The sequence below is a fragment of the Kribbella sp. NPDC049174 genome (assembly GCF_043197365.1).
In the GTDB taxonomy this organism is placed as follows: Bacteria; Actinomycetota; Actinomycetes; order Propionibacteriales; family Kribbellaceae; genus Kribbella.
This window is the reverse complement of record NZ_JBICSZ010000001.1, coordinates 1,751,165-1,808,835: the sequence shown is the minus strand read 5'-3', so window position 1 is coordinate 1,808,835 and position 57,671 is coordinate 1,751,165. Positions and strand designations below refer to the sequence as shown.

Here is a 57,671-nt window from a genome sequence, read left to right as displayed (position 1 = left end):
TGGAGCCGCTCGGCGTCCCCCAGCCGGAGGCGGCCACCCATCGGCTGCTCTCCCACGACGGAAAGGTGTACGGCGTCCAGGACGGAGCCGTCTTCGTCTTCGATCCAGCGACGCGCACGCTCGACTTCGTCAACCTGGTCCAGCGCGGATTCAAGGCAGCGCCCGAGCAGCCGATGTCGGTTCACTCCGACGGGAGGCGCGTGTACGTCGGCGGCAAAGGTGGCGCGGACATCCACGACCCGACCGCCGGCACCCGGACCCGCCTCGGCATCCCCGGCGAACCGAAGACAGCGTTGACGGTCAAGGACACGACCTACCTCGGCGTGTATACGCAGGGCCTGCTGTACGCGCATCGACCGGGTCAGGAATCGGCCACACTGCTCGGCAAGACCGGCAACCAGCAGGACCGGCCACGCGACCTCGCCTACGACCACGCGACCGGGCTGATCGCGATGTCGACGCAACCCGAGCCCGGCCAGCTCAACGGTGCACTGACCCTGCACTCGCCGCGCACTGGCGAATGGACGACGTACCGAGGTGTCGTGCCGCGACAGAGCCCGTACGCCGTCGTGTGTCACGCCGGTGTGGTCTACCTCGGTACGAACATCCAGGAAGGCCTCGGACTGCCGCCGGCCACCACGACCGCTCGACTGGCCGCGTTCGACCTGCGCCGGCGAAAGCTCCTCTGGCAGGTCGAGCCCGTCGCGGGCGCCGCCGTGATCCCGGGGCTCGCCTACTCCTGCGGCAGCCTCTACGGCATCACCAGCAGCGGCTGGGTCTTCCAGTACGACGTGAGTCGCCGGCGCGTGACGCGGACGGTCAGGGCGGGCACGAAGGGCTCGGATCTGCATGTCGTTGACGGAATCGCCTACTCGACCGACGGGAACGCGGTCTACGCGATCGACCTGGAGACCTTCACCGTGACATCGTTCGTGGGCGGTCTGGCCGGTGAGTGGTTCGGCGGCGAGCCGAAGCTCGGGGTGGATCCGCGGGGTGCCGCGCTGTTCGCGGTGAAGGGCCGCAACCTGGTCCGGATCGAGCTCTAATCCGGTGGAGGTGCGGTCGCCGGTCGGCGAGGATGACGCCATGCTGCTCCGACCCGCGACCGCCGACGATTTCACCTTCCTGACCGAGATGTTGCTCGAGGCCTACAACTGGGACGGGACGCCCTGGTTCACCCTCGACAAGCTGCGCGCCGAGGACAAGGCCTGGCGGTACGTCGCCGGCTGGCCGCGCCCGACCGATTTCGGGGTGATCGCCGAGGTCGACGGAACACCGGCGGGAGCCGCCTGGGCCCGGCTCTTCACCGCCGATCGCCCCGGCTACGGCTACCTCGCCGACGACGTCCCCGAGTTGTCTCTCGGCGTCTCCCCCTCGTTCCGCCGCCGGGGCATCGCCCGCGCGGTGATGACCGAGCTGATCAGGACTGCGCCGTACCAGCGGCTGAGTCTCAGCGTCGACCCCGACAACCCTGCGGCGAACCTCTACCGCGCACTCGGTTTCGAGAAGGTGGGCACCGTCGAGACTTCGGACACGATGGTCCTCGAGCTCTAGCCGAAGCCGCGGACGCGGAACTGCATGGCTCGATAGGGCCAGCCGGCGTCGGTCTTCCACTGGCTGACCGACAGGTGCATGTCGCTGAGCGTGGAACCGGGGATGATGTAGCCGCCGTACAGCTGGGCGACGTGGTTGTCGTCCTCGGAGCCCCAGGCGCCGCCGTAGATCAGCGTCTGCCGGTACGCCGTGTAGAGGTTCGAGGTCGGGGTGTCCATGATGATGCCGTCGATCCGGTAGTCGCCGGCGTTGAACCAGGTGAGCACCCACTTGCCGCCCAGCGGCCGCAGGCAGAGCTCGCCGAAGCTGCCGGACAGGATCGGTGTCGCCGGATTGCCCCAGGCCCAGACGCCGTCGCGATAGCCCCAGGGTTCGTACGCCGCCGGGTTGGCGATCTGGTTGCTCCGGACCCGTTTGAGGATGATCGGCTTGTTCCGCTGGAAGCCGGTCGAGTAGACGTACACGTACCCGTCGTTGCCCTCGCCCCAGGACAGGCACTGGAACAGTCCACCGTCGATGTTCGGGTCGAACTTCGCGCCGGTGTGATACCAGCTCGCGCCCGAGTTGTCGCTGCGCCAGATCTCGGTCCAGACCACGTTGCCCAGGCCCTTGTTCACCATCGCGTGCAGGTACATCGACCCACCGATGGTGATCACGTCCGACGGCAGCACGGTCGAGAACACCGGGTTGTCGTGCTCGTACTCCCACAACTGTTGCGCGGCCGCTCCCCCGACCGCCCCGGACCACGTCACCCCGCTGTTCAGGTCCGTGGTGGTCGACCACAGTGCCACCGGCGACCGCCACCAGCCGCCACCGACCACCGGCTGCTCGAAGGTGTCGCCGAACATGAACAGCATCCGGCCGTCCGGCGTCCGGACCGGGATGCCGAGATCCGTCGCCGCCATCCGGAACCGGTCCGTCAACCCCGGCCCGGTCAGGTCAGCCACCTTGTTCGTCAGGACGGCCTGGCTCCTGGCGACGGCCGGCAGACCGGGTACGGCGGCCACCACACCGGCACCGAGAACAGCGCGAAGGAACGTGGATCGCTTCATGAGGTGACTCCCAGGGGCGGATTGGAAATCGATTTCTCCGGACGATCCCGCAACCACCCTGCGAAGTCAACACCTCGCTGTCCGGTAGCGCCCCGGGGTGGTACCGACGAGGTTGGAGAAGGCTGCGATGAAGCTGCTGGGGTTCGACCAACCGCAGGCGTGGGCGACGTGGGTGGTGTCATGCCCGTCGGCGAGCAGCACCAGCGCGTGGTAGATGCGTAGCTGGGTGCGCCACTCGTAGAACGTCATGCCGAGTTCATCGTGGAACAGTCGGCTGAGAGTGCGGCCACTGGCTCCGATCGTCTGCCCGAGTTCGGCCAAGGAGGTGTTGTCTCCGGGCGTGTCGTACAGCAACCCAGCGACGGCTCGCAGTCGATCGTCGCGTGGCTCTGGCAGCTGCAAAGGCTGCTCGTGGGCCTCGTGGAGTTCGTCGACGAGGACTCGACGCAGGCGCGCGCGGGCGGCCTGGGCACGGTCGGGTGGACCGGTGAGGACGAGCAGGAGGTCGCGGGCGAGGTCGGAGGCGATGAACACGGCCGGATGACCTGGTACGAGCCGGGCCAGGGAGGCCGGCAGGAACAGGATCCGCATATCCGTGCTGCCGTGCGCGCGGTGGTAGTGGGTGAACCCGCCGGGGATCCAGGCGACGCGATTGGCCGGAACGATCGAGGTCCCGCGTTCGGTGTGAACCGACAGGACGCCGCGGGCGGCGTACACCAGATGTCCCCGTGGGTGGGAATGCGCTGAGCTTGTTCCACCCGACGGCCACAGATGCATCCCTGCGGACGGCCACAGCTGTGACTGGGGAACTTGGCGGCCAACGGGCATAAGTTGGCATTTTACCGGTGGCCGGTCACGCCGTCGGCTGGCAACACTGCAGGCATGATGATGCGAGCGGCGGTTTGTTGCGGGCCGGGTGGCCCGGAGGTTCTGGAGATCAATGAGGTGCCGGTGCCGGCGGGTCGAGCCGGCTGGAGCCTGGTGGAGGTGATGGGCGCGGGCCTGAACCGGTCGGAGCTGAGGACCCGTCAGGGCCATTCGCCGACCGTGAGGTTCCCGCGGGTGCTCGGGATCGAATGTGTCGGAGTCGTGGCCGCCTCGACCGATCCCGGATTGCCCGAAGGGACGACCGTTGCCGCGGTGATGGGTGAGATGGGCCGGGAGTTCGACGGCGGTTATGCGGAGTACGCCCTGTTGCCGAACTCGCTGCTGATGCCGATCAGCACCACACTGCCCTGGGACGTCTTGGCCGCACTACCCGAGACCTATCTGACCGCACACGGCTCGCTGGACGCGTTGGGCGTCGTACCGGGCGGCAAGGAGCGATTGCTGATCCGTGGAGGAACCTCCTCGGTGGGCATGGCGGCCGCGTCGATTGCCTCCGGCTACGGCCTCGAGACCGCCGCTACGACCCGGCGGCAAGACAAGGTCGCCGCGTTGACCGCGGCCGGCGTCGACCACGTGCTCCTGGACACCGGCGGACCACTGGCGCCGAGCCTGCACTCGATCTGGCCCGAGGGGCCCGACTATGTCCTGGACCTCGTCGGCGCGAGTACGACGGTGGAGTCGCTGCACCTGGTCCGTCGTGGCGGGACGGTCTGCGTGGCGGGCTCGCTCAGCGGATGGACCATCCCGAACTTCGAAGCCATCGCGATGATCCCGCCCCGAACCAAGCTCACCGCCTTCCACAGCGACACCCTCAAGGGCACCGCGGGCACGCCCGTGCTGCAGCAAATCGTCCGCGAGGTGGAGACCGGCGCCTACCGGCCCAACATCGATCGGGTCTTTCCCCTGGACGACATCGTCGAGGCCCACCACTACATGGAGACCAACCAAGCCACCGGAAAGGTCGTCGTACTGCCCTAGGCCTTGCCGGTCGCTACTGGGCGGGTCGGGTCGGTGATCCACTCCGACCAGGAGCCGACGTACAAGGTGGCGGGGATGCCGGTGACTTCCAGGGCCAGGGCTTCATGGGCGGCCGTGACGCCTGAACCGCAGTAAACGCCTACCTGGGTGGAGTCGTTGACGCCGAGCTTCTCGAAGCGTTCGCGGAGTTCGTCGGCCGGCAGGAAGTGACCGGTCTCGTCGACGTTGGCGGTGGTGGGGGCGTTGACGGCGCCGGGGATGTGGCCGGCGACCGGGTCCATCGGCTCGACCTCACCGGCGAAGCGCTCCGGCGCTCGAGCGTCGAGCAGAACTCCGGCTGCGGCAACGTCGGCCGCGCCGTCGGCGTCCAGGAGCGGGATGTGGCCGGCCGTGGCGATGAACGAGCCGTCCCCGTCCGCCGGAACGTCGGTGGTCACCTCTCCCCCAGCCGCCTGCCAGGCCGCGAGGCCGCCGTCGAGCACGCGGACGTCGCGGACACCGAAGTACCGGAAGACCCACCATGCTCGCGCGGCCGCCGTTGAGTTGGCCGCGTCGTAGACGACCACCGGAGTGCTCGGGCCGACGCCGGCCCGGCGCAGGGCCGCGGTGACAGTGGTTGCTGCCGGCAACGGGTGGCGGCCGCCGGAACCGGGCGGTCCGGCGAGTTCGGTGTCCAGGTCGACGAAGTACGCGCCCGGAAGGTGGCCGGCGTCGTACGCCGCCCGGCCGGGCGGTCCGGCCAGGTTCCAGGTGACGTCGATCAGCACCGGCCGGTCGGCCGCGGCCCGCAGCTCGTCGACGGTGATCAGTGGGCTCATGATGCGGCTCCTCCGAAGGGCAGTACCTCTGGTGACAGCGTGGCGCGGGCTCGGGCCTGGGTGAGCCGGCGCCGGTGATGCCGGCGGCACAACACCTCGTATGCGACCTCGTGGTCACGCGACACGATGTCACCGACCACCAGCTGCTCGCCTTCCGTCACCATCTCACCACCGATCGTACGAGCGTTGTGGGTGGCGCGTTCACCGCACCAGCACAATGCCTCGACCTGGAGCAGCTCCATCCGGTCGGCGAGCTCGACCAACCGGGCCGAGCCGGGGAACAGGGTGGCGCGGAAGTCGGTCAGGATGCCGAAGCAGAACACGTCGATCTGCAGCTCGTCGACCAGCCGGGCCAGCTGCTCGACCTGCAGCGCGCTGTAGAACTGGGCCTCGTCACAGACCACGTAGTCGATCCGGCCGCCCTGGGTCAGCTCGCCGACGACGAACTCCCAGAAGTCGAACTCGGGGCGCACCTCGATCGCCGTGGCGGCCAGCCCGAGCCGGGACGAGAGGACCGACTCGCCGGCCCGGTCGTGGCTGGTGAAGATCCGGCCGAGCCGGCCACGGGCCTTGTGGTTGTGGTCCATCTGGAGGGCGAGGGTGGACTTGCCGCAGTCCATGGTCCCGGTGAAGTAGAGCAGCTCAGCCACGGGCGTTCATCCTGCCAAGTCAGCGGATCACCCCGCACCTCGGGGTGGCGCGTCGTACCAGGTCGGTACCGTTTCGAGGGTCGGCTTGGGTTCTGGGCCCCGGTCCGGTTTGAATGGATCGTGCGCAAAGCCTTGGTCCTGCTCCTCGCGGCCTGCCTGATGACCGCGTCCGCCACGCTGCCGGCGGCCGCCGTTCCGGTCCAGTCCGCCGCGCCGGCTCAGGCGACGGCGGGACTGCGGGCCTACCTGGTCATCACCGAGCCGAAGCAGACCGCGAAGGTGACCGGCGCGATCACCTCCAACGGCGGCACCGTCTACGCGACGTACGACGCGATCGGCGTGATCGTGGCGCACTCGACCGCGACCGACTTCGTCACCAAGATGCGCGGCGTCGACGGTGTCCAGAAGGCCGGCGCGACCCGCACCTCGGACCTGCCCGCCGATGTCGGCGCCCCGGCCGTCCCGGCACAGGTGCCGGAGGTTCCGAGCACCACTCCGGAGACAGACCGGCCAGACATGGCCCAGATCGGCGCGAACCGGGCCTGGGACAAGAACCCGGGCGCCAAGACCATCACCGTCGGAGTCCTCGATACCGGGGTGGACGACCAGCACCCGGATCTGAAGGCGAACTTCGACGCCACCAAGTCCGCCTCCTGCGCCTATGGCAAGGCCGACACCCGGCCCGGTGCCTGGCGGCCGGTCGGCGAGCACGGTACGCACGTGGCCGGCACGATCGCGGCGGCCCGCAACGGCGCCGGCATGGTCGGTGTCGCGCCGGGCGTGAAGGTCTCGTCGATCCGCGTCGCCGAGGCGGACAGCCAGTTGTTCTTCCCGGAGAACACGGTCTGCGCGTTCATGTTCGCCGCCGACAAGGGCGTCTCGATCACCAACAACAGCTACTACGTCGACCCGTGGCTGTTCCTGTGCCCGTCGGACCCGGACCAGGACGCGATCGCGGAAGCGGTCCGGCGGTCCGTCGCGTACTCGGACTCCAAGGGAGTCGTGAACGTCGCCGCGGCCGGCAACGAGGACTACAACCTGGCCGCCAAGACCGACGACGACTCGAGCCCGAACGACTCGACCCCGGCGCTGCGCACGGTCACGAACGACTGCATCAGCCTGCCGACCGAACTGCCGAGCATGGTCGTGGTCGCGTCGGTCGACGCGGCGGGCGCGAAGTCGCGGTTCTCCAACTTCGGCGAGAACAAGATCAACGTCGCCGCTCCCGGTGAAAGCGTCTACTCGACCGTCCCGGGCGGCGGCTACGAGTCGATGAGCGGTACGTCGATGGCGTCGCCGCATGTCGCGGGGGTCGCCGCACTCCTCCGCAGCATGGACCCCAAGCTGACGACCGCGCAGGTCCGCGCCAAGCTGGCCGAGCAGGCCAACGACCTGGCCTGCCCACCTGGTGCGTCCGCAGAGTGCATCGGCTCGCAGGCGAACAACTCGTACTACGGCGAAGGCATGGTCGACGCGGCCGAGGCAGTCGGTGCGGCGGCCCCGCAGCCGCAGGGCGCGGTGACGATCACCAAGCCGTCCGACCAGCTCGGGTTCGGCGGCGCACCCGCGATTCCGCTGCTGCTGAAGGGCACAGGCGGAACTGGCGAGATCAGCTACTCGGCGTCCGGCCTCCCACCGGGCCTGAGCATCGACGCCGAGCGCGGCTGGATCACCGGCGTCCTCACCCCCGGCTCCGGTCGGTACAAGGTGACCGTCACGGCTCGCGACGGCGAGGCGAAGACCTCGCAGGCAAGCTTCTTCTGGAACGTCTGGAGCTTCTAGACCCCTGGATCGACGAGCAGCGGGATCGCCATCTCGTCGTCCGTCAGTGACCCGTGCAGGCCGATCAGATCGGCTTCCTTCGCGAAGCGACGGCCGGCCACGAGCGCCACCGGACCCAGCGTGGCAACCACCACGTCCCCGAGCCGCGGCGCGACCCGGTCCTCGACGCCGCCGAACCATCCACGCGCGATCGCCTCCTCGCGGCGCAGCACCAACGCGAGGTCGCCCAGCCGGTCCTGGTAGGCCGCCACGACGTCGGCCTCCGCGCCGTCCACGCAGTACAAGTGCCGGAAGCGCGACTCGCCACCGATCAGCCGGACCCCGTCGGTCAGGGCGGGCTCCTCGTCCAGGTCGACCCGGTCCTCGGGCGCCACGTCGATCATCCCGTGGTCGGCGACGACCAGCAGAACGGCGTCCCGCGGCAGCGCGGACCGGACCTGCTGGGCGAACAGGTCGGCAGCCGCCAACTCCTTGCGCCACTGCCAGGAGTCGGCCCCCTCGTTGTGACCGGTGTAGTCCAGCTGGGAGTCGTACACGTAGACCAGCGACGACTTGCCCTCGCGGCTCGCGAAGCGGGTCGCGTCCAGCCGGTCCTGAATCGTGTCCGCACCGCGGTGGGCGCTCCCCCGGAATGCGGCGGCGGTCAGCCCGGACGTGTCGAAGCGGGCCTTGCTCACGTTCCGCGTGGCGACGCCGGCGGCGGCTACCCGATCGAAGACGGTGCCGTGCGGCTGCCACCGCCGTGGGTCCACCGCCGCATCCCACTGCAAAGCGTTCAGCAGCGCACCTGACTCGGGCACGATCGACGTGTAGCCGACGATGCCGTGTGCGCCCGGTGGCAGGCCGGTGCCCAGGCTGGTGAGGCTCACCGCAGTCGTCGACGGCACTCCGGCGGTCAGACTGCGACCGGTCGGCAGCAGGGACGACAGATAGGGGGCTACGTCCGCATTCCGCTGCAGCAGGTTCCACCCGAGGCCGTCGAAGAGGAGCACGGCGTACCGGGGCGCCGGCGGTAGACCGAGGAGGTTCTGCTCGTGTGGGACGGACAGTGCACCGGCCACTGACGGCAGCACGTCGGCAAGCGATCCACCGCCGTACTGCGGTGCTACGGCCACTGTCACGGCACTACCTACTGGTGGCGAACGACAGCGCCTGCGCGAAGTCGAGCACCTGCTGGATCCCGGCCGGACCGTCGGCGGCCGCGCTGATCCGCAACGAGATGTCGTCGGCCGCGACGGAGCCGGTGTAGCCGTGGTCGGCCTCGCAGTTCGGGTCGGCGCAGACGGCCGGCTCGAGGTCGATCCGGTTCACCATCCCCCAGCCGATGGTCAGCACGACCTCACCGCCGCCGGCCACCGCCGGGTCGGACTTGCCGGACGCGTAGCCGGCCGGATTCGGCACGACACGGTTCACCACCACCGCGTTCACCCGCTGGAGCGGGATCGCCTCGGTCGAGGTCGACGCGTACGGCGCGCGGATCAGCTCGTCGGCGGCGTGCTCGTCGGTGTGCCCGACGATCAGCCGGGTCGGGGTGAGCGCCAGGATGGTGATGTGCCGCCGGACCTCGTCGCGGTCGAACGTCGGCTCGTGCTGCAGGACGAACGCGGTGATCGGCTCGCCCGCGATCGCCACCGCGAGCGAATCCGTCACCACGTCGGGGTAGTAGCCGCACCGATCGATCGCCTCGCGGAGCGCGGAGGAGACATCTGCGAGTTCCGGCACATTGAGGTCACGCATGCCCTCATCCTTGCACGACCCGGTCCCAGCGCGATTTCCCCTTGTGGACAACCGCGATCAGTTCGCACTTGCCTTCCGCAACACCGGCGCCCCGGCGGCACCCGCGACGGCGACCAGCACCAGCCCCACCACGATCTGTCCCGCCAGCAGGAAAGCGCCCGAACTCCCCTCCGTGATGACCTTGCCGCCGCTCAAAGCCAGCCCACACAGCGCACCGAACCCGACCACGGGCAGTCCGACCCCGATCACCGGTACGACGGCCGCCAGCCGGGCCGAGCGTTCGATCACCGACAACGGCACCCCGGACCGCCGCAGCGCACGGGCAGGGCCTGCTTGGTCCAGCGCCGTACCAACTGCTCCGGCCGCGGTCGAGGCGGCCACGGTCAGGAACACCAGTGCCAAGAGCAGCGCGACCCCGATGCGCATGTCCTGGTACGACGGGTCCTCGTTCTCGCCCGGCATGAACACCGAGATGAAGCCAGTGACGAAGCCGCTCAGCACCAGCGCGGCGACCGGCCGGAAAGCGCCCTTCGGATCGTCAGCCAGTCGCCGCCCGGCCAGCAGCGCTACCGGACCGTTCGCCAGGTTCGCCATGGTCTTGCCGATCACCTGCACCGCCCACGGCCCGATCACCCGTACTGCGAGTGCAGCCATACCAATCCCGATCAGCAAGGGCAGAACGGCTGCCTGCATGCCGTAGTACGCCAGCACGATTGGTCCAATCACCAGCAACCCCAGCCGCAGCGCACTGGTCGCCTTGCGAGTCTGACCCCGCACGACGCCGAGTGGGGTGATGCTGACGCGGCCAAGCCCGATCAGTGCGCTGATCACGGACAGGACCGGTACGGCGGCCAGTACGACGAGCACGTTCCACCAACTGACCGTGATGTCCTGAACGAACCAGCGACCGCCGCCCAACGGGATGCGAGCGATGAGCGGAGTCAGGACCGTGTAGCCGACCAGACCGACGAAGGCACCGGCCAGGCCGAGTACTGCCTGCTCGACAGCGCTCAGCCACAGCACCTGGGTCCTGGTGGCCCCGGCGAGGCGCAACGCGGCGAGGCGATGCTCACGGCGCTTGGCTGCGACGCCTGCGGCCTGGCCGACGAGGCTGAGCAGTGGGAAGAGCACCAGAGCGATGCCGAAGGCAACAGCGATCAGCAGGCCGAACATGCGGCTGTCCATGATGTTGTCGCGCCAACTGGCGACGTACTGCGGGTGTTCTCCCACGGCGCTGGGTGCGACGCCGCGAATGAGGATCAGTTCTTCCGGTGACGACAGGCCCTTGTCGCTGATCACTCCGGTCGGCTGCTCGACGCCGTACTGCTTGCTGAGGCTGGACCAGCGCTTGGCGAGTGCCGGTGAGACGAAGACCTCGCCTGGCTTCGGGGTGTGATCGAGGCCGGGAGGTGGTGGGAGCTCGTTGGTTCGCAGGGTCGCAAGGTCCAGGCGGAGCATCGGGTGGCCGTCGACCTTCTGCTCGTCGTCCTGGTTGATGGCACCGATCGCGGTCGCCGGGTCGGCCTTGTCGGCGCCGCGCCAGCCGATCCGGTCCGAGCGGTGAACCAGGCCGAGGGATCCGGCGATCAGGAAGGTGATGAGCAGCGAGACCACGGCGGTGGCGCCGAGAGCGGCGAGGTTGGCCGCGCGGCCGCCGGGGCCGGGCCGGCGGACGAAACGCAGCCCGAGGCAGGTCATGGGGCCTCCCGGCCTGGACTGAGGAGCGTAGGGAGCCCGGTCATGGGGCCTCCCGGCCTGGACTGAGGAGCGTAGGGAGCGAAGCGACTGGAGTGACGAGGGAAGGACGGGAGTCGAAGCCCCATGACCTGCCGCGCCGGAGGCGTGGCAATGTGCACAGCGACTGGAGTGACGAGGGAAGACCGGGAGTTCAAGCCCCGGGACCCGCCGCGCCGGAGGCGTGGCATCAGTGCCGTCATTGGGTTCATCGGTCGGCTCCCAGCGAGTCGCTCACGCGACCGTCGACAATCCGCAGCACCCGATGGCAGCGGGCCGCGACGGCGTTGTCGTGGGTGACGACGACCACGGCGGCACCGCGATGCGTGGCGGCACCGACGAGCAGATCGATGACGTGGGCACCGGTCGCCGCGTCGAGGGCGCCGGTGGGTTCGTCGGCGAAGACGGCCTGCGGCTCGCCGACCAGGGCTCGGGCGATCGCGACGCGCTGGGCCTGACCGCCGGACAGCTCGCCCGGTCGCCGGCCCACCTCTGCGGACAAGCCGACCTGCGCGAGCACCATGCGGGCGCGGCCGACGGCTTCCCGCCTGCTCACGCCGTCGACCATCAAGGGCAGGGCAACGTTCTCGTCGGCGGGCAGTTCGGCGAGCAACTGGTTGTCCTGGAAGACGAAGCCGAGCCGGCGGCGCCGCAGGACCGTCCGGCCGGCGTCGTTGAGTTGATCGACCCGCTCACCGGCCAGCCAGACCTCGCCCTGGTCCGGGGTGAGGATGCCGGCCAGGACATGGAGGAGCGTGGTCTTGCCGTTGCCGCTCGGACCCATGACGGCAAGCGCCTCGCCGGACCGGACGGCGACATCCACGCCGGCCAGACCGACGACGTCGCCGTAGTACTTGACCAGGCCGTGACCGCTGAGGACGACCTGCTGCTGGGTGAGTTGGGGACTCTGGAAGCTCATGACCAGAGCCTTTCGCGGACCAGCCCTGGGATCGTCGGCCCGCGGACCGGTCCTGCAGTCGTCTTCCGGCGCCCTTCGTCGGGTCCTCGTAGTACCGGGGTCGTACGTCAGTCGGTCCGGAAGGCTGACGGATAGGCGTCGCGGTAGCTCAGGATCGGACCGGCCGGGGTCTCGACGGTCTCCGCGTTCAGCATCGCGTGCACGACCGCGCGGGACAGGGTCCGGGCTCCGGCGGTGTAGACCGTCTCGAGCTGGCCGAGCGCGGCCGGGTCGGTGACACTCAGCCGGGGGCGGTCGTCGTCGGGGATGCGCGTCGAGAGCGCGAAGATGCTGTCGCCGTCGACCAGCGTGTGGATCGGGTCGATCGCCCGGGCCAGCCCGTCGTGCGCGATCATCGCCATCCGCTTCGTCGCCGCCTTGTCCAGCGGTACGTCGGTCGCCAGCACCGCGATCACGGTGTTCATCCCCGAGCTCGGGCCAGGGATCAGGTTCCGCCCGGGTACGACGAGGGCCGGCTGCTCGGTCGGAGTGCGCAGCTGGGTGAACTCGTCGCCGAGACCGAACCGGGCGCCGTACAACCGGCCCTCGGCGTCTACGGTCGAGCCGGCCGCGTTCACGATCACCAGCGCGCCGACCGTCGTAGCGTCCTCTAGTTGGACGCTGGCCGAGCCGACGCCGCCCTTGAGCGACCGGGCCCGGGCACCGGCACCGGCGCCGTGGTTGCCGAGGGCAACGGGACCGTCGGTGGCGAGGGCGATCGCGTCGGCACCCCAGGACGGCTCGGGTCGCGCGGTGAACTCACCGCCGCGGCCGAGGTCGAAGATCACCGCGGTCGGCACGATCGGTACCACGTCCCGCTCCCCCGGCCCGACCCGCACCCCTTCACCGCGCTCCTCGAGCCACCGCATCACGGTCCCCGCGGTGTCCAGGCCGTACGCACTGCCACCGGTCAGCACGACCGCATTGGCGCCGGAGTTCGAGTTCACCGGATCCAGCAGATCAGTCTCCCGCGTCCCCGGCGCACCCCCACGGACATCCACCCCGGCCACCGCCGTACCCGGCACATGAACGACCGTCGTCCCGGTCAGGTACGGCGCATCGACCCGCTCCACTTGCCCGACCAACACCCCAGGAACATCGGTGATCGCGTTGTGCGGACCCGGCGTCATCGTCATGCGCACTGTCTAGCATCCCGCCGAAATCCGGTTGCGGCGGACACTAACTTGGAAGGCATGAACACTGATCTGCTCTGCGGTCTGCTGGCTGAGCCGTCGAGGTTGCGGACGTACTCCGCGGTCGTCCTCGGCGCCACCACTCCCGAGCAGGTTGCCGGAAGCACCGGACTGACGGCGCCTGTCGTCCACAAGGCTCTGCAGCGGCTGGCCAAAGGCGGGCTGATCACCGACTCGCCGTCCGGTCTGCAAGCCGACGAGGGGGCGTTCAAGGATGCCGTCCGGGAAGGGCGGCCGGAGCGCGAGCCGCTGGATCCGGATCCGGACCGCGACGCCGTACTCAAGTCGTTCATCCGGGACGGCCGGCTGACGATCTTCCCGACCGTGCCGACCAAGTTCCGGATCGTGCTGGAGTACATCGTCACCAACTTCGAGCCCGGCCGCAGCTACCCCGAGTCCGAGGTCAACGAGATCCTCAACCGTTGGCACCCCGACCACGCGGCGCTCCGCCGCGAACTGGTCGACGCCGGCCTGCTCAGCCGCTCGGACAGCATCTACGTCAGGTGAGGCGGCGGGCCGGGGTGTCCTGACGGGGCTTCTCGTTCGGGGCGATCCGGATGGCGGTGTCGAGGACCGTCGCGCCCTGCGCGCCGACCAAGACCGAGCGGAGGTCGAGTTTGACGACCTCCTCGAGGTCGAGGGTCAGCCGGGAGACGCGGTGCAACAGGTTCTCGATCGCGGCGATGTCGACCGGGTCGGAGCCACGGTACCCGTACAGCAGCGGAGCGGCCCGGACCTCGCGGACCATCTCGGCGGCGTCGCGCGTCGTCAGCGGCGGCATCCGGTAGGAGCGGTCGCCCAGGAGATCGGTCGCGACACCGGACAGGCCGAACGTCACCACCGGCCCGAACGACACGTCCTCCAGCGCCGAGATGACCACCGGCACTCCCGGCGGCGCCATCTTCTGTACGACGAACTGCGCGCGACTCGGGTCGGACGCGACCCCGAAGGTCTGGGTCATCTCGGCCCAGGCCCCACGCATGTCGTCCTCGTCGTGGATGTGCCGCCAGATGTCGGCCAGGTCCGGCCGCATCCGCCACTGCTCGGCGGTCGCCTTCAGGATCACCTCGAAGCCGAGATCCTCGGCCCGCTGCACCGCTTCGTCGGCACTCTGCACCGGGAACGCCGGCAGCACCGAGATCCCGTAGAAGCTGAGCAGCATCTGCCGGTCCGCGTCGTCCAGGTCGGCGCCGCTCGGATGCCGCTGCAGGTACTCCGCGACGAAGTCCTCGGCCGCCCGGGTGTCGATCTCGGGCAGGTCGGGGATCCGGCTGTCCGATCGGCGCCGCCACTCGGCGTACTGCGTCGCCTTGGCCAGCGCACCCACGGCGTACTGCGGGTTCAGGAACGACGGGATCGAACCACGCGCGGCACCGCCCTCCTCATCCGGCACCCGGAGCTCCTCGGGCACGCTGCGTGATGCGAGGAAGGTCGACAGGACCGGCTTGTCCGACCCCGCGGCCGCCGCGGCCACGACCTGCGCGACCTCGCCACCGTTCGACTGGACCGGTGGGGTGTAGATCACCACGACCGAGTGGGCCCGATCGTCGGCGAACACCTCCGTCAACGCCACGCCGAACTCCTCGGCGGACGCATCGGGACTCAGGTTGCGCGGCTCCCCCGCGACGTCCAGTCCGCAGCCGGCCATCGTGTCGAGCGCGAGCAGCGTCAGCGCGTCCGAGTTGCTGACGATCGCGACCCGGCGACCCTTCGGCAACGGCTGGTGCGCGAGCAACTGGGCGACGTCGAACAGCTCACCGGTGGTGTCGACGCCGATCAGCCCGCTCTGCCGGAACATCGAGTCGATGGTTGCAGTTGGCAACTGGCTGCGCCGGACCATCTGCCCGAGCGGCACACCCTGCGTCGAGCGGCCCGACTTCAGCGCGACCACCGGCTTGCGACCGGCCAGCCGGCGCGACACCCGGCTGAACTTGCGCGGATTGCCCAGCGACTCCAGATACAGCAGGACGACCTCGGTCGAGTCGTCGGAGTACCAGTACTGCATCAGGTCGTTGCCGGAGACATCAGCCCGGTTGCCCGCCGACACGAACGTCGACAGGCCCAGACCACGCCGGGCCATGTCGGCCAGGATCGGCACCCCGAGCGCACCGGACTGGCAGAAGAACGCCACTCGGCCCCGGCCCGGCATCAACGGCGAGAGCGTCGCGTTCAGCGAGACCCCGGGCGCGGTGTTGATCAGCCCCAGCGCGTTCGGCCCGATCACCCGCATCCCGTACGACCGGGCCAGCCCGGCCAGGTACCGCTGCCGCTTGCGGCCCTCGTCACCGACCTCGGCGAACCCGCTCGACACCACGACCAGCCCGCGGACACCCTTGGCGGCACAGTCCAGAACCACGTCCGCGACCATCTCGGCCCGGACGGCGACCACGGCCAGATCGACCGTGTCGTCCACGTCGCTGATCGTCGGGTACGCCGGTACGCCCTCGATCTCGGCCGCATCCGTATCGGTGTTCACGGCGTACAGGCGACCGGTGAACCCGCCGTCGCGCAGGTTGCGCAGCAGCGCGTTGCCGATCGTGCCCTCCCGCCGGCTCGCGCCGATCACCGCGACACTCGACGGGGCCAGCAGCCGGGCGATCGACAGCGCCTCCGACCGCTGCTCCCGCGCCTGCATCACACCGAAGGACGTGTCGGTCGGCGCGATGTCGAACTCGACCATGATCACGCCGTCCTCGAACTCGCGCATGACCTTGTAGCCGGCCTCGGTGAAGACGGTGATCATCTTGCGGTTGTCCGGCAGCACCTCGGCGACGAACCGGGTGATGCCGTTCTCCCGGGCCGCCTGGGCGAGGTGCTCGAGCAGCAGCTGCCCGAGACCGCGGCCCTGGTGCGCGTCCTCGATCAGGAACGCGACCTCCGCGGTCCGGTTCCCGGTTCGCTCGTACCGCCCGACGCCGATCATCTCGTTGCCGACGGTGACGATCAGGGCCGACCGGTCGTGGTAGTCCACTTGCGTGAACCTCGCCACATCCCGGTCCGACAGTTGTGGGTACGGGGCGAAGAAGCGGTAGTACTTCGATTGTTCGGACACCCGCGCGTAGAAGGCGACCAGCAGGTCTGCGTCGTCCGGAGTGATCGGCCGCAGGTGTGCGGTAGCTCCGTCCCGCAGTACGACGTCCGCCTCGAGCTCCGCCGGGTAACCGGCTGGGTGGTGCGGGCCATACTGGGCCGGTCGCTGCGGCTCCTGCTCCGGCGGGGTCACCCGGCCAGCGTACTCAAACAGCCCGAGGGGGGTGATGAATTTGGTCGAGCGGATCGCACCGGTGCTGGTGTTTCTCGTCGCAGTGACCGTCATCGCCGAGCTGGCCGACGATGCGAAAGTCTTCGATGTCGCGGCGCGGGAGGCCGCGCACCTGGCCCGGGGCCGGGTCTGGCGGCTCTGGCTGCTCGTGGTCGCGCTCGCGACCGGGCTGACGATCGTCCTGTCTCTGGACACCTGCGCGGTCCTGCTGACCCCGGTCGTGCTCGCGATGGCGCGTCAGCTCGACATCCCGCCGAAACTGTTCGCGTTCACCACCGTCTGGCTGGCCGGCACCGCCTCGCTGCTGCTGCCGGTGTCGAACCTCACCAACCTGCTCGCCCTGCACCAGTTCCGCCGTCTCGACGCTCATTTCATCGCCGTGAGCTGGCGGCCGGCACTTGCGGCGATCGTGATCACGGTCGGTGTGCTGGCGGTGCTGTTCCATCGCGATCTGCGCCGGAAGTACGTCGTACCGCCGACTCCGCACGTGGACGACAAGGTGCTGTTCTGGGGGTCGGCAGGCGTGTGTCTGCTCCTCGGACCGGCCTTCGTGTCCGGGATCGACGTCGCGTGGCCGGCCAGCATCGGAGCGATCCTGCTCGTCGGGTTGTTCGCCGTACGACGGCCGGCCACGCTCAGGTGGTCGCTGGTCCCGGCCAAGCTGGTCGCGACCGTGGTGGGCCTGTTCCTCGTCGTAGGCTTCCTCACCGACCACGGGCTGGACGCCGTACTGAGCCGGATCGCGGGCGGCACGTCCGAGCTGAGGTTGAGCGCGACCGCAGCCCTCGGCGCGAACCTGGCCGACAACCTCCCGGCCTACCTGGCGATGGAACCTGTGGCTGCTGACAGCCCGCATCGGATGATGGCGCTCCTGATCGGCGTGAACTGCGGCTGCCTGCTCACCCTCTGGGGCTCCCTCGCCACTCTGCTGTGGCGAGACCGCTGTGACGCCGCCCGGGTCGACATCTCCTGGTGGTCGTTCCTCTGGCGCGGCCTGATCCTGACACCGCTCGTCGTGGCGGGATCAGTCCTCGCGCTCGGTGGGTAATGTGCGGGGCATGGCTGCGGAACAGAGCACGTCGGACGTCACGCGGGAGTTCCGGGAGGCGCGGGACTTTCTGGTGGCGCATCGGGAGGACTACGAGACGGCGTACCGGGACTTCAGCTGGCCGGGCTTCGACCGGTTCAACTGGGCCCGGGACTGGTTCGACGCACTCGCGGTCGAGCAGCCCGAGGTCGCGGCGCTGACCATCGTCGAGGAGGACGGCGAGGTCAACTCCCGCACGTACGCCGAGATGGCCGAGCGATCCCGTCAGGTGGCCGGCTGGCTCACCCAGGCCGGGCTGCAACCGGGCGACCGGGTCCTGATCGTGCTCGGCAACACGGTCCCGCTGTGGGAGATCATGCTCGGCTGCATCCGGGCCGGCGCGGTGATGATCCCCGCGACCACGCTGCTCACCGACGCCGACCTCGCGGACCGGATCGAGCGCGGCGGCGTACGGGCCGTCGTCACCAGCAGCAGCGAGACCGGCAGATACGCTGGGATCGCGGACCACTGCATCCGCGTCGCCGTCGGCTCGCCGGTGGAGGGTTGGCTCGACTACGACGACACGACGTCGTACGACGGTCCCGTCCCCGAGGTGGACACGGCCGCAAGCGACTCACTGCTCCTCTACTTCACCTCCGGTACGACGAGCCAGCCGAAGCTGGTCGAGCACACACAGGTCAGCTACCCGGTCGGTCACCTGTCGACCATGTACTGGATCGGACTCCAGCCCGGCGACGTCCACCTCAACGTCTCGTCCCCCGGCTGGGCGAAGCACTCGTGGAGCAACGTCTTCGCCCCGTGGAACGCGGGCGCGACCGTCTTCCTCTACAACTACACGCGCTTCGACGCCGAGAAGATGCTGCAGGTCCTGCAGACGTACGGCGTGACCACCTTCTGCGCACCGCCGACGGTGTGGCGGATGCTCATCCAGGCCGATCTGTCCGCGGTGAAGGTGCAGATCCGCGAGTGCATCTCGGCCGGGGAGCCACTGAACCCCGAGGTGATCGAGCAGGTGCGCAACGCCTGGGGCATCACCATCCGGGACGGGTACGGACAGACCGAGACGACCGCTCAGATCGGCAACACCCCCGGTCAGGAGGTGAAACTCGGCTCGATGGGCCGCCCGCTGCCCGGCTATTCGATCGTGCTGATCGACCCGTCGACCGACGAGGTCGGCGACGACGGCGAGATCTGCATCGAGCTGGCGCCGGCGCCGGTCCCGCTGATGCGCGGCTACCGCGACGCCCGGGAACTGACCGACGAGGTCATGCGCGGTGGTCACTACCACACCGGCGACGTCGCGAGCCGGGACGAGGACGGCTACATCACCTACGTCGGCCGCTCCGACGACGTGTTCAAGGCCAGCGACTACCGCATCTCCCCGTTCGAACTGGAGTCGGTGCTGATCGAGCACCCCGCGGTCGCGGAGGCGGCCGTCGTACCGTCTCCGGATCCGGTCCGGCTCGCAGTGCCAAAGGCGTACGTCGTCCTGGCCGCCGGCCACGAGCCGTCCCGCGAGCTGGCCGGCGAGATCCTCCAGTTCTGCCGCGACCACCTGGCGCCGTACAAACGGATCCGCCGGATCGAGTTCGCCGACCTGCCGAAGACCATCTCAGGCAAGATCCGCCGAGTCGAACTCCGCGACGACGAAGCGGCCAAGGTGGACAGCGGAGAGCCCGGCGAGCACGCGTACGACGAGGCCGACTTCAAGGAAGCGTGAGTCACGCCGCCTCGGCCGCGGGTTGGCGTGCTGGAATGGGCGGATGTCTTTCGACACCGGGCTGGGGGTTGCGGCGGTTGTTGTACTGCCGTTGCTGATTGCGGTTGGTGTCGGTGCGTCCCGGTACGCCGGCCTGCGGCATGACAAGGGGATCGTTACCGCTGCTCTGCGCGCTGTTGTGCAGCTGACCGCGGTCGGACTCGTGGTCGGCGTCGCGCTGCAGCACACCTTGGGCGCGATCGCATTCGTGCTGGGGATGTTCGTGGTCGCCACCTTCACGAGCACCCGGCGAATCCACTCGACGGCCGCCATCCCCCGGCAATGGGCGTACTGCGCGACCGCGATCGGCTCCGGTGCGCTCGTCGTACTCCTGCTGCTCATCCTGCCCGGGGTGGTGCCGCGGAACCCGGCCACCATTCTGCCGATGGGCGGCATCATCATCGGCGGCACGATGACCGCCACCACGCTGGCCGGCCGCCGGGTGCTGAGCGAGTACGGCACCCGGTACGGCGAGTTCGAGGCCGGGCTGTCGATCGGTCTGCTGCCGCCCGACGCGTTCAAGCTCGTGGTCGGCCCGGTCGCCGGTGACGCGCTCCTGCCCGCACTGGATCAGACCCGAACCGTCGGGCTCGTCTCGCTGCCCGGCGCCTTCGTCGGGATGGTCCTCGGCGGGGCATCGCCGACCGAGGCCGCCGCGCTACAGCTCGTGGTCCTGATCGGGCTGGTCGCGGGCGAGTCGCTGGCGATCCTGACCATCACCGAGCTGCTGGCCCGCTCGGCCCTGCCGGACGGGCGTACCGTTTCCCCATGACGGTATTGATGCCACGCCTTCGGCGCGGCGGGTCATGGGGCTGTAACTCCCGACCTTCCCTCGTCGCTCCAGTCGCTTCGCTCCCTACACTCCTCAGTCCAGGCCGGGAGGCCCCATGACCAGTGACAAGCCCCTCTTCAGCCGGATCGACGAGCTGGTCACCGAGGAGCGCGAGCTGCGCTCCAAGCACGCCGCCGGGAAGATCGCCGACGACGACGAGCGGAGCCGCCTGCGCGCCCTCGAGGTCGAGCTCGACCAGTGCTGGGACCTGCTCCGGCAGCGCCGCGCCAAGCGCGAGTTCGGCGAGAACCCCGACGACGCCAAGGCCCGCCCCACCGACACCGTCGAGGGCTACCTCGGCTAGAAGCCCCTGAGCTTGTCGGGGGTGATCCGGACGACCACGGAGTAGTCCGCGTGGAACTGGTCGTTCGTCATCCCCAGGTGCGCGATGTCCTCGCCGTACTTGTTGTTGTACGCCGCCAGCTCGTCACCGCTGATCGGGCTGTCGTCGATCACCGCCGTACCCGCGATCACACCGACGTCGCCGCCGGTGTGAGTGGCGTTGAAGTTCAGCGCGACCCGCGGGTTGGCGGCGATGTTGTGCAGCTTGGCCTTGTCCGGCTGACTGGCGATCAGCAACTGGTCGCCGTGCCAGAGGAACCAGACCGGGTTCGGCGCCGGTGCTCCGGACTTGCCGACGGTGGTCAGCCACAGCACCCGCTCGTCGTCCAGCTGCCGCGCGATCCGCTTGCCGAAATCGGTGGACGTGTCGATCGAGATCATCAGAAACCTTCGGTGTCGATGGTCAGGACGGACCGAGACGCCCCCACTCGATCGCCGGGCAGCGGTTCATCACCATGGTCAGCCCGGCGGCCGTCGTGCGCGTGTAAGCGTCCGGATCCACTACATCCAGCTGGAACCACACCGCCTTCGCGTTGATTCCCACCGCCTGGTCCGCGATGGCGCCGGCCAGCTCGGACCGGACGAAAACATCGACGCAGTCCACCGGGAACGGGATCTCGGCGAGCGTGGCGTAGCCCTGCTCGCCGTGCACGGTCTCCGCCGACGGATGCACCGGCACGATCCGCTTGCCGTGCCCCTGCAGGAACCGCGCCACGCCGTACGCGGCCCGGCCGGTGTTGTTCGACAGCCCGACCACGGCCCACGTCTCGCAGTCCGCCAGGATCTTGCGGATGTCACTGTCCATGACCCGATCCTCCCTCGCCGGGCAAGAGCTCAACCCCGAAGGTAGGTGAGCACCGCGGACACCCGCCGATCGAGACCGTCGTCAAGCTGGAGCTTGGCGAAGATGTTGCCGACATGCTTGCGTACGGCGGCCTCACTGACGACCAACTGCTCGGCGATCGACCCGTTCACCCGGCCCTCCGCCATCAACGCGAGCACCTCCAGCTCCCGCGGCGTGAGCGCCGACAGCGGCCCGTCGTTCCGCCGCCGGGCCAGCAGCTGCCGGACCACCTCCGGGTCCACCACTGTCCCGCCGTCCGCGACCCGGTCGAGAGACTCGAGGAACTCCGCGACGTGCCCGACCCGGTCCTTCAGCAGGTACCCGATCCCGCCGGTCGTTGTCTCGAGCAACGTAGACAGATACGCGTCGGCGACGTACTGGGACAGCACCAGGATCCCGATCGACGGCAGCTCGGCCCGGATCGCGGCCGCTGCCCGCAGCCCTTCGTCACTGTGTCCAGGCGGCATCCGGACATCGGTGATCACGACATCCGGCGGTTCCTTGCGTACGACGGCCAGCAGCGTGTCCGCATCGCCGACAGCGTCCCGTACTTCGTGGCCGGCGCGGTCCAGGATGCTGGCCAGGCCCTCACGCAACAGCAGCGAGTCTTCGGCCAGCACGATGCTCAGTCGCCGAGTCGGCACGGGCACTCCATCCTCAATCGAGTCGGCCCACCAGGTGGGCTGTCGATGTCGAGTGTGCCTCCCAAGGCGTCCAACCGGGTCACCAGACCGGTGAGTCCGGTGCCGGCCCCGGTCCGGGCGCCGCCGACGCCGTCATCGGTGATCGTGATGACCAGCCGATCCCGCTCGACCCACCCGGTCACCTCGCAGCTGGTCGCCTGGGCGTGCTTGGCGACGTTGGCCAGCGCCTCGCTGACCACGAAGTACGCCGCTGCCTCGATCGGCGGCGGCAGTCGGGACGGCAGTGTCAGCTGAACGCTCGCCGGCAGCGGACTCCGGTCCGCCACCTCCAGTACGGCGGCCTCCAGCCCGTGGTCGACGAGCACCCGTGGGTGGATCCCCCGGACTGCCTCCCGCAGGTCCGCCAACGCCGCTTCAGCCTCGCCGTGCGCTTTCACCACCAGCCGCTTGCCTTCGCCGTCCGGCAGATCGAGCTCGGCCAGCCCGAGCGTCATCGTCAGCCCGACCAGCCGCTGCTGTACGCCGTCGTGCAGATGCCGCTCGATCCGCACCCGCTCGGTCTCGAACGCATCCACCAGATCGAGCCGGGACCGGCGCAGCTCGGCCACGTTCCGCTGCAGCTCGTCCTGCCGCGGACCCAGCATCGCCTTCGCGAGCGCGGCCTCGGCACCGGCGAGAACGCCGAGCAGATACGAGCTGAAGACGTAGAAGACCGGACCGAAGCACAGCAGGAAGATGAACCCTTCCTGCGCACTGTCCAGGATCCACGGCCCCATACCCATCTGGTCGCCGTCGGCGATCACCGGCGCGGCCAGCGTGGTGCCGAGGATGGTCGCGCTGACACCGGCGAACAGGGCGCTCAGCGGCCAGACGAAAACGCCCAGGACGAACCCGTACCCGAGCGCCCGCAGCGACGCCTGCTCCCGCCGCCGGAACTTCAGCTTCTCCCGCCGAGACAGCGACTCCGGCATCTTCGCGTGCGGGCTGCTGATCCCGTCGATCAGCACCAGCCCGGCCCGCCACCGCTCGACCCGGCCGATCACGACCCCGATCAGCGGGAACATCGTGATCAGCAGGATCCCGATCAGAATCGGGCTCAGCACGGCACTGGCCGCCGCGACGCCGAAGAGTACGGCGATGCTCACCACACCCACCGGGACCGAGGTGAACAGGTACGCGTAGCTGCGCCAGGGCCAGGACGACACCAGGAAGCGGGGCGAGGCCATCGCCGCCCAGGTCGTCATCGGAATTTCCACGGTGCCAACCCTAGGCGCGGGACAGCCTGCGGGACGGTAGCGTGCGCGCTACTCCAGGTCTCCTCCCTGGGCCAGGGTGTCAACACGGGCTTACCGGTTGGCTGGTTACATGACCGCTACCGCGCCGACGTACCCAAGCGTCGCACCATCCGAAGCGCCGGCCTTGCTGCTGGACGGCATCACCAAGACCTACCGGTCCAAGGCCGGAGCGGTCGACGCGCTGCGAGGCGTGACGTACCACTTCCAGCGAGGCTCGTTCACCGCGGTGATGGGCCCGTCCGGCTCCGGCAAGTCCACCCTGCTGCAGTGCGCGGCCGGACTCGACCAGCCCACCGACGGCACCGTCGTACTCGGCGGAGTGACCCTGCGCGGGCTCAACGAGGTCGCGCTCACCAAGCTGCGCCGGGAGGAGATGGGCTTCGTCTTCCAGGCCTACAACCTGCTGCCGTCGCTCACCGTGTACGACAACGTCGCACTCCCCCTGCGGCTGACCGGTCGTCGTCCGAGCCGGAACGACGTACACCGGGTGCTGGAGCAGGTCGGGCTCGAGGGCAAGGCGAAGCGGCGGCCGGCGGAACTGTCCGGTGGACAGCAGCAGCGGGTCGCGATCGCGCGAGCGCTGATCACCCGCCCGTCGGTCTTCTTCGCCGACGAACCGACCGGTGCACTCGACAGCGGGACCAGCCGGCAGATCCTCGCTCTGTTGCGCGAGGCAACCGATCGGGCCGGGCAGACCGTGGTGATGGTCACCCACGACCCGGTCGCGGCCGCGTACGCCGAGCGGGTGCTGTTCCTCTCCGACGGCCTGATCGCCGGTCACCTCGACCGCGGTACGCCGGCCCAGATCGCCTCGGCGATGAGTTCGCTGGAGCGATGACCATGTTCTATCTCAGCCGTCAGACGGTCAGCCGTCATCGTTCGTTGTACGCCGGTTCGTTCGTCGCGCTGGCGGTCGGGGTGTTCCTGCTCGGCCTCGCGGCCACCGCCACGGCCGCCACCATCGCCTACCGCGGTCCGGCCGCCGACAGCATGACCGTGACGACGCTGGGCAGTCCGGACACCGCGCCCCAACAGGTCCGGATCCCACTGTCCGGCGCCGATGCCTCCGGGCTCCAGGTCGTGCTCAGCATGGTCGGCACGATCAGCGGATTCATCACGATCTTCGTCATCGCCAGCACGTTCGCCTTCGCGGTCGCCTCGCGGCGTCAGGAGATCGGCCTGCTTCGCCTCATCGGCGCTACGCCTTCCCAGGTACGGCGGATGGTCCTCGGCGAAGCGTTCGTCGTCGCACTCGCCGCCTCACTGACCGGTGCGGTCCTCGCCCAGTTGGCGACTCCCCTGCTGCTGCGGAAGGCGTCGTACACCGAGCTGGCGCCAGTGAAGCTGGAGCCGGCCTCGCCGTGGGTGCCGCTGGCGATCGCGGTCTGTGCCGGGCTGGTGGTGGCGATGCTGGGTGCCCGGTCGGCGGCTCGTCGCGCCGGGCGGGTGGGACCGATCGACGCGCTGCGGGAGGCCGCGCTGGAACCGCCGCGGATCGGACCGGTGCGCATCGTCTTCGGACTGCTCTTCCTGGCCGGTTCGATCACCCTGCTGGCGCTGATCCAGCCGTCGACCGGTGAGGGCATGGTCCCGCTGGCGATGTTCACGCCGATGCTGCTGGTGATCGCACTGACCCTGCTGGCGCCGCTGGTCGTGCCGTGGATCGCACGGCTGTGGGCGCTGCCGCTGACCAGGTGGACCCGGGTGTCGGGCCTACTCGCTCGCAGCAACGTCGTGGCGGCGCCCCGCCGCAGCGCGTCCCTCGCGGCCCCGATCCTGGCCATCTCGGCGGTGGCTGGGTCGATGGTGCTCAGTCTCAGCTTCGCCGCCGACGGCGCCGAGGCGAGCATCCGCGACACACTCCGCGCCCCCATCGTGGTCACGGGCTCGGCTGACATCAACGCCGTCCCCGGGGTGGCCACGGTGGACGCCGGGCTACCGGTCCAGTTCGTCCGGATCGCCTCGGACTACGCCGAACTCGAGGACGCGGAGGGTATCGATCCGGCGATTGCGTCCCGCAGCCGTGACCTGACCGCGCTGTCCGGAAGCATCGACCGGCTCACCGGCAATACTGTTGCTATCGGCAAGGAGATGTCGGGGTTCGAGGGTTACCGGGTCGGCGACGAGATCCCGGTGACGTTCCTGGACCGGACCGAGGTCAAGCTGAAGGTCGTCGCCATCGTGAAGGACGCGTTCGGAGTGAATCCGTCGTTCCTGATCCCGCTCGAGTTGGCCCGTCAGCACGCTCCGACCGCCAAGCCGGACCGCCTGTTCGTCCTGCCGGATGACGGGGTGGATCCCGCCGCGTTGGTGACCAAGCTGCCGAACGCCGTACCGGCAACTGAATGGGAAGCCGAACACGACGCGGGCGTCCGGGAAGGCAATCGGTTCGGGCTGATCCTGTTGCTCGGTCCGGCCGCGCTCTACAGCGCCATCGCGATCGCCAACACGCTCCTGATGGGCAGCCTGCAGCGGCGGCACGAGTTCATCACCTCGCGGCTGCTCGGGGCCACGCCGGCCCAGATCCGCCGGATGGTGCTGTGGGAGTCCTCCCTGGTCGGCGCGGTCGCGCTCAGTCTCGGTACGGCGATCACGGTCACGGTCGGGATCCTCCTCCGGCACGCCATGACGGCCGGGCTGGCCGACGTACCGGTGACCGTGCCGTGGGGTGTGCTGCTGGGTATCGGCGGCGTCTGTCTGACCTTGGCGGTAGGGTCCGCTCTGGCCCCGACGACGTACATCCTGCGCCGGTCGCAGCCGTCCGCAGCGGTGGACTAGACCGCTCACGGCGACTGTCCGGAACGGATGGCGGGTCGCGGCCTCGCTCGTAGGCCCCCGTCCTGGACTGAGGAGCGCAGGGAGCGAAGCGACTGGAGCGACGAGGGAAGGACGGGAACCAGGGCCCACGACGCGCCGCGCCGGAGGCGTGGCCACGTGCACAGCAAACGTGAGTTCACCAGGGACAATGGGCACGGCGCCGGACCGTCGCGGCGCCGTACCGGCTTGATCGAGGAGTTCGCAGACCCGCATGGCACGCCGTACCAGCACCACCGCCGAGCCCGAGGACTTCGAGGAGCACATCCTCGACGTCGACGTCTCCGACGAGATGCGCACCAGCTACCTGGAGTACGCCTACTCGGTGATCTACTCCCGGGCGCTGCCGGACGCGCGGGACGGACTGAAACCGGTCCAGCGACGGATCCTGTTCTCGATGGCGGAGAACAACATCCGTCCCGACCGCGGTCACGTGAAGTCGGCCCGTGTGGTCGGTGAAGTGATGGGTAAGTACCACCCGCACGGCGACGGCGCGATCTACGACGCCCTGGTCCGGACCGCGCAGCCGTGGTCGATGCGGGTCCCGCTGATCGACGGCCACGGGAACTTCGGCTCCCTCGACGACGGCCCGGCCGCGATGCGGTACACCGAGTGCCGGATGGCGCCGCCCGCGCTGGCGATGACGCAGGGCCTGGACGAGAACGTCGTCGACTTCCGGCCGAACTACGACGGCCGCGAGGAAGAGCCGTCGGTGCTGCCGGCCGCCTTCCCGAACCTGCTGGTCAACGGCGCCGCCGGGATCGCGGTCGGGATGGCCACCAACATGGCCCCGCACAACCTGGTCGAGGTGATCCAGGCGCTGCGGCACCTGATCAAGACGCCGACCGCGGACCTGGACGACCTGATGCGGTTCATCCCCGGCCCGGACCTGCCGACCGGCGGCAAGATCGTCGGCCTGGAGGGCATCAAGGACGCCTACGCCACCGGCCGGGGCAGCTTCAAGATGCGCGCCACCGCCCGGATCGAGAACGTCACCCCGCGGCGCAAGGGCATCGTGGTCACCGAGCTGCCGTACTCGGTCGGCCCGGAGAAGGTGATCGAGAAGATCAAGACCCTGGTCCAGTCGAAGAAGCTGCAGGGCATCGCCGACGTCAAGGACCTGACCGACCGGGCCCACGGCACCCAGCTGGTGATCGAGGTCAAGAACGGCTTCGTCCCCGAGGCGCTGCTGGAGCAGCTGTACAAGCTGACCCCGCTCGAGGACGCCTTCCACGTCAACGCGGTCTGCCTGGTCGACGGCCAGCCGCGCACCCTCGGCCTGAAGGAGCTGCTCGAGGTCTACCTCGGCCACCGGTACGACGTGGTCCGGCGGCGCAGCGAGTTCCGCCGGAAGAAGGCCCAGGACCGGCTGCACATCGTCGACGGCCTGCTGATCGCGATCCTGGACATCGACGAGGTCATCCAGATCATCCGCAGCAGCGACGACGCCGCGGAGGCCCGCGGCCGGCTGATGGAGATCTACGACCTGACCGAGGTGCAGACCAACTACATCCTGGACATGCCGCTGCGCCGGCTGACCAAGTACTCCAAGCTCGAGCTGGAGACCGAGAAGGGTGAGCTGGAGCGCGAGATCGAGCGGCTGACCGCGATCCTCGAGGACGAGACGCTGCTCCGCAAGACGGTGTCGGACGAGCTGGCCGAGGTCGCCAAGACCTACGGCACGCCGCGGCGGACCGTGCTGCTGGAGTCGTCCGGCGCGACCAAGACCGCGGCGGTGCCGCTCGAGGTCACCGACGACCCGTGCTGGGTGCTGCTGAGCTCGACCGGGCTGCTCGCCCGGACGAACGGCGTCGAGCCGTTCGGCACCGGCGACACCCGGGCCAAGCACGACGCGATCGTGTCCGCGGTGAAGAGCACCGCCCGCGGTCAGTACGGCCTGATCACCAGCGCCGGCCGGCTGATCCGGCTCGAGTCGCTCGACCTCCCCGCCGTACCGACGACCGCCAACGCGCCGAACCTGCAGGGTGGTGCGCCGGTGGCGGAGTTCGTCTCGCTGGAGCCCGGTGAGAAGGCGCTCGCGCTGACCACGATGGATCCCGACTCGATCGGGGTGGCTCTGGGTACGGCGGGTGGCGTGGTGAAGCGGGTCGTGCCCGACCATCTGAGCAACCGCGACGCGTGGGAGATCGTCCGGCTGAACGACGGCGACGAGGTCATCGGCGCGGTCGAGCTGACCACGGGCGACGAGGAGCTGTGCTTCATCACGTCCGACGCGCAACTGCTGCACTTCCCAGCGTCGGTGGTGCGTCCGCAGGGCCGGACCGCGGGCGGTATGGCCGGTGTCCGGCTGGGCAAGGACGCGAAGGTCGTGTTCTTCGGTGCTGTCGACAGCAGCCGCGAGGCGCAGGTCGTCACCATCGCGGGTTCGTCGTCGGCGCTGCCGGGGACCGAGGTCGGCGCGGTGAAGGTGACGCCGTTCAGCGAGTACCCGGGCAAGGGTCGTGGCACCGGTGGTGTGCGCTGCCAGCGGCTGCTCAAGGGCGAGGACGGGCTGTTGCTCGGATTCGTCGGTGCGGCCCCGGTCCGGGCGAGTGCGAGCAGCGGTGCGCCGGTGGAGTTGCCGCCGATCGACCCGCGCCGCGACGGTTCCGGCGTACCGGTTGCGCAACCCATCGCCGCATGCGCTCCGGACAGCGTCAGTTACATGGCAGGCTGACCCCATGAAGAGACTGCTCGCGCTCGGCGCGGTGCTGGTGCTGGCGCTGGCGGGCTGCAGCGACGACAAGAAGGACGCCGACGGCGGCAACGGTCAGACCGGCGACGACCCGGTCGCGCTGCTGACGGCGGCCAAGAAGACGATCGACGAGGCGGCCAGCGTGCACATCGTGCTGGTCGGCCGGGACATCCCGGACACCGCGCAGGCGCTGTCCAGCGGTGACGGCGTCGCGACGCACGCGCCGGCGTTCAAGGGCAAGCTGACCGTGCGCACCGCCGGTTCGCCGATCGACGCCGAGGTGGTCGCGGTCGGCAGCAAGGTCTACGCGAAGCTGCCGTTCACGACGAACTTCATCGAGCTGCCGCCGGCCCAGCTGGCCGGCCTCGGCGCACCGGACCCGGCGATCCTGCTGGACCCGGCCAAGGGCCTGACCTCGGTGCTGCCGACGCTGAAGGACCCGAAGATCAAGGGTGAGACCCGGGACGGCGCCAAGGTCCTGACCGAGATCACCGGCGTGATCGAGGGCAAGTCGCTGCAGGGCATCTTCCCGAAGGCACCGGCCGACCAGGACTTCCCGAGCACCTTCAAGATCGACAAGGACTCCAAGCAGTTGGTGTCGGCAACGATCACCGGCCCGTTCTACGACGGCGCCACCAGCAGCTACGACGTCACCCTGGACCGGTACGGCGAACAGGTCGAGATCACCAAGCCGTGACCGGGGATCCGCCCGTGGCCAACCCGAGGGTTCGGCTCACGCTCGCCTCGATCGCGGTCGCCTTCGCGGCTGCTGACACCTACGTCGTCGTCCTCGCCCTGCCGGACATGATGTCCGGGGTCGGACTGTCGGCGGACGAGTTGCAGCGGGCGGCGCCGATCATCTCCGGGTTCCTGCTCGGGTACATCGCCGTCCTTCCGTTGATCGGGCGGATCGCCGACGTGGTCGGTCGTACGCCGGTCCTGATCGGGGCGCTGCTGTTGTTCGCGGTGGGGTCGCTGATCACGGCCAGCGCGTATGACCTGTCTCTGATCGTGACCGGGCGGTTCCTGCAGGGTGTCGGCGGTGGTGGGCTCGTGCCTGCCACCCTGGCGCTGGTGGCCGACCTGTGGCCGGCCGAGCGACGTGGACTCCCGCTGGGGGTCGTCGGCGCGGTGCAGGAGCTCGGGTCGGTGCTGGGGCCGTTGCTGGGTGCTCTCGTGCTGGCGGTGGCGGACTGGCGGTACATCTTCTGGCTCAACCTGGTCGTCGCGCTCGTGCTCGCCGTACTGCTGCGCGGCCTCCGTCCACCACCGCTGTCAGCCGCGGTCGGGTTCATCGCCTGCCTGGCTCTCGGCCTCACTCTCACCGCACCCGAACGGCTTGCGACCGGTGTCACGCTCGGCATTCCGTTCGTGCCGTTCTCGGGCGATTCGCGTCTGCTCACGCCGATCGGCGTCGTCACCGTAGTACTGCTACTGCTATGGATCGCTCTGATGCTCCGGAAGACCCGGTTGCGGGAGACGCTCGCTCAGGTCGACCTCGTCGGCGCCCTGCTGCTCGCGCTGGCGCTGGCTGGTGTCGTGCTGGCGTTCGCCACTGCTGACCCCGAGCGGGAGTTGATGGCACCAGCCGGGCCCTGGTTGCTGGTCGGTGCCGCCGTGTTTGCAGTTGCCTTTGCGATCTGGCAGCGCCGTACGACGCGAGCGATCGTGCCGCACGGATTGCTGAAGGCAGCGCCGGCCTGGGGTTCGTTGATGGTCAGCTTCCTGGTCGGCTGCGCGTTGATCGCGGCGCTGGTCGACGTACCTGTCTTCGCGCGGACCACCCAGGGTGGCGGGCAGTTGGCCGCCGCGCTGGTGTTGCTGCGGTTCCTGATCGCGTTGCCGGTTGGTGCGGTGGCTGGCGGGTGGCTGACCCGGCGCTACGGGTTGGGTTGGATCACCGGGGCCGGGCTGGCGTTGGCCGGGGCGATGTTCGTGGTGATGGCGTTCTGGGGTCGTGACGCACTCGATCACTGGCTGGCGACCGTCGTACTGCTGGTGTGCGGGTTCGGGTTCGGGCTGGCGTTGTCGCCGGTCAACACGGCCATGCTCGGGGCCACTCCCCCGGACAGCCACGGCCTGGTCAGTGCGCTGGTCGTGGTCGCCCGGATGGTGGGCATGCTCGTCGGCGTGTCCGCGCTCACCGCGATCGGGCTGCGCCGGTACTTCGCGATCGTCGACGACATCCCGTCACCGAACGAGCTGTGCCCGTCCGCGCCGGGAACGTGTCGTCCGTTCGTCGACGCCCTGCGCGACGCGGCCGTTTCACAAGTTCACGCAATCTTCGCCGGTGCCGCCGGCTGCGCCTTCCTGGCCGCCGTACTGGCCGTGCTGCTGCTCGGCCGACGTGGCGTTGTGCACAGATGATGGTCATCGTGCCGGACACCCGTCCCGGCTGTCGTACCGTGATCACGTGACCGCACGACTCGACGCGACCGGCCGGCCAGGCCTGTGCTCGACCTTCTGCCGAGAGTTGCGTGAGCCGCTCCCCGGCACGGCGGTCGTGGCCAGCGGCTGGGTCCTCGTCGAGCAACCCGGTCCGTGGGGCGCCAAGGCGCCGACGCAGAGCCATCTCGACCCGGAGTTCGGCGGCGCGATCGACGCGGCGTGCAAGAAGGCGGACGTCCGGTTCGGGCTGATCCGCTCGCCCGGCCGGCATCCCGACCGGACCGAACGGTCACACCAGGTGTACGTCGCTTCGACCACGCCCGGACGCACCTGGCTGCTGGGCTGCGGCGTCGCCGACCCGCTGGAGCTCGATGGACTCGACCTCGAAGCCGTCGGCCGGGGCGATCGGGATGCCGTCATCGAGTCTCTGCCGGCGCTGACCGTGGTCGACGAGCCGGTCATGCTGGTGTGCACCAACGGCAAGCGGGACGAGTGCTGCGCGCTTCTCGGCCGGCCGCTGGTCAAGGCGCTGGCCGCGGTCGCACCGGGCCGGGTGTGGGAGGCGAACCACCTCGGCGGACACCGGTTCGCCCCGACCGCGACGCTGCTGCCCGCCGGCACCATGCACGGTCACCTGACTGCCCAGACTGCGGTCGCCGTGCTCGAGGCCGCAGCTCGTGGTGAGACTATGCTGACCGGGCTGCGCGGCCGGTCGACCTGGACCAATCGCGGTCAGGCCGCGGAGATCGCCGTACGCCGGCTCATCGGAGAGCTGGCGCTGGACGCCCTCAGTGTCGTGGGCGAAGACCCGGGATTCGTCGTCGTCGTTCATCGCGACGGCCGGTCCTGGGCCGTGCCGGTCACCACTGCACCCGCTGATCCACCTCGTCCGGAATCCTGCGGAAAGGAGCCGTTCGCCATGTCGATTCTGCATGCCGGAACCCCAGTGCCGGGTGAGGCCCGATGACCAGTGGATTCGAGGACCTGCTGGCCGCCAACGCCGACTACGCCAAGGAGTTCGCCTACGGCGGGTTCGACGGGATCGCGCATGCCGGCGTCGGCGTCGTCACCTGTATGGACTCGCGCATCCCGCCGCTGGAGATGCTCGGGCTGAAGCCGGGTGACGCGAAGGTGCTGCGCAGTGCCGGCGGCCGGGTCACCGAGGTGACCATGACCGGCCTCGTGCTCGGCGTCCAGCTGCTCGGTGTCCGCCGGATCATGATCATCCCGCACACCCGCTGCGCGATGGCCGCGATGTCCGAGGACGACCTGCGCCGCCAGGTCGAGACCGCCGCGGGCAAGCCGGCCGGCTACCTGCCGATCCACGTCATCCCCGACCAGCTCGAGGCCCTGCGGCACGATGTCACCGCCGTCCGCGACCACCCGCTGATCGGCGACGACATCCTGGTCGGCGGCTTCATGTACGACGTGGACAACGGCCGCCTCACCCAGATCGACTGATGCCGGGACTCACCCCGCCGGCCCTCCGCCCGTTGCCGTTGGCAACTCTCAGGCCGGCCGGATGGCTGCTGGAGCGCGTCCGCCTGCAGGCCGACGGGATGGCCGGGCACCTGGATGAGTTCTGGCCCGACATCGCGCGCAGCGGCTGGATCGGCGGCGATGCCGAGGGCTGGGAGCGCGGACCGTACTGGCTCGATGGCATCACCGGGATCGCCTACCTGCTGGACGACGAGCGGTTGAAGGCGAAGGTGCGTCGGTGGATGGATCACATCCTCGAGCATCAGCACCCGGACGGGTGGTTCGGGCCGCGCTCGGGTGAGGCGACGTACTCGGATCATGACGTCTGGCCGCGGATCATCGTGCTGAAGGCACTGCTGCAGCATTTCGACGCGACCGGCGACGAGCGCGTGGTCCCGGCCGCACTGCGGTTCCTCCGGCTGCTCGACGTACTCCTCGACGAATGGCCGCTGCAGGAGTGGGCGCGGTCGCGGTGGACCGACATCGTCTGGGTGATCAACCAGCTGCACGACCTCACTGGGGAGGACTGGCTGCTCCCGCTGGCGGCGAAGTGCAGGAAGCAGGGCTTCGACTGGTTCGGGTACGCCGACGACCTTCCGTTCCGCGACAAGGTGGACGAGGCAACGTTGCTGGCGATGAAGGACCAGCACGACGGCCACTGGATGAACGACGTCTACCTGTCGTCCCACGGCGTCAACGTCGCGATGGGCCTCAAAGCGATGCCGGTCTGGTGGCGTCACGACCCGACCGACCAGCAGGCCCGTCTCCTCCGGCTGATCGCGGCGTTGGATGAGCACCACGGCCAGCCGAGCGGTCTCTTCAGCTGCGACGAACACCTCGCCGGCCGGCACCCGAGCCAGGGCACCGAGACCTGCACGGTCGTCGAGCACCTCGCCTCGCTCGAGGTCGCCCTGGAGACCTGGGGCGCCGTCGAACCGCTTGCCGACCGAGTTGAACGGCTCGCCTTCAACGCTTTGCCCGCGAGTACGTCGCCAGATGAGTGGACCCACCAATACGTCCAGCAGGCCAACCAGGTGATCTGCCACGTCACCGAGGACCGCGTCTACACCAACAACGGCCCCGACGCGAACGTCTTCGGTCTCGAACCCCACTTCGGCTGCTGCACCGCCAACCGCCACCAGGGCTGGCCGCGCTTCACCACCCACCTCTGGATGCATTCCAGTGACGGCGCCCTCACCGCCCTCTCCTACGCGCCGTGCTCCTTCGAGTACGACGGCCTGACGGTCGACGTGTCCACGGCGTACCCCTTCGAGGACGAGGTGACGATCACCGTCAGCGGCTCCGGCGTTGTACCCCTGAACCTCCGCATCCCAGCGTGGTCCACCGGCGCCACCGTCGACGGCGAGGCTGTTGCCGCCGGCACCCTGCACCAGGTACGACGTGACTGGTCCGACGGGCCGCACGTCGTACGGCTGCACCTGCCGGCCGCGGTCAACGCAGTCCCCCGCTCGGCCAATGCCGTCGCGCTCGAACGTGGGCCGCTCGTGTTCTCCCTCGCCGTCCCCGAGCAGTGGACCAAGATCGGCGGCGAGGAACCACACGCCACCTACGAGGTCCACCCGACCGCGCCGTGGAACTATGCCATCGACCCGGATGACCTCCGGCTGGAGCGCGAAGCCGTCACAGAGCACCCCTTCACGAAGACACCGCTCCGGCTTCACGTCACCGGCCGCCTGGTGCCGGACTGGACGCTGGAACACGGCGCAGCCGCCGCACCCCCGCCCAGCCCGGTCACCACGACCGCCGCCGGAGAGCTGACCTTCATCCCCTACGGCTGTACGAATCTCCGCGTCACCGAACTGCCCACGACGCGCTGACCCGTCAGAGCTCGTCGACGACCTCGATCTCCTCGACCGCCGAGCTGCCCTCACGGACCAACGCGAAGGCGGCCTTCACCTCTGGCAGGTTCGGCGCGAGCTCGCGGACCGCCTTCAGGCTGTCCTCGGAGTCCCAGCGCCAGACGCCGACCCATTTGCCGTCCTCGAGCTGACCGAGACGTGCCTCGGTCAGGCCGGGCCGCGCGGCCCGGACGGCCCCGACCAGGGCGGTGTGCCGACTGCGCACATCGTCGGCTGTCACGGTGTCCACGGCCTCGAAACGGGTGACTGCGATGAGTGTCATGACTAGATCCTCACACTAGAGTTGACTTATAGCGAACGAATCTAGAGATAGACTCTAGTCATGACCGCTGTCAAGCGACTTAACAAGCGCGCGGAGAAGGCGCAGGAGACCCGGCGACGGATCATCCAGGCGGCGAGCGACCTGTTCGTCGAGGACGGGTACGGCGCCACGAACCTGCAGGACATCGCCGACCTGGCCGGCGTCGCGGTGCAGACGATCTACTTCGTCTTCGGCAACAAGCGCGCCCTGCTCAAGGAACTCGTCGACACCACCATCGCCGGTGACGCCGAGCCGGTCGCGACGCTCGACCGCCCTTGGTTCACCGGTGCGGTCGCCGCCCGCACCGCCGAGGAGATGCTGACCGCCTACGTCCCCGGGTCGAGCGCGGTCCTGGCCCGGGTCTCGCCGATCATGCGCGTGCTGGAGGCAGCCGTCGCCAACGACCCGGAGGTCGCCGCACTGTGGCCGCAGGACGAGGACCTGCGGTACGTCGTCCAGCGCACGGCCGCCGAAGCGTTCGTGGCCAAACCGGGCGCACGCGAAGACCTCACCACCGAGGACGCGGCAGACCTGCTGTACGGGATCCTCAGCCCCGAGCTCTACCTGCTCTTCGTCCGCGACCGCGGCTGGACTCACGAGCGCTGGGTGCACTGGGCCGGTCAAACCCTCCGCACCCAACTCTGCGCGTGATGCTGGGCCGGCTAGCTGACGATGACCTTGCCGGTGTCGAGTTCGTAGTAGGCGCCGACGAGTTTGAGCTTGCCCGCCTTCTCCAACGGGCCGATGACGGAGGATTGCCGAAGCCTGGCCAGGGTCAGGTCGACGTTGGCGTGGACGGCGTTGGTGACGCGGTCGCCCGGCTTCCCCGCGACCTGGCGGACCGCGGGAGCGAGTGAGTCGACGAGGTAGCCCATCTCGCCTGCTTCAGCGGTGCGCTGGCCGGAGTCGAGCGCCTTGATGGTGGCGGTGATCGCGCCGCAGCGCTGGTGACCGAGGACCATGAGCAGCGGCGTGTGCAACTCCGCGACGCCGAACTCGAGGCTGCCGGTCACTGAATGGTCAAGTGCTTCCCCGGCGCTCCGTACGACGACCAGGTCGCCGAGCCCCTGGTCGAAGATCAGCTCGATCGGCACCCGGGAGTCCACGCAGCCGATCACGGTGGCGAACGGGGTCTGACCCTTGCTCACGGCAACTCGACGGGCGATGCCCTCGTCGAGGTCCTCCTCGCGGTCGGCGACGAAGCGCGCGTTGCCCTCCAGCAGCCGCTGGAGCGCTTGGTTGCCGTCCACAACAGGTGGCGGACTCGGTGGGTTCGTCCCGATCGTCTGGGCGGCCGGGGTGGAGGTCGTACCGGACGTCGTACCGGATTTCGCGCAGGCGGTGAGGGTGGCGGCACCGGCTCCGGCGACGAGAGTAGTGTGCAGGGCTGTGGTCAGGAACCGGCGCCGCGAGGTGACGGGCGCCGCGGCCACCGGCCGGCGACGAGATGTGATGCTCAACTGTGCTCCTTGGACAAGGCGACGTGGGCGACGCCGCCTTCTGAAGGTAACCCCTTGCATACTGTCTGCAATACCCGGGGCCTGTTCGGATGTCTCGGCGGATGCGCAAGGATCTGATAGACAGCCGTTATGAGACTCCGCCCCAGCTCGTTCTCACGCTCCCTGCTCATCGGTGCGATCGCCCTGACCACCGCTCTGTCCGGCGCTCCCACGGTCCAGGCGGCACCTGTCACCGGCTGTCTCGACACCGGCGTCAACGGCACGGTCGAGGAGCAACGTCTCGACAACGGCGTCGCCGGCGGTCCCTCGGTCCCGGCCGAGATCCTCCGCCGCTCCGGCTTCGACCGGCACGTCGCGCTCTTCAACCGACTGCTCTGCTCAGCTCCGAACCAGCGAGCCGCCGCGACCCTCGTCCGCGTCCAGGGCGAAGCCCTCTGGCGGACGGCGACCCACCGCGCTCAGCACGCGCAGACCGCACCTGACGCACTCCCCGCCACCGACGACCGCGGCCTCTACTGGGCCCGCATCTCGATGGCTCTCGCCCTCCGGCAGTGGCAACCCGACTTCACCCTCGGTACGGCGGAACGCGCCGGACTGATCCGGTCACTCGAGTACACCTCCCGTGGCATCACCAGCACGCGCTTCGCACCCGGCGTACGGAAGATCCTGGTCACCGGGTTCGACCCGTTCACCCTCGACGCGGACATCCGGATCGGCAACCCATCGGGCGCCAACGCCTTGACCCTCGACGGGCAGCGCTGGGTGGTGAACGGCAAGACGTACGAGATCCAGACCGTCGTCTTCCCGGTCAGGTACACCGATTTCGACGAGAACATTGTCGAGAACGCACTCGCCCCGCACTACCGCTCTGGACCGCAACGGGCCGATCTGGTCATGACAGCGAGCCAGGGCCGGGTGGGGATCTTCGACCTCGAGGTTTTCAACGGCCGGCGCCGTTCGGTCAGCTCGATCGGTGACAACAACAATCTCTGGGGCGGCGGCACCACCAGCGCACCGGTGGTCTCCCCCAGCATGCCGGCCGGCCCCGAGTGGCTGACGTCGAGCCTTCCGCTGGCCCGGATGTCCCAGGCCGACGTCACGCCGTTCCGGATGCGCGTCAATACCTCGGTCCTCGAGATCCCGGCCGGGCAGACTCAACCGGTCCGCCAACCGCTCGGTCCGACGCCCGGTTCGATCGCGTCCGAGGGCGCCGGTGGCGGCTACCTCTCCAACGAGGTTGCCTACCGCAACACCCTGCAGCGTGACCTCCTCGACCCGTCGATGCCGGCCGGCCATCTGCACGTCCCGGTCCTGTCCTTCGACCCGGCCAACAAGACCGCCATCACCGATCCGACGTACGAGTCCAACCGCGAAGCGATCGTCCGAGGTGCCCACGCCGCGTTGCGCGCGGCGCTGAGCTAGAGCTTCAGTACGTCGGCAGTCCGGACGGGCTGACCTGTTTCGAACGACCGGTTGGCAGCCAGACCGGTGACCAAGGCCAGGGCTGCCTGCCGGGCGTCGGCGATGTCGGCGTTGTCTGGGCCGTCCGAGGAGTCGAGCAACGCGGCCAGCACACGCGCGTCCGCTCCGCCATGACCGGCGTGATCATGCTCGACCGTGTGGTCGACAGGCGGCGACCACAACGGCCGCAGCGTGATACTCGTCTGCCCGGCGGTCGGCGCGGCCAGGTCGCCATGCACCGCTCCCTTGGCCGAAGTCACCCGCTGGTGAGGCGTTGTCCATGTCGACTCTTCGACATTCAGCTCCAGTCGACCACGCGATCCGTTGAACATCACCCGATAGCCCTCAGCCGGCGAGTACGCGGTCAGGTGGTACGTCATCGTCGCGCCGGTGTTGTAGGACACCAGCAACGCCATGTCGTCCTCGATCGTTACCCCAGGCGCGAAGACGTTGCGATCCCGGTAGTACCCATCCTCGACCTCAGCGTCCAGGTACAACTCCCGCAACGTCGCGTTGTCCGCCAGGTGCAGCGCAAAGGGATCGTCGAGCGCCGAGGCCGCGCCATGCGCACGTGAGTACTCGCGCGCGTACCCGTGCCGCCGGCCGGGACCGTAGAACGCCAACTGTCCTCGCCCGTAGACGAGCTGCGGTTCAGCGCCGAGCCACCAGTTCACCAGGTCGAAGTGGTGACTGGCTTTGTGCACCATCAAGCCACCGGAGTTCGCCTTGTCACGATGCCACCGCCGGAAGTAGTCGGCGCCGTGCGACACATCGAGCAGCCACTCGAAGTGCACCGAGTGGACGTCACCGATCGCACCCTCGGCCAGCAACGACCGCACCCTCCGATGCACCGGGTTGAACCGATAGTTGTACGCGACCGACAGCGAGCCACCCGTCTCCCGCACGGTGTCGAGGATGCTCTGAGCCTTCACCGCATCGGTCGTCAACGGCTTCTCACTGATCACCCGGACACCGGCTCGCAGCGCGGACTCGACGTACCGGTCGTGCGTCGCGTCGACGCTCGTCACCACGAGCAACTCGATCCGCTCGACCCGCAGCATCTCGTCGAATCGCGCCGGCGGCCACTGATGAGCGGTACGGCGACCGGCCGCCAGCAGCATCCGGTTGTGGAACGCCATCCGCACCGAATTCGGGTCGCACAACGCCACGACGTCGTACCCGTCCCGCTTGGCCAGCCCTTCGGTGAACAGCTGGGCGCGGTTGCCGGTGCCGACGATCGCGGTCCGAATGGGTAAGGACATAAGACCCCCTATTGCTTGACCGCACCGGCCAGGCCGTTGACGAAGAACCGTTGCAACAGCAGGAACAGCAGGATGATCGGGGCGAGCGTGATCACGGTCCCAGCGCACAGCAGCGTCCACTCGGTCGAGTTCTCCCCGATGAACGCGTACATGCCGATCGCGAGCGTGCGCAGCTCCGGCCGGCCCAGCGTGAACACCAGCGGGATGAAGAAGCTGTTCCAGGCCGTGATCGCGGTGAACAACCCGACCGTGGCCAGCATCGGCCCGGACAGCGGCAGCATGATCCGCGCGAACGTCTGGTGGAAGTTCGCACCGTCGACCTGCGCCGCGTCCTCCAGCTCCCGGTCGATCGCCATGAAGTAGCCCATGAACAGGAACGTGCCGAACACCACGCCGCCGGACGCCTGCACGATGATCACCGCCCACAGGCTGTTCAGCAGATGCAGCCGCTGCATCAGGTCGAACACCGGAATGATCGTGTAGCCGTGCGGCAGGAACAGCGTCGCCGACACCAGCCCCAGACAGAATCCCCGACCCGGGAACCGTGTCCGGGCAAGTACGTATCCCGCGGTGGAAGTGACTACTAAAGTGACCAGGACCGTCCCGAGGGTGATCAGAAAAGTGTTCATGAAGTACCGGCCGAACGACGCCTCGCGCCACGCGTCCAGGTAGTTCGACCACAGGAACTGCGACGGCAACGGGCTCAGCCCGCGGCCGAAGAACTCGTCGTCACTCTTCAGCGAGCTGCCCAGTGCCCAGAACAGCGGATACAACCAGGCCAGGCCGCTGACGAGTAGGGCGACGTGCGTCATCACGGTCACCGCGCGCCCGCGCTTCATCGCCCGCCCCCAGTCCCCCGGCGCCGCGCGAGAGAGCGCAGTACGACGACCTGGACGACGGAGAAGACGATCAGCAGTACGCCGTAGATGAACGACGCCGCCGAGGCGAGCCCGATGTCGGGCTGCACCGCGTTGGCGTTACTCCCGCCGAAGGCCAGATGGTAGATGTAGGTGTTCACGACCTCGGTGGAGAAGTACGGCCCGCCGCTGGTCAGCACCTGGACCAGGTCGAAGATCTGGAACGTGCCGATCACCGCCAGGACGACGATCACGACGCCGACCGCCCGCAGCATCGGGATGGTGATGTACCGGAACGTCGCCAGCCGGCCGGCACCGTCCAGCCGGGCCGCCTCGTAGAGCTCCTCCGGGATCGTCTGCAAGCCGGCCAGGAAGTACACGAGGTTGTAGCCGAACGTGTGCCAGATCCCGACCAGGATGATGATCGCCAGCGCGAAGTGCGGATCCCCCAGCCAGTCGATGTGCCGATCGATCAGGTGCAGGTTCAGCAACAGGTTGTTGATCGAGTCACCGAAGTTCGACACCAGCAGCTGGATCACGACCCCGATCACCGCGGCCGAAGTCACCACGGGCAAGAAGAACAGCGTTCGGTAGAACGAGGCGAATCGCAGCCGCTTGTTGTTCAGCACCAACGCGAGGGCCAGCGCCAGCACCAGTTGGATCGGTACGACGAACGCGGCGTACACGAAGGTGTGGCCGAGCGACCGCCAGAAGATGCTGTCGTGCACGATCTGGCGGAAGTTGTCCAGGCCGACGAAGTCGGTCGGATCGCCGATCCCGTCCCACTTGTAGAACGTGTACCCGAGTGACGCGATGATCGGATACACCACGAAGACCAGCAGCAGCACCATCATCGGCGCCAGGTAGACGTACGACCAGAGATAGGTACGGCGACGCGCCCGCCGCCGGCTCACCGTGTGTGGTGGCCCGGCGGTGGCGACGTCGTCCCGTACGGCGGTCATCACCATCAGGCGGCCGGTTTGGTCGTGTACGGCTTGGTGAGGTCCCAGTCGGTGAAGGCGAAGTCCTTCAGGCTCGCACCGGCGCCGACCTTCTTCACCGCGTCGGCCAGCGCCTGGTTCATCTTGCCCGTCAGCTCGTTCAGGGCACCCTGGACGTCCTTGAGCTGACCGGTGTAGATGCCGGCGAGTACGTCGTTGATGTCCGGCTTCACCGCGGGCAGTTCGAGCTTCGTGAGCTTGGGGTTGCGGATGGTCGGCTGCGGACCGACCACTGCAGCACCGGACATCGCGACGTACTGGGCGAAGGGTGCGAAGGTGACGCCCTTCGGATCGTTGTTCTGCGCGTAGACCGAGAGACCCTGGCCCTGCTCGACCCAGCGCTTGCCCGCCTCCGGGCTGTACAGCCAGTCGAACCAGGCCCACGCCTCGTCGGCGTGCTTGGACTTCGACGAGACCGCGACGAACCGCCCGCCGGGCGGACCGTAGAACAACGCCTTCGGCTCATCGCTCGGCGCCGGCAGGGTGACCAGGCTGTAGTCGGTGAACTTGTGCTTGGTCCACTCCGGCTGGTTCCAGACACCGCCGACCGTCATCCCGAACCGCCCGCGCTCGAAGAACGCGCGCGCCTGCTCGTCGGAGATGCTCATCGAGTTGGGGTAGAACCAGTTCTTGTTCTTCCACTCCAGCAGCAGGTTGATCACGTCGAGGTAGTTGCGGTCGGTCCCGAACGTCCACTGACCGACCCGGTAGTCCATCCCGTCGATCCCGCCGACGGCGGCGCCACCCGGCGACCCGGCGCCGCGGACGAACAGATCCAGCCACCAGGCCAGGGTCGTGTTCGTCGAGTTGCCGAAGCCGAACGGCGCCACCTTGCCACCGCTCTTCGACGCGATCGCGTCGGCCGCGCGACTCACGTCGTCCCAGGTTTTCGGCAGCTTCACGCTGCCATCGGCATTCGTCAGGCCGGCGTCCTTGAAGACACCGTGGTGGACGTAGAGCTGCAGCGACGGCGCCGGGGCGGCGAACGGCGCGGTGTAGACCTTGCCGTCGAAGACGTCGACCCCTTCGACGAAGCTGTTCTGCGGGAAGCGGGACTGCCACTCCTTCGTCGCCCACTTGTCCACGGGCATCAGCCAGCCCTGTGACACCTGCTGGCTGAGTTGCGGGCTCTTCGGGATCATCAGGATGTCCGGGGCGTTCTCGCTGCGGTACGCGAGTGAGACCAGGTCGGCGTACTTGTCGCTGACCTGTGTGGTCTTCTTCACTGCGATCCCGGGGTGAGCCTGCTGGAACAGCTTGATCTCGTTGTCGACCCAGCCGGCCTGGCTGGCGTACCAGTCCCAGTAGGTGATCGTGGTCTGAGCTTTCGCCCCCTCGCTGTCGTTGCCCGAGGACGAGCAGCCGGCGACCGCACTCGCACCGGCCAAGGCTGCCGCACCACGGAGCAGTGTCCGTCGGGAGATGGGTGATGACATGGTGTTCCTCCAGTGAGTCCTAGGTGCAGGCCGGCGACGCCGACGAAGCGGTTTGAGTGAGGGCGCCGAGTCGCCAGGTGAGCGGGCTGCCGTTCCAGGTGACCGCGACCCGGCGCGGCCGCTGGAAGGGCAGGAACGAGACGGTCTGGCCGCGATCCGACGGTCCCGGGCTGAAGAAGTTGTCGCTGCCGACCGGGACCGGGATGTAGTAGTTGTTCGCGTTCGAGTAGCCGAAGTACGCCGTGTAGGTGTTGTCGACCGAGTTGCGGACGACGCAGGCCGCGGTCGGCTGGACCGGGTTGAACACGGCCTGCTCGACACCGGCCGGTTGCAGGGCGGCGTCGTCGACGTACAGGGTGTCGTTGGCCGGAGTGCTGACGACCCACTCAGCCTTGGTGAGCGTGCCGGACCAGCTGACCGGGATGTTGTTCGCGGCAACCTTCGTCCAGCCCGAAGCGTTCACCGCCGCCGAGGCCAGCGGCACGTAGCTGACGCTGCCGTCCGATTTCGTCAGCTTCAGCTGCACCTGGGCCGTACCCGAGCCCGCCGCGAGCCGGACCCAAGCAGACGTCTTGTACGACGCTCCGTTCGTGACCGAAACGGTTTGCGCGGGTGAGCTGCCGAGTACCGACCCCGAGCCGCCGTGCACCTGATCGGTGGCGGCTTGCACAGCAGTCCAACTGTCGGCGCCCTGCTCCGAGTCACCGTTGGCCAGCAGGTCGCGGCCGGCCACCGTCTTCGCCTTGGGCGCGAAGGACGCGTCGTCGATCAGCAGATTGCCGGTGCCGGTCGTCGTACTGATCCACCACTCGGCCTTGGTCAGCGTGCCGGTCCACGCGACCTTCGTGTTGGCGGCCGAGATCCGCGTCCAGCCGGTGCTGGTGACGGGTGCCTGGCCGAGCCTGATCGTGGTGGATCCGGTCGACGTCGTCAGCTTCAGACTGACCATGGCGGTGTCTGATCCGGACGGGGTCCGCACCCAGGCGGACGAGTCGTAGAGTCCGCCGTTGACCACAGACAAACCCTGAGCTGGTCCGGCCCAAGCGGCAGCTCGTCCGGTCACCGACAGGTCGCCGCTGCCGGTGTGCGGGGTGATCGACGCATTCTTCAGGGTGCAAGTACCAAGGCAGTACCAGCCTGTCGTGTTCGACTGGTTCTCCAGCGTCCCGTTCCCCAGCACCGAGGGAGTCGGCAGGTACGGCGTCGTAGTCGGCGGAGCCTGGGCGGGTGGCGGTGTGCCGTTCGTGGGCGTGATGGCGATGTCGTCGAGCGTGCATTCGGCCGTGGTCGGATTGGGGTTGGACCAGGCGAACGCCTGGATCCACTTCGTCCCGGTCGGCGGGGTGAATGCGGCCAGCTTCTGGGTGTACGCGCGTTCGTCGGCGTAGCTGAGCTCGTACTGGAAGGTCGGCGTACCGGCGGTCGCTCCCCCACGCACCCCGATGTAGCACTGGGTGCCGCCGCCGTTCAGGCGACCCCAGCCGGACAGCAGGTAGCTCGTGCCGGCGGTCAGGCCGGTGAGGTTCTGCGTCACTCCCGAGCCCGGGCTGAGGGACAGTGCGGTGTGACCGCTGTGGGCGTTCGCGGCGGTCGACGGGCCGGTGCCGAGCGGAGTCCAGCCTCGGGTTCCGCTCTCGAAGTCGCCGTCGCCGACCGGGTTGGGTTCGTCGGTCCTGACCGTGGTCGCGATGCCGTCGGCAATCACCTTCACGGACGCGCCGGCTGTCGTCGGCATGGGCACCTTCACCTGCTTGGAGATGCCGTTCACGGTGACTGTCACCAGGTAGTCACCGAGGAAGCCGCGCGTACCGAAGGTGCCGGCTGCGGTGGTCTGACCGGACACACTCGTGTGCCACTGCCGCTGGATCAGATCCTCCCAGACCAGGCCGTTGGGCTTGGGTGACCAGTCCGCATTGTAGAGCGCGACGCGCGGGTTGTAGATGTTGTTGGCCCAGATACCGAAGTTGCTGATCTGGTTGACGTTCGGGTTCGAGAACATCGCGGTCATGAAGTCGCGGGTGTAGTCCGCCTGCAGCTGCAGGTCGTCGGTGTCGACGTCGAACTCCGTGATCGCCACCTTCACCCTGAGCCCGGCGAACTGGTCGACGATCGTCATCAGGTCGTCCGGTGAGGTCAGCTGCAACCCGTTGAAGTGGCTCTCCATCCCAACCAGGTCGATCGGCGCCCCGGAGTCCTTCAGCGACTGGACGATCCCGTAGACGTGGTCGCGATGACGCTTCTCCCAGCCGTTGTTCTCCAGCAGCCCGTAGTCGTTCAGCGCCAGCGGCGCGGTCGGGTCGGCCTGGCGGGCCAGCCGGAACCACGATTCGATCTCGTCCGGCCCGAGGATGTCCTGCAGGCTGTGCTCCGAGTACGGCTCGTTCACCACATCCCACTCGTCGACGATCCCCTGGAGTGCCGTCGCTTCGTCGGTGATGTGGGTGTTCACCCGGGCCCGGAGTGCGGCCGGGTCGTTCTGCAGGGTGACGAGGTCCGGAGGCATATAGCCCCACGACGGCCAGATCAGGTTGTGACCCCGGATCCGCAGCCCGCGTTCCCGCATCCACTGCAGGGCGGGCAGGGTGATCGTGTCCCGCTCGACCTGGTTCTCCCAGTGGTTGCTCCACTTCAAGTTGTTGCCCAGAGCCCCTTGATTGAACAGGGTCGAGGCCTTGCTCTGGTACTGCGCCAGGTCGCTCGGGCTGATCCCGCTCGACGGGTCGCCGATCAGCCGCGACCCGTCGGACGCCGCACCGAACGTGAACGCACTGGTCTGCTGGACTGCGGACACGGTCGCACCACTGACCGGATTCCCGGCCGGGTCGACCACCGAGACGGCCAGATTCCCCTTGCGGTACTGGTCGATCCGCGCGTTGGCCGCCGTACGCCAGGCTGCGTTCGCCTCCCGGCCTTCATACGTCACCTGTGGGTAGCCCGCCGGTGTCCCCGGTCCGTAGTCGGTCACCGAGACCCCGGCGATCTGGAACTTCTGCGCGCCGTACCCGAGCCAGAGGTTGAGATGCGCGGCGGTCGTCGTACCGGCTTCATAGGTGACGGCCGCACGGAACGGGAACTCGAACTTCTGCCACTCCGACCCGTAGAGCAGCGCCGCGTTCATCGACTTCTTGTACGGCGATCCGTCGGTCTCGAACACCATGTGCGCGTTGCCCGTCGTACTGCCGGACGTCGGCTCGATCGCCCGCATCCAGAGGGTCGTGACGAGGGCGTCGCCGGCGGTCACCGTCTGGGCGGCCGGAACGCCGAGCGTGATCTCGTACTCGCCGTCCAGCCCGGGGCTCTGCGGACCGTTCGGCACCGTGACCTCGAGGGCCTTGGTGAAGTTGGGGTTGCCGGTGATCGTGACCTGCTGGGTCGAGTCGGTGGGCAGGTTCTTGAACTGGGTGAAGTGGGCGAGCGGATCGCTCGGTAGGACCTCGAACGGGGTCGCGTCGGCTTGGGCGATCGAATGGATCGCCACCGCGGCGACGACAGCCAGGATCGTCCCGAGGGCGAATCGTCGGGGGAAGGGCCTCATGCTCCGATTCCTTCCAGAAGGCGCGCAGCAGGGCATGACCCGCCGGCCGAGGGCCGGGGCCTGTGGTGGGACTGCCGCGTGCTCTGTGTGCTGGGCGGCGCCGTGGGACGCCAGGAGTCTTGTGGTCGGGCGGGACCTGGATCAGGCCTTGGTGGGCTGCTCAGACGTGCGGTGGGACCGGCCCTGGCTCGGCCGGTCGACGGGCACCGGCCCGCAACTCGACCGGACGATCAGGCTGGTCGGCATGGTGAGGCGGGGCGGCTCGGCCGGGCTCGGCTCGGCGTCCTGCTCCGTCTCGGTCTCGTCGGGACCGCCGATCGCGTCGAGCAGCAGGGTGGCGGCCCGTTTGCCCATCTCCACGAACGGCTGCTGGATGGTGGTCAGTGGCGGCCGGATCTGGGCCGCCGACTCGATGTCGTCGAAGCCGATCACCGACACGTCCTCGGGCACCCGCAACCCGGTCTCGGCGGCCGCGGTCATCACGCCGTACGCCGTGACATCGGAGTGGGCGAAGACCGCGGTCGGTCGCTGCTCGGCCGGCAGTGCGAACAACTCCCGCGACCGGGCCCGGATCTGCTCGGGCACGAAGTCACCCGGTTTGGTCAGCTCGGGATCAGGCTGGATGTCTGCCTTGCGCAACGCGTCCAGGTAGCCGCGGTAGCGGTCCTGGCAGCAGGTGTACTCCATCCAGCCCTGGACGCAGGCGATCCGTCGATGGCCCAGCTGCAGCAGGTGGTCCATCGCGGTCAGCGCGCCTTCGTAGTTGTCCGCCGTCACCGACGGCAGGTCGACCTCGGCGCCGATCGTGTTCACCAGGACGACGGGCATGCCCTCCTGGTGCAGTTGCACGAGCGGCTCGAGCGGCTGCTTGTCGGTCACCACGAGCAGGCCCGAGGCCATGCTGGAGGTCAGCACGCGGTCGATCAACGAGCCGTAGTCGCGGTCGTTGGTCGCGGTGTAGAGGATGATGTCGAACCCGCTCCGCTCGGTCACCGCGGCCACCCCGATGTTGATCGAGGCAACCATATGCCAGGACAGGCCGGGGACGACCATCCCGATCAGCCGGGTACTGCCCTTGGCCAGCGCGGTCGCCGCGAAACTCGGCACGTACCGGTGCCGGCGCATCACCGCGAGCACGTGCCGCCGGGTCGCCGGATCCACCTTCGGGCTGTTGTTCAGCACCAGCGAGACGGTGGACTTGGACAGGCCGGACAACGCGGCGATGTCGCGAATCGTCAGCTTCGCCATCCGGCCTCTCCCCAGAATCAGGCCCGTTGGACTGGTCCAACGGCTTCAGCACCGGAACGTAACAGCGGGCGCGACCGGCGTCAACAGCCAGCACGCAAACGGGTTCACCGCCGAGGCCATTGCGTGCTCGATGGCTTCGTGCCACCATCGAGGCACCGTGTTGGACCGGTCCTACGCAGGCCGGGATCACCTGCCGGGGCCGGTCCGGCACGCCACCGTCCAGGAAGGCCGCCCATGCCGCCGTACTCCCTGCCCGATTTCTCCTTCGACCTCCGCCGCGCCGTGCCGCCCGGACAGCTCTGGGTCGGCAGCGGAACAGGAACAGTCACCCAGCTGCCCGGCACCGTCTGCGGTGTCGGTGGCTGGTTCACTCCCCCACACGCCGCTCCGGACAGCCGGCTGACGATCTCCTTCGACCTCGACGGCCGGAGGATCCCGGACGGCAGCCGACCGGGAGCGGGCGACCGCGGCCTCCTCCCGTCCGGCGGCACCTGGCGCCCGGACCGCCTCGTCCGCCGAGGCACCTACCACCAGTACGTCGACGGCCACCCGATCTCGCTCGCCGTCGAAAGCACGCTCATCCCGCGGCACGGCAGCCCCGGCTACGTGCTCGCCGTCCGCGTCCACAACCGCTCGGACCGGCCGCATGAACTCAGCATCCGTCCATCGCTGTCCCCTACCAGCGTCCATCACGTCCCCCTCTCCCAATGGGGGTGGGTCCCGCCCAACGCCGGGACCGACGAACGTGCCCAAGGCCTGGGTCTCGACGCTCCCATCACCCTGATCCACACCGGCCTGACCGCGCTGCTCGCGTCGGGTGGCGAAGCCACCTTCACCATCGGCATCCAGCCGTCGGGCCCTGCCGCCTCGGCACCACTCGGCGATCCCGCCGCGGACGCGGCGACTGCGAGCCGCGTTTGGGAGGAGCGCGTGGCCCAGGCACTCGGTCGGGTGCCGACGCTTCAGAGCGACATCCCAGGACTCGAGCAGTACTACCGACGCTCGCTGGCGAGTGGGCTCGTGTGCTGGTGGGATCACCCGGCGTTCGTCACCACGCCGTTCATCGCCACCTCCGGTCTCGACGGTGGCGCGCTGTGCTCCTACGCCTGGGACACCGGCGGCTACGCACCCAATCTCCTGAGCCTCATGCTCGGCGATCACGTGACCGACGTGATCGAGGCCTTCCTCGACGCCGACCTCACCGACCGCTACGCGATCGCGCCGGACGGCACCGGCCTCGGCGTCGCCTACGCCTACAGCGGCTGGTCCCTCACCGCCCTCACCCGCGCTGCCGCAGCCGAACGCCCGCTCGACCCCACGCTGATCTCGCGCCTGTACGACGTACTGACCGCCCTCGACAAGCGGTTCCGTCCGGACGACCAGACCGGCGTACTGCGTGACTACGGCGACCAGAGCAATCTCCTCGAGATGCGCGGAGCCGGCTGGGAACACGTCGTCGCGAGCCCCAACGCCGAGCGCGCGTGGTCCCTCGAAACCCTCGCCGAGCTGGCGGAGGTGTCGGGCGCCACGTTGCCCGTCGACGAGTTGCGCACGTCCGCCCAACAGATCCGGACCGAGGTCATCCGGCAACTATGGGACTCCGACGCCGGCTGGTTCCGCAGCCGCTACCCCGACGGTCACACCGAGCTCGCCTACTCGATCCAGGCCTTCGACGTACTGCGTTCAGGCGCTTGCCCACCGGAGGTCGCCGCAGCCCTGATCAACCACATCCGGCCTGGCGCGTTCCTCGGCAGCTACGGCGTGAGCAGTGTGAGCGCCGAGGACGAGCGGCACTACGAGACGGCTGACATCGACTGGTCCGGCGCCGGCGCCTACACCGGCGAGGCACCACAACTCGCGCTCACGCTCTGGGAACGCGGTGAGCCGGCACTCGCGTGGGACGTCCTCCGCCGCCTCTTCTGGATGGGCGACCACTACCCGTACTTCCCCCAGGACCACTACTGCGACAAGCCCGGCGCCCCCGCCACCGGCCGCCGCATCAACGTCATCGCCGGCCTCACCGGCGCCGAATCCATCCTCACCGGCCTGGCCGGCATTCACCCCCATCCCGACGGCTCATTGGAGATCCGTCCCCAACCTGTTGCCTCCGGCACCATTCGGCTCCAAGGCCTGCGCTACCGCGACCACACGATCGACGTGGACATCTCCCCCGACCACACCGAGATCACCGTGGATGGTCGTCGGGTGAGCCCCGGCCAGATCGTGCCACCACGAGTCAGCTAGCCAGGATCACCGGGAACGCCTTGAGCACCGAGTCGAAGTGGTGATCGGCCCGAGGTGTCTCGACCTCGTGGTGGCTCCCGACCCTGATCGTCCTCAGACCCGCGTTGATCCCACCGGCAACGTCGTACGACGGGTGGTCGCCAACCATCCAGCCATCATCCAACGTCGCCCCGGCGCCCTCGGCCGCGATCGTGAAGATCCGGGCATCAGGTTTCCGCACGCCGGCTGCCTCCGAGATACAGCAGTAGTCGACCGCTTCGGCGATCCCGGTGTGCTCGAGCTTCCCCGTTTGCTGGACGACATTCCCGTTCGTCACCACAGAAACCCGCCACCCCGCCGTACGCAACGAAGCGAGACCGTCCAGCACCGCCGACTCCACCCAGGTGAACGCCGGATGCTCTCGGTCATAGGCAGCCACCAGGTCTTCGACCGACGTCACCACACCAAAGGCTTCGCGAACGCCCGCGAACAACTGCGGCCGCGGCGTGAACCCACCATTGTCGTGAGCAACCAACCACTCGACCGCCTCCGCCCCCAGCCCGGAGCGCTCAACCCACCACCTGGCCCAGGCCGAGAAGGCCCCGTCGCGATCGATCAGCGTGTTGTCCAGGTCGAAGCAGGCCAGCCGCGGGTGCATGGAAGCATCATCGCCGATCCCTTTACAGGATGGGCGTCCGGGCGTTTGCTGAAATCAGGGCCGCCGGCGCATGTCCGCCGCGGCGATCGTTCAACGGGGGAAGATGCCACTGGCATCAACGCGGCAGAGTCGCCTGGTCGCGCTCTGCTCGGGGAGGGCCCGTGCCGCCGCGCATTCGGTGTGTGACCGAACGCGTCCCGCCGCCGGGACAGCACCACGAAGGGAGGGGACCAATGCGTAGGCTCGCACTGGTCGTTGGAATCATCGCTGCGCTCGGGCTGGGCGCCATGCCGTCGGCCGTCGCCGCCAATCCCGGCGCCGTTCACTTCACCTTCACGGAATCGTTCACCGACGGTGACTTCTGCGGCACCGGTCAGGCGGTGGACACCACGATCACTGTCAAGGGAACAGAGTTCTTGGCACCCAACCAGCCGGTCGACTCCCGCGCCGTCAGCCAGGTCACCGTCGTCTACACCAACCCGGACAACCAGGCCACAGTCCTTCGGCGCGCCGCCGGACCGGTTTCCGACACCACCATCTCCGGCGACCCGGAAGGTCTGCACACGGTCGAAACCACCGTCCGCGGGCTGGCCGGGCTCCTTCGCACCGCCGACGGTGTCGTCCTGCTCGGGGCGGGCTACCTCGTCCTGCACGAGGTCTTCGACGGCGAGGAGTTCGTCAGCCGCGAGATCGTCGTCAACAAGGGACCTCACCCCAACGCCGAGAGCGACCTGGCCCTGTTCTGCGAGGTCACGACAGCCGCACTGGGCCTGACCTAGCCTGCGGCCCGCCCGGGGTGCCAGAACTCAGACGTCGATGCGGTTCTCGTCCAGTTCGTAGGCGCCCTGGACCAGGAACTCCTTACGCGGCGCGACGTCGTTGCCCATCAGGAGATCGAAGACCTGGGCAGCGGCCTCGCCGTCGTCGACGGTGATCCGGCGCAGGGTGCGGTGGCGCGGGTCCATGGTGGTCTCGGCCAGCTGGTCGGCGTCCATCTCACCGAGACCCTTGTAGCGCTGCGGCGGTTCCTTCCAGCGCACACCCTTCTTCATCAGCTCGGCCGTCTTCCGCTGGTACTCGGCGTCGCTGTAGGTGTACAGGTACTTCTCCTGCCCCTTCTTCGGGTTCGTCAGCTCGAACCGGTGCAGCGGCGGTACGGCGGTGTAGACGCGACCCGCGTCGACCAGCGGCCGCATGTAGCGGAAGAACAGGGTGGCCAGCAGGCAGCGGATGTGCGCGCCGTCGGAGTCGGCGTCGGCCATGAAGATGATCTTGCCGTAGCGGACCTGCTCGAGGTCGAAGCTGCGACCCGACCCGGCCCCGACCACCTGGATGATCGACGCGCACTCGGCGTTCTTCAGCATGTCGCCGACCGACGCCTTCTGCACGTTCAGGATCTTGCCCCGGATCGGCAGCAGCGCCTGGAACTCGGAGCTCCGCGCCAGCTTCGCCGTACCGAGGGCCGAATCACCCTCGACGATGAACAGCTCGGACCGGTCCACGTCGTTGCTGCGGCAGTCCGCCAGCTTGGCCGGCAGGGCCGACGACTCGAGCGCCGTCTTCCGTCGCTGCAGCTCGCGGTGTTGACGCGCGGCCACGCGAGTCCGGGAAGCTGCGACGACCTTCTCCAGTACGGCGCGGGCCTGCGCCTTGTGCTCGCGTTTGTTCGAGGTGAGGAATGCCTCCAGCTCGGTCTGCACGACCTTCGCGACGATGCGCGAGGCGGCCGGCGTGCCGAGGACCTCCTTGGTCTGGCCGTCGAACTGCGGCTCGGCCAGCCGGACCGTCACGACCGAGGTCAGACCCTCGAGGACGTCGTCCTTGATGATCTCCTCGCCGTTCTTCAGCAGCCGGGTGCCGTCCAGGGCGTTGGTGAAGCTCTTCGACAGGGCCCGCTCGAAGCCGGCCACGTGGGTGCCGCCCTTCGGCGTGGCCACGATGTTCACGAACGACCGCAGCTCGGTCTCGTAGCCGTCGCCCCAGCGGACCGCGATGTCGACATCCAGCTCGCGCTCGACGTCGGTCGGGGTCATGTGGCCGGCGTCGTCCAGCATCGGCACGGTCTCGGTGAAGTTCCCGGTGCCGCTGAGCCGGATCACCTCGGTGACCTTCTGGTCGGTGGCCAGGAACTCGCAGAACTCGCTGATCCCGCCGTCGTGCTTGAACGACTCCTCGGTGACCTCGTCACCGCGCTCGTCCCGGATCACCAGCTCGAGACCCGGCACCAGGAACGACGTCTGCCGCGCCCGGGTGACCAGCTCGTCGTAGTTGAAGGACGCGTCGCGGGTGAAGATCTGCCGGTCCGCCCAGTACCGGATCCGGGTGCCGGTGACACCCTTCTTGGCCCGGCCGGCCTTGCGCAGACCCTTCGCCGGGGTGAAGGAGGCGCTCGCACCCTCGGCATCGAACTCACCGGCCACACCACGCCGGAACGAGGTGGTCCAGACCACACCACCGCGGTCGACCTCGACGTCGAGTCGCGCGGACAGCGCGTTCACCACCGAGGCGCCGACACCGTGCAGACCGCCGGAGGCGTTGTACGAGCCGCCGCCGAACTTGCCGCCGGCGTGCAGCTTGGTGAACACGACCTCGACACCGCTCAGCTTCGTCTTCGGCTCGATGTCGACCGGGATGCCGCGGGCACGGTCCCTCACCTCGACCGAGCCGTCCTTGTGCAGGACGACGTCGATCCGCTCGCCGTGGCCCGCCAGGGCCTCGTCGACCGCGTTGTCGATGATCTCCCACAGGCAGTGCATCAGGCCGCGGCTGTCGGTGGACCCGATGTACATACCGGGCCGCTTCCGGACCGCCTCGAGACCTTCGAGGACGAGCAGATGGCGGGCGTTGTACGTCGGGTCGAGCTCGGTACTGCGAGGCGTCGGGGCGGCCACTGGGCTCCTTCACTGGTTCACAAACTAACTGCACCGCGTCCCGGACCGGCCGGGTCCGAACGCATGTTCACACCCTATGCCGCCGTACCCCCAAAACCTGGCAGGCGGGGCGGTGCCTTTGGCCGGGCCTCCGGCGCCGGCGTGGTCATGGGGCCTTGACTCCCGGCCTTCCCTCGTCGCTCCGGTCGCTTCGCTCCCTCCGCTCCTCAGTCCAGGCCGGGAGGCCCCACGACCTGGACCGGTCAGCGCCGAAGGCCCGGCATCGCCGCCCGGGGTACGACTGGGGCACACAACTGAAGAGGAAGCTGTTTGTGCAGGTATCGATCCGGACTCGATCCGGAGTGGTGTTCGACACTCCGATCATCAGCGCGCTGTGACGATGTCATGGCGCACAGTGAGAGAAGACACGCCCGACACGCGCCGGAAACAACAATTCGACTGCATCCGAAACGATTCCTCGTCAGGATGCGTCATACGGGAACAGGTGGTTCGTCTCACATACGGACACGCTGCCCCTACCGGGAAGCGATCCGCATGTCAGGATGTTGCTATCTGGTGAGTACGGAACTAGATGAGATGAGGCCTCAAGTGACTACAGCACTCGCCCCGAGTTCGACCCTGTCGGCTGCGGACCGTTGTGACCGCTGCGGCGCGCAGGCCTACGTCCGTGTCACCCTGACCAGCGGTGGGGAGCTGCTCTTCTGCGCCCACCACAGCCGGGAACACGCGGAGAAGCTGCGCAACATCGCAATCACCATCCACGACGAGACGGGCCGGCTCGAGGCCGCTCCGACCGTCGCCGCGGCGGAGGACGAGCGGTAAGTCCAAGCTTCATAAAAGCGCCAACGACGGCGCCAAAGTCATAGAGGCTTGATGGCGGTCACCCACCAGGGGTGGCCGCCATCCTTCATGTTCAGACCATTGGTACGTCGGGTGGCGGGCCATGGCGGCGTAGTTCCTGCCAAGCCCGTGCCAACCGATCCACCGCGTCGTCGAGCACCGGCTCCGGGTATGCGAACGGCACCCGCAGGTGGTCGTCGTGCTCACCTGTCGGGTCCATCGCCCGGCCGGCCACCACCTCGACACCGTGTCGCAGCGCCACCTGGGCGAACACGCGAGCATCGGTGTCCGGCAGCCGGATCCACAACGCGGACCCACCTTCGGGCTCCGACCATTCCCAGTCCGGCAGTCGTTCGGTCAGCAACTGCCCCATCAGCTTCCGCCGCCCCGTCGCGACCCGCGCCCGCGCCGACGTCAGCTCGGCCAACCGGGGCAGCAGCCGCGCCGTGAGTGCCTGATCGATCACCGGACTCCCGAGATCGGCCAGCGCCTTGTGCCGGGCCAGCCGCTCCGCCAACGGCCGAGACGCCCGGATCCATCCGATCCGCAGACCACCCCAGACCGCCTTCGACACCGACCCGATCGTCAGCACCTCGCTGCCGTCCGGGGCGTACGCCGCCAGCGGTGGCGGGATCGACGGCCCGGCCGGGTCCCACGCCGAGTACGCGTTGTCCTCGACAACCACCACGCCATGCTTGGCCGCCAATTCGGCGACCTGCCGTCGCCGGTTCGCCGACATCAGCCGCCCGGTCGGGTTGTGGAAGGTCGGCATCACGAACAACATCGCCGGCTGGTGCTCTGCGAACGCGGCCGTCAGCAGGTCCGGCCGGATCCCGGCGTCATCCAGCGGTACGCCGACCACCCGCCCACCGGCCGCACCGAACAGGTCGAAGCAACCGGGCCAACTCGGCTGCTCGATCACGACAGCCGCTCCGGTCCGCAGATACATCTGGGTCACCAAAGCGATCGCTTGATGCGCACCCGTGGTCACCACGATCTCGTCAGGTGACGTCGGCAGACCTGACTCGTCGAAGTGCTCGGCGATCCGCTCCCGCAGCACCTCCAGTCCACGCGGGTGGTAGCCGACGTCGTCGAGCAGCGTGGGCAGGTCGCTGGTGGCCAGGTCGATCAGTTCGCCGGCGAGCTCCGGCATGCCCGGATCGACGGCGTACGTGAGTGAGATGACCTCGCCCGGACCGACCGCGATCCGGTGGAACAGGGACTCGCCGTACCCGGCCGGCATCCGCTTGTCCGCTCGTGAACGACCACGGCTCGCGGCGCGCGCGATCGTCGTACCGCTCCCCCGGCGGCTCTCCACCAGGCCGCGCGCACGCAGTTCGTCGTACGCCGCGACGACGGTCGATCGACTCACCGCGAGGGCCTCGGCGAGGCGGCGTTCGGCGGGCAGGCGGGCGCCGACCGGGAGCTCGGCCGAACCGATCAGCGAGGCGATCGCATCGGCCAGCCGGCGGTACAGGCCGCCGCCGCGACCGGTCAGCCGGCCGCCGATCAGGTCCGCCAGGACGGCGGCATCTCCAGAACGGTCCACTTCTCCTCGTATTGGCTCGGGTGGACTGCTTCTCGCGCCGCCAGGCTAGTACCAGAAGGCAGTCCAGTTCGAGAGGGAGAGAGATCATGGGGATCGCGCAGCTACTGGGATTCGCCGGTACGACGGTGGTACTGGTCGGAATGCCGGGGCCGAACAACCTCTACATCTCGCTCCGCAGCCTCACCCAGGGACGCCGGGCCGGAGTGGTGTCCGCCCTCGCGATCGAGACCGGCACGCTCGTCTACATCGTCGTCGCGGCACTCGGGTTGGCGACACTGGTCAAGGCGTCGCCCGCGTTGTTCACCGCGATCACCCTGGCCGGCGCGCTGTACCTGGCCTACCTCGGCGTGAAGATGCTCAAGGCGCCCACGACCGAGCCGGCCGGCGGCGTCCCGCCCGCACCGCTCGCCCGGGTCTTCCGCGACGGCGTCGTGGTGAACCTGCTCAACCCGAAGGCGGCGCTGTTCTTCCTCGCCTTCCTCCCCCAGTTCACCAGCCGCGGCGCCGGACCCGACCAGTTGCGGACCGAGATGCTGCTGCTCGGTGTCGGCGCGCTCATCATCGGACTGTCGCTCGACCTCTGCTACGCCGTCGGCGCCGACGCCATCGGCCGCCGCGTCCGCTCCGTGCGTACGACGAGCCGGTGGCGCAACCGGATCGTCGCCGCCGTCTACCTGCTGCTCGCGACAGCCGCCGTACTCACGGTCTGATGTCCGGGTCAGTACTGGAGGTTCTCCGGGGCCTCCAGCACGGTCAGTTTCCCGGGGGCACCGTCCTCGCCGCCGGACTGCCACTGCAGCGACAGCCCGCCTCCGCCCAGCCGGAGGCCGGACACCCGCAGGAACTCCCAGGGCATCGACTCCGCCGGGTTCAGGACGAGCGTCCCGCCCGGGACATCCGGTTCGATCCCCAAGGCCGCGACGATCGCCGCGATCGCCGAGGCGGCCGCCCAGGCCTGCGGACGACACGACAACGGATACGGCGTCGGCGTCGACTCCTCCAGTAGCCCGCGGCCGCCGTACAACTCCGGCAGCCGGTAGTCGAATGCTTCCGCGGCCCGGATCAGGCCTTCGACGTACGACGATGCGCGGGCCGAGTCCCCGGTCGCGTACAGACCCTCGATGGCCATCGCGGTGTCGTGCGGCCAGACGCTGCCGGTGTGGTAGCCGAGTGGGTTGAACCGGGTCATTGCCGTGGACAACGTTCGCAGCCCGAAGCCGCTGTCCAGGTCCGTGCCGGCCAGGACGTCGGCCACGGTCTGCTCCTCTTCGGCGTCCAGTAGTCCGGTGCCGAGCAGGTGGCCCATGTTGGAGGCCCGGCCGGGGACCGGGTTCTTCTCGCCGTCGAGAGCGATGGCCGGATAACCGTCGACCCAGAACGCGCTGCGGAACCGTTCCTGCAGAGCGGAGGCCCACTCGCGCCACTCGTCGCCGGACTCGCCGTGCGCCTCCAGCAGTTCGGCTCCCTTGACCGCTGCCGCGTAGGCATAGCCCTGGACCTCGCACAACGCGATCGGTGCGCCGGCGATCGTGCCGTCCGGCCACTGCACCGCGTCGGCCGAGTCCTTCCAGCCCTGGTTGGCCAGGCCGTGGCCCGACTCGTCGACGTACTCGAGGAAGCCGTCGTCGTCCGGGTCGGCGTACTCCTTCATCCAGGTGAGCGCGCGGGTGAGGTTCGGCAGCAGGTCCCTGACCTCGTCGGCGGGCATGCCCCAGCGCCAGGCCTTGTGCAGGGTCATGATCCAGAGCTGCGTCGCGTCGTGCGTGCCGTAGTACGCGGCCGGCAGCACCAGGCCACCACCGTGATCGGCGACCTCGGCGCGGAGCTCGTGCGGGATCTTGCCGGGCTGCTCGGCCGAGTCCGGGTCGACCTTGGTGCCTTGCCGCGCGGCCAGTGCTCTCAACGTTCCCGCGGCCAGCTCGGGGTCGACCGGGATCAGCATGCCGGACGAGATCAGCGAGTCACGGCCGAAGAGCGTCAGGTACCAAGGCGGTCCGGCGCCGAGGTAGCGGTTGTCGCCAGCGGCGAGCTGCAGCGCCTGCACGTCGGCGAGCGACCGGTCGACCCAGCGCTCCACGCGCTTGTCGTCGCAGTCGACGCCGAACGTGTACGGCGGCTGGGGTGCCGGCGGGTCGATGCTGAAGTCGGTGGTGCCCTTCGGGAAATCGGCAGTGACCTGCAGGGTGAGGGTGAACTCCTCCCCTGGCTCCAGCCGCGGTGTCGCGGTCACGCCGGGGTCGAGGCGAGCACTCACCCGGGTCCCGGAGTTGTCCCAGTGCAGCCGGGCCGGGCCGTCGTACGCCGGACTGAGCTCGGGCAGGTC

Annotated in this window: 49 protein-coding genes (2 of these 49 running past the window's edge); 23 read left to right on the top strand and 26 right to left on the bottom strand. The window is 68.8% G+C overall.

The genetic code is table 11. The annotated features are described in order from the left end of the window. Together ACGFIF_RS08555 and ACGFIF_RS08550 are read left to right on the top strand one after the other, a co-directional pair. On the top strand, positions 1–1,046 hold the 3' portion of the coding sequence (locus ACGFIF_RS08555) for a hypothetical protein (protein WP_393152889.1). 868 nt of this gene lie to the left of the window's left edge; 1,046 of the gene's 1,914 nt are visible here — the last part of the coding sequence; its start codon lies off the left edge, out of view; the stop codon is at positions 1,044–1,046. A gap of 40 nt (positions 1,047–1,086) precedes the next feature. Beyond that, positions 1,087–1,554, top strand: coding sequence for a GNAT family N-acetyltransferase (locus ACGFIF_RS08550; protein ID WP_393152887.1), 468 nt, complete (start codon positions 1,087–1,089; stop codon positions 1,552–1,554). Here the strand turns inward: ACGFIF_RS08550 and ACGFIF_RS08545 are convergent. Together ACGFIF_RS08545 and ACGFIF_RS08540 are read right to left on the bottom strand one after the other, a co-directional pair. Next, positions 1,551–2,606, bottom strand: a complete 1,056-nt coding sequence (locus tag ACGFIF_RS08545; RefSeq protein WP_393152885.1) for a DUF4185 domain-containing protein — start codon at positions 2,604–2,606, stop codon at positions 1,551–1,553. The two genes, ACGFIF_RS08550 and ACGFIF_RS08545, sit on opposite strands and share 4 nt — an antisense overlap. A 66-nt stretch (positions 2,607–2,672) precedes the next feature. Then, positions 2,673–3,383 (bottom strand): AraC family transcriptional regulator, encoded by a 711-nt coding sequence (locus tag ACGFIF_RS08540; RefSeq protein WP_393152883.1) that lies wholly within the window; start codon positions 3,381–3,383, stop codon positions 2,673–2,675. Between the two features lie 174 nt (positions 3,384–3,557). On the opposite strand from ACGFIF_RS08540, the gene ACGFIF_RS08535 reads away from it, so the two are divergent. Beyond that, on the top strand, positions 3,558–4,472 hold the full coding sequence (locus tag ACGFIF_RS08535; RefSeq protein ID WP_393152881.1) for a zinc-binding dehydrogenase: 915 nt from the start codon (positions 3,558–3,560) through the stop codon (positions 4,470–4,472). Here ACGFIF_RS08535 and ACGFIF_RS08530 read toward each other — a convergent pair. Continuing rightward, positions 4,469–5,290 carry a sulfurtransferase gene (locus ACGFIF_RS08530; protein WP_393152879.1) on the bottom strand — a complete coding sequence of 274 codons (822 nt, stop codon included), beginning with the start codon at positions 5,288–5,290 and terminating at the stop codon, positions 4,469–4,471. The genes ACGFIF_RS08535 and ACGFIF_RS08530 overlap by 4 nt on opposite strands. After that, positions 5,287–5,940 carry a thymidine kinase gene (locus ACGFIF_RS08525; RefSeq protein ID WP_393152877.1) on the bottom strand — a complete coding sequence of 218 codons (654 nt, stop codon included), beginning with the start codon at positions 5,938–5,940 and terminating at the stop codon, positions 5,287–5,289. Before ACGFIF_RS08525 ends, ACGFIF_RS08530 begins: the two co-directional genes overlap by 4 nt. 120 nt (positions 5,941–6,060) lie before the next feature. Between ACGFIF_RS08525 and ACGFIF_RS08520 the strand changes: the two genes are divergently transcribed. Beyond that, entirely contained in the window at positions 6,061–7,722 is a 1,662-nt protein-coding gene (locus tag ACGFIF_RS08520) for a S8 family serine peptidase (RefSeq protein ID WP_393152875.1), read from the top strand. On the opposite strand, the gene ACGFIF_RS08515 is transcribed toward ACGFIF_RS08520, so the two are convergent. From ACGFIF_RS08515 to ACGFIF_RS08495, 5 genes are all read right to left on the bottom strand, one after another. Then, positions 7,719–8,843 (bottom strand): alkaline phosphatase family protein, encoded by a 1,125-nt coding sequence (locus tag ACGFIF_RS08515; RefSeq protein WP_393152873.1) that lies wholly within the window; start codon positions 8,841–8,843, stop codon positions 7,719–7,721. The two genes, ACGFIF_RS08520 and ACGFIF_RS08515, sit on opposite strands and share 4 nt — an antisense overlap. 4 nt (positions 8,844–8,847) lie before the next feature. Next, entirely contained in the window at positions 8,848–9,459 is a 612-nt protein-coding gene (locus ACGFIF_RS08510; protein ID WP_393152871.1) for a DUF5998 family protein, read from the bottom strand. Between the two features lie 57 nt (positions 9,460–9,516). Continuing rightward, a complete protein-coding gene (locus ACGFIF_RS08505; protein ID WP_393152869.1) occupies positions 9,517–11,157 on the bottom strand; it encodes an FtsX-like permease family protein in 1,641 nt (546 codons plus the stop codon). 244 nt (positions 11,158–11,401) lie between these two features. Beyond that, on the bottom strand, positions 11,402–12,112 hold the full coding sequence (locus ACGFIF_RS08500) for an ABC transporter ATP-binding protein (protein ID WP_393152867.1): 711 nt from the start codon (positions 12,110–12,112) through the stop codon (positions 11,402–11,404). A 107-nt stretch (positions 12,113–12,219) separates the two neighbouring features. Further along, positions 12,220–13,287, bottom strand: coding sequence for a P1 family peptidase (locus ACGFIF_RS08495; RefSeq protein WP_393152865.1), 1,068 nt, complete (start codon positions 13,285–13,287; stop codon positions 12,220–12,222). Positions 13,288–13,344: 57 nt separating this feature from the next. On the opposite strand from ACGFIF_RS08495, the gene ACGFIF_RS08490 reads away from it, so the two are divergent. Further along, entirely contained in the window at positions 13,345–13,851 is a 507-nt protein-coding gene (locus tag ACGFIF_RS08490; protein ID WP_393152863.1) for a DUF2087 domain-containing protein, read from the top strand. On the opposite strand, the gene ACGFIF_RS08485 is transcribed toward ACGFIF_RS08490, so the two are convergent. Beyond that, positions 13,844–16,567, bottom strand: coding sequence for a GNAT family N-acetyltransferase (locus ACGFIF_RS08485; RefSeq protein WP_393152861.1), 2,724 nt, complete (start codon positions 16,565–16,567; stop codon positions 13,844–13,846). The two genes, ACGFIF_RS08490 and ACGFIF_RS08485, sit on opposite strands and share 8 nt — an antisense overlap. 34 nt (positions 16,568–16,601) lie before the next feature. Between ACGFIF_RS08485 and ACGFIF_RS08480 the strand changes: the two genes are divergently transcribed. From ACGFIF_RS08480 to ACGFIF_RS08465, 4 genes are all read left to right on the top strand, one after another. Then, positions 16,602–17,654 carry an SLC13 family permease gene (locus tag ACGFIF_RS08480; protein WP_393152859.1) on the top strand — a complete coding sequence of 351 codons (1,053 nt, stop codon included), beginning with the start codon at positions 16,602–16,604 and terminating at the stop codon, positions 17,652–17,654. Between the two features lie 10 nt (positions 17,655–17,664). Then, on the top strand, positions 17,665–19,374 hold the full coding sequence (locus ACGFIF_RS08475; protein ID WP_393152857.1) for an AMP-binding protein: 1,710 nt from the start codon (positions 17,665–17,667) through the stop codon (positions 19,372–19,374). 43 nt (positions 19,375–19,417) lie between these two features. Continuing rightward, the gene (locus ACGFIF_RS08470) at positions 19,418–20,185 is read left to right on the top strand and encodes an ABC transporter permease (RefSeq protein WP_393152855.1); all 768 of its coding nucleotides are present in this window, start codon (positions 19,418–19,420) and stop codon (positions 20,183–20,185) included. A 115-nt stretch (positions 20,186–20,300) separates the two neighbouring features. Next, positions 20,301–20,549 (top strand): DUF2630 family protein, encoded by a 249-nt coding sequence (locus tag ACGFIF_RS08465; protein WP_393152853.1) that lies wholly within the window; start codon positions 20,301–20,303, stop codon positions 20,547–20,549. Here the strand turns inward: ACGFIF_RS08465 and ACGFIF_RS08460 are convergent. From ACGFIF_RS08460 to ACGFIF_RS08445, 4 genes are read right to left on the bottom strand one after another with little or no spacing between them, the layout of a single operon-like run. Then, positions 20,546–20,968, bottom strand: coding sequence for a TIGR03667 family PPOX class F420-dependent oxidoreductase (locus tag ACGFIF_RS08460; RefSeq protein ID WP_393152851.1), 423 nt, complete (start codon positions 20,966–20,968; stop codon positions 20,546–20,548). The genes ACGFIF_RS08465 and ACGFIF_RS08460 overlap by 4 nt on opposite strands. Before the next feature lie 22 nt (positions 20,969–20,990). After that, entirely contained in the window at positions 20,991–21,392 is a 402-nt protein-coding gene (locus tag ACGFIF_RS08455) for a CoA-binding protein (protein ID WP_393152849.1), read from the bottom strand. Between the two features lie 29 nt (positions 21,393–21,421). Next, complete coding sequence (locus ACGFIF_RS08450) at positions 21,422–22,075, bottom strand: response regulator (RefSeq protein ID WP_393152847.1); 654 nt, start codon at positions 22,073–22,075, stop codon at positions 21,422–21,424. Beyond that, the gene (locus ACGFIF_RS08445) at positions 22,057–23,331 is read right to left on the bottom strand and encodes a sensor histidine kinase (protein WP_393152845.1); all 1,275 of its coding nucleotides are present in this window, start codon (positions 23,329–23,331) and stop codon (positions 22,057–22,059) included. Before ACGFIF_RS08445 ends, ACGFIF_RS08450 begins: the two co-directional genes overlap by 19 nt. Before the next feature lie 109 nt (positions 23,332–23,440). Here ACGFIF_RS08445 and ACGFIF_RS08440 point away from each other — a divergent pair, with 109 nt between their 5' ends. The 8 genes from ACGFIF_RS08440 to ACGFIF_RS08405 all read left to right on the top strand — a co-directional run bounded on the left by ACGFIF_RS08440 (position 23,441) and on the right by ACGFIF_RS08405 (position 34,584). Further along, the gene (locus ACGFIF_RS08440; protein WP_393152843.1) at positions 23,441–24,208 is read left to right on the top strand and encodes an ABC transporter ATP-binding protein; all 768 of its coding nucleotides are present in this window, start codon (positions 23,441–23,443) and stop codon (positions 24,206–24,208) included. After that, positions 24,205–26,148: an FtsX-like permease family protein gene (locus ACGFIF_RS08435; RefSeq protein WP_393152841.1), complete on the top strand. Its 1,944-nt coding sequence runs from the start codon at positions 24,205–24,207 to the stop codon at positions 26,146–26,148. The genes ACGFIF_RS08440 and ACGFIF_RS08435 overlap by 4 nt, the downstream gene beginning before the upstream one ends. A 250-nt stretch (positions 26,149–26,398) precedes the next feature. Next, entirely contained in the window at positions 26,399–28,861 is a 2,463-nt protein-coding gene (locus tag ACGFIF_RS08430) for a DNA topoisomerase (ATP-hydrolyzing) subunit A (protein WP_393152839.1), read from the top strand. Positions 28,862–28,865: 4 nt separating this feature from the next. Then, the gene (locus tag ACGFIF_RS08425) at positions 28,866–29,576 is read left to right on the top strand and encodes an LppX_LprAFG lipoprotein (protein ID WP_393152837.1); all 711 of its coding nucleotides are present in this window, start codon (positions 28,866–28,868) and stop codon (positions 29,574–29,576) included. 14 nt (positions 29,577–29,590) lie between these two features. After that, positions 29,591–31,246: an MFS transporter gene (locus ACGFIF_RS08420; protein ID WP_393152835.1), complete on the top strand. Its 1,656-nt coding sequence runs from the start codon at positions 29,591–29,593 to the stop codon at positions 31,244–31,246. A gap of 46 nt (positions 31,247–31,292) precedes the next feature. Continuing rightward, a complete protein-coding gene (locus ACGFIF_RS08415; RefSeq protein ID WP_393152833.1) occupies positions 31,293–32,234 on the top strand; it encodes a sucrase ferredoxin in 942 nt (313 codons plus the stop codon). Then, positions 32,231–32,728, top strand: a complete 498-nt coding sequence (locus ACGFIF_RS08410; protein WP_393152831.1) for a beta-class carbonic anhydrase — start codon at positions 32,231–32,233, stop codon at positions 32,726–32,728. Before ACGFIF_RS08415 ends, ACGFIF_RS08410 begins: the two co-directional genes overlap by 4 nt. Then, a complete protein-coding gene (locus tag ACGFIF_RS08405) occupies positions 32,728–34,584 on the top strand; it encodes a beta-L-arabinofuranosidase domain-containing protein (RefSeq protein ID WP_393152829.1) in 1,857 nt (618 codons plus the stop codon). The genes ACGFIF_RS08410 and ACGFIF_RS08405 overlap by 1 nt, the downstream gene beginning before the upstream one ends. 4 nt (positions 34,585–34,588) lie before the next feature. Here the strand turns inward: ACGFIF_RS08405 and ACGFIF_RS08400 are convergent, their stop codons facing one another. Next, a complete protein-coding gene (locus tag ACGFIF_RS08400) occupies positions 34,589–34,888 on the bottom strand; it encodes a hypothetical protein (protein WP_393152827.1) in 300 nt (99 codons plus the stop codon). A gap of 60 nt (positions 34,889–34,948) precedes the next feature. Between ACGFIF_RS08400 and ACGFIF_RS08395 the strand changes: the two genes are divergently transcribed. Continuing rightward, the gene (locus tag ACGFIF_RS08395; RefSeq protein ID WP_393152825.1) at positions 34,949–35,578 is read left to right on the top strand and encodes a TetR/AcrR family transcriptional regulator; all 630 of its coding nucleotides are present in this window, start codon (positions 34,949–34,951) and stop codon (positions 35,576–35,578) included. An 11-nt stretch (positions 35,579–35,589) separates the two neighbouring features. Here ACGFIF_RS08395 and ACGFIF_RS08390 read toward each other — a convergent pair whose 3' ends face one another. Continuing rightward, positions 35,590–36,387: a carbonic anhydrase gene (locus tag ACGFIF_RS08390; RefSeq protein ID WP_393152823.1), complete on the bottom strand. Its 798-nt coding sequence runs from the start codon at positions 36,385–36,387 to the stop codon at positions 35,590–35,592. Positions 36,388–36,516: 129 nt separating this feature from the next. On the opposite strand from ACGFIF_RS08390, the gene ACGFIF_RS08385 reads away from it, so the two are divergent. After that, a complete protein-coding gene (locus ACGFIF_RS08385) occupies positions 36,517–37,809 on the top strand; it encodes a hypothetical protein (RefSeq protein WP_393152821.1) in 1,293 nt (430 codons plus the stop codon). Here ACGFIF_RS08385 and ACGFIF_RS08380 read toward each other — a convergent pair. The 6 genes from ACGFIF_RS08380 to ACGFIF_RS08355 form a co-directional block, all read right to left on the bottom strand. Then, positions 37,806–39,110, bottom strand: a complete 1,305-nt coding sequence (locus ACGFIF_RS08380) for a Gfo/Idh/MocA family oxidoreductase (protein WP_393152819.1) — start codon at positions 39,108–39,110, stop codon at positions 37,806–37,808. The two genes, ACGFIF_RS08385 and ACGFIF_RS08380, sit on opposite strands and share 4 nt — an antisense overlap. 8 nt (positions 39,111–39,118) lie before the next feature. Next, on the bottom strand, positions 39,119–39,949 hold the full coding sequence (locus ACGFIF_RS08375) for a carbohydrate ABC transporter permease (RefSeq protein ID WP_393152817.1): 831 nt from the start codon (positions 39,947–39,949) through the stop codon (positions 39,119–39,121). Then, positions 39,946–40,929 (bottom strand): carbohydrate ABC transporter permease, encoded by a 984-nt coding sequence (locus tag ACGFIF_RS08370; RefSeq protein WP_393152815.1) that lies wholly within the window; start codon positions 40,927–40,929, stop codon positions 39,946–39,948. Before ACGFIF_RS08370 ends, ACGFIF_RS08375 begins: the two co-directional genes overlap by 4 nt. Positions 40,930–40,934: 5 nt before the next feature. Beyond that, on the bottom strand, positions 40,935–42,404 hold the full coding sequence (locus ACGFIF_RS08365) for an ABC transporter substrate-binding protein (protein WP_393152813.1): 1,470 nt from the start codon (positions 42,402–42,404) through the stop codon (positions 40,935–40,937). A 19-nt stretch (positions 42,405–42,423) separates the two neighbouring features. Then, entirely contained in the window at positions 42,424–45,939 is a 3,516-nt protein-coding gene (locus tag ACGFIF_RS08360; RefSeq protein WP_393152811.1) for an endo-1,4-beta-xylanase, read from the bottom strand. A gap of 141 nt (positions 45,940–46,080) precedes the next feature. Beyond that, positions 46,081–47,187, bottom strand: coding sequence for a LacI family DNA-binding transcriptional regulator (locus tag ACGFIF_RS08355; RefSeq protein ID WP_393152809.1), 1,107 nt, complete (start codon positions 47,185–47,187; stop codon positions 46,081–46,083). Between the two features lie 234 nt (positions 47,188–47,421). On the opposite strand from ACGFIF_RS08355, the gene ACGFIF_RS08350 reads away from it, so the two are divergent. After that, positions 47,422–49,431 (top strand): hypothetical protein, encoded by a 2,010-nt coding sequence (locus tag ACGFIF_RS08350; RefSeq protein WP_393152807.1) that lies wholly within the window; start codon positions 47,422–47,424, stop codon positions 49,429–49,431. Here ACGFIF_RS08350 and ACGFIF_RS08345 read toward each other — a convergent pair. Further along, positions 49,424–50,068, bottom strand: a complete 645-nt coding sequence (locus tag ACGFIF_RS08345) for an HAD family hydrolase (RefSeq protein WP_393152805.1) — start codon at positions 50,066–50,068, stop codon at positions 49,424–49,426. The two genes, ACGFIF_RS08350 and ACGFIF_RS08345, sit on opposite strands and share 8 nt — an antisense overlap. A gap of 233 nt (positions 50,069–50,301) precedes the next feature. Between ACGFIF_RS08345 and ACGFIF_RS08340 the strand changes: the two genes are divergently transcribed. Beyond that, positions 50,302–50,847, top strand: a complete 546-nt coding sequence (locus tag ACGFIF_RS08340; protein WP_393152803.1) for a hypothetical protein — start codon at positions 50,302–50,304, stop codon at positions 50,845–50,847. 27 nt (positions 50,848–50,874) lie between these two features. On the opposite strand, the gene ACGFIF_RS08335 is transcribed toward ACGFIF_RS08340, so the two are convergent. Continuing rightward, on the bottom strand, positions 50,875–52,959 hold the full coding sequence (locus ACGFIF_RS08335; RefSeq protein ID WP_393152801.1) for a type IIA DNA topoisomerase subunit B: 2,085 nt from the start codon (positions 52,957–52,959) through the stop codon (positions 50,875–50,877). A gap of 576 nt (positions 52,960–53,535) precedes the next feature. On the opposite strand from ACGFIF_RS08335, the gene ACGFIF_RS08330 reads away from it, so the two are divergent. Continuing rightward, positions 53,536–53,781 (top strand): hypothetical protein, encoded by a 246-nt coding sequence (locus ACGFIF_RS08330; protein WP_242002135.1) that lies wholly within the window; start codon positions 53,536–53,538, stop codon positions 53,779–53,781. Positions 53,782–53,872: 91 nt separating this feature from the next. Here the strand turns inward: ACGFIF_RS08330 and ACGFIF_RS08325 are convergent, their stop codons facing one another. After that, positions 53,873–55,348, bottom strand: a complete 1,476-nt coding sequence (locus ACGFIF_RS08325; RefSeq protein WP_393152799.1) for a PLP-dependent aminotransferase family protein — start codon at positions 55,346–55,348, stop codon at positions 53,873–53,875. An 86-nt stretch (positions 55,349–55,434) separates the two neighbouring features. On the opposite strand from ACGFIF_RS08325, the gene ACGFIF_RS08320 reads away from it, so the two are divergent. Further along, a complete protein-coding gene (locus tag ACGFIF_RS08320; RefSeq protein ID WP_393152797.1) occupies positions 55,435–56,058 on the top strand; it encodes a LysE family translocator in 624 nt (207 codons plus the stop codon). Positions 56,059–56,066: 8 nt separating this feature from the next. On the opposite strand, the gene ACGFIF_RS08315 is transcribed toward ACGFIF_RS08320, so the two are convergent. Then, positions 56,067–57,671 carry the 3' portion of a glycogen debranching N-terminal domain-containing protein gene (locus ACGFIF_RS08315; RefSeq protein ID WP_393152795.1) on the bottom strand. It continues 408 nt past the right edge of the window, so the window shows 1,605 of its 2,013 coding nt (coding positions 409–2,013); its start codon lies off the right edge, out of view; its stop codon occupies positions 56,067–56,069.

Excerpts from the sequence above, each read along its gene's own strand:
- ACGFIF_RS08550 (WP_393152887.1), top strand. The coding sequence starts at position 1,087 with ATGCTGCTCCGACCCGCGACCGCCGACGATTTCACCTTCCTGACCGAG.
- ACGFIF_RS08545 (WP_393152885.1), bottom strand. The coding sequence starts at position 2,606 with ATGAAGCGATCCACGTTCCTTCGCGCTGTTCTCGGTGCCGGTGTGGTG.
- ACGFIF_RS08540 (WP_393152883.1), bottom strand. The coding sequence starts at position 3,383 with ATGCATCTGTGGCCGTCGGGTGGAACAAGCTCAGCGCATTCCCACCCA.
- ACGFIF_RS08530 (WP_393152879.1), bottom strand. The coding sequence starts at position 5,290 with ATGAGCCCACTGATCACCGTCGACGAGCTGCGGGCCGCGGCCGACCGG.
- ACGFIF_RS08510 (WP_393152871.1), bottom strand. The coding sequence starts at position 9,459 with ATGCGTGACCTCAATGTGCCGGAACTCGCAGATGTCTCCTCCGCGCTC.
- ACGFIF_RS08505 (WP_393152869.1), bottom strand. The coding sequence starts at position 11,157 with ATGACCTGCCTCGGGCTGCGTTTCGTCCGCCGGCCCGGCCCCGGCGGC.
- ACGFIF_RS08500 (WP_393152867.1), bottom strand. The coding sequence starts at position 12,112 with ATGAGCTTCCAGAGTCCCCAACTCACCCAGCAGCAGGTCGTCCTCAGC.
- ACGFIF_RS08495 (WP_393152865.1), bottom strand. The coding sequence starts at position 13,287 with ATGACGATGACGCCGGGTCCGCACAACGCGATCACCGATGTTCCTGGG.
- ACGFIF_RS08490 (WP_393152863.1), top strand. The coding sequence starts at position 13,345 with ATGAACACTGATCTGCTCTGCGGTCTGCTGGCTGAGCCGTCGAGGTTG.
- ACGFIF_RS08480 (WP_393152859.1), top strand. The coding sequence starts at position 16,602 with ATGAATTTGGTCGAGCGGATCGCACCGGTGCTGGTGTTTCTCGTCGCA.
- ACGFIF_RS08475 (WP_393152857.1), top strand. The coding sequence starts at position 17,665 with ATGGCTGCGGAACAGAGCACGTCGGACGTCACGCGGGAGTTCCGGGAG.
- ACGFIF_RS08470 (WP_393152855.1), top strand. The coding sequence starts at position 19,418 with ATGTCTTTCGACACCGGGCTGGGGGTTGCGGCGGTTGTTGTACTGCCG.
- ACGFIF_RS08465 (WP_393152853.1), top strand. The coding sequence starts at position 20,301 with ATGACCAGTGACAAGCCCCTCTTCAGCCGGATCGACGAGCTGGTCACC.
- ACGFIF_RS08460 (WP_393152851.1), bottom strand. The coding sequence starts at position 20,968 with ATGATCTCGATCGACACGTCCACCGATTTCGGCAAGCGGATCGCGCGG.
- ACGFIF_RS08455 (WP_393152849.1), bottom strand. The coding sequence starts at position 21,392 with ATGGACAGTGACATCCGCAAGATCCTGGCGGACTGCGAGACGTGGGCC.
- ACGFIF_RS08440 (WP_393152843.1), top strand. The coding sequence starts at position 23,441 with ATGACCGCTACCGCGCCGACGTACCCAAGCGTCGCACCATCCGAAGCG.
- ACGFIF_RS08435 (WP_393152841.1), top strand. The coding sequence starts at position 24,205 with ATGACCATGTTCTATCTCAGCCGTCAGACGGTCAGCCGTCATCGTTCG.
- ACGFIF_RS08430 (WP_393152839.1), top strand. The coding sequence starts at position 26,399 with ATGGCACGCCGTACCAGCACCACCGCCGAGCCCGAGGACTTCGAGGAG.
- ACGFIF_RS08425 (WP_393152837.1), top strand. The coding sequence starts at position 28,866 with ATGAAGAGACTGCTCGCGCTCGGCGCGGTGCTGGTGCTGGCGCTGGCG.
- ACGFIF_RS08410 (WP_393152831.1), top strand. The coding sequence starts at position 32,231 with ATGACCAGTGGATTCGAGGACCTGCTGGCCGCCAACGCCGACTACGCC.
- ACGFIF_RS08405 (WP_393152829.1), top strand. The coding sequence starts at position 32,728 with ATGCCGGGACTCACCCCGCCGGCCCTCCGCCCGTTGCCGTTGGCAACT.
- ACGFIF_RS08400 (WP_393152827.1), bottom strand. The coding sequence starts at position 34,888 with ATGACACTCATCGCAGTCACCCGTTTCGAGGCCGTGGACACCGTGACA.
- ACGFIF_RS08395 (WP_393152825.1), top strand. The coding sequence starts at position 34,949 with ATGACCGCTGTCAAGCGACTTAACAAGCGCGCGGAGAAGGCGCAGGAG.
- ACGFIF_RS08385 (WP_393152821.1), top strand. The coding sequence starts at position 36,517 with ATGAGACTCCGCCCCAGCTCGTTCTCACGCTCCCTGCTCATCGGTGCG.
- ACGFIF_RS08380 (WP_393152819.1), bottom strand. The coding sequence starts at position 39,110 with ATGTCCTTACCCATTCGGACCGCGATCGTCGGCACCGGCAACCGCGCC.
- ACGFIF_RS08375 (WP_393152817.1), bottom strand. The coding sequence starts at position 39,949 with ATGAAGCGCGGGCGCGCGGTGACCGTGATGACGCACGTCGCCCTACTC.
- ACGFIF_RS08370 (WP_393152815.1), bottom strand. The coding sequence starts at position 40,929 with ATGACCGCCGTACGGGACGACGTCGCCACCGCCGGGCCACCACACACG.
- ACGFIF_RS08365 (WP_393152813.1), bottom strand. The coding sequence starts at position 42,404 with ATGTCATCACCCATCTCCCGACGGACACTGCTCCGTGGTGCGGCAGCC.
- ACGFIF_RS08360 (WP_393152811.1), bottom strand. The coding sequence starts at position 45,939 with ATGAGGCCCTTCCCCCGACGATTCGCCCTCGGGACGATCCTGGCTGTC.
- ACGFIF_RS08355 (WP_393152809.1), bottom strand. The coding sequence starts at position 47,187 with ATGGCGAAGCTGACGATTCGCGACATCGCCGCGTTGTCCGGCCTGTCC.
- ACGFIF_RS08350 (WP_393152807.1), top strand. The coding sequence starts at position 47,422 with ATGCCGCCGTACTCCCTGCCCGATTTCTCCTTCGACCTCCGCCGCGCC.
- ACGFIF_RS08345 (WP_393152805.1), bottom strand. The coding sequence starts at position 50,068 with ATGCACCCGCGGCTGGCCTGCTTCGACCTGGACAACACGCTGATCGAT.
- ACGFIF_RS08340 (WP_393152803.1), top strand. The coding sequence starts at position 50,302 with ATGCGTAGGCTCGCACTGGTCGTTGGAATCATCGCTGCGCTCGGGCTG.
- ACGFIF_RS08330 (WP_242002135.1), top strand. The coding sequence starts at position 53,536 with ATGAGGCCTCAAGTGACTACAGCACTCGCCCCGAGTTCGACCCTGTCG.
- ACGFIF_RS08320 (WP_393152797.1), top strand. The coding sequence starts at position 55,435 with ATGGGGATCGCGCAGCTACTGGGATTCGCCGGTACGACGGTGGTACTG.